At 61.1% G+C, this 56,782-nt stretch carries 51 protein-coding genes (1 of these 51 cut by a window edge); 28 read left to right on the top strand and 23 right to left on the bottom strand.

All coding sequences use genetic code 11. From position 1 onward, the window contains the following. Window positions 1–485 carry the 5' portion of a formate dehydrogenase accessory sulfurtransferase FdhD gene (gene fdhD / locus MC269_RS00255; protein WP_239953330.1) on the bottom strand. Its footprint begins 340 nt before the window's first position, so 485 of the gene's 825 nt are visible here — the first part of the coding sequence; it begins with the start codon at window positions 483–485; its stop codon lies off the left edge, out of view. A gap of 392 nt (window positions 486–877) precedes the next feature. Here fdhD and fdnG point away from each other — a divergent pair, with 392 nt between their 5' ends. From fdnG to MC269_RS00230, 5 genes are read left to right on the top strand one after another with little or no spacing between them, the layout of a single operon-like run. Beyond that, the gene (gene fdnG / locus MC269_RS00250; protein WP_239953329.1) at window positions 878–3,928 is read left to right on the top strand and encodes a formate dehydrogenase-N subunit alpha; all 3,051 of its coding nucleotides are present in this window, start codon (window positions 878–880) and stop codon (window positions 3,926–3,928) included. 12 nt (window positions 3,929–3,940) lie between these two features. Beyond that, window positions 3,941–4,825, top strand: coding sequence for a formate dehydrogenase subunit beta (fdxH, locus tag MC269_RS00245; protein WP_239953328.1), 885 nt, complete (start codon window positions 3,941–3,943; stop codon window positions 4,823–4,825). Continuing rightward, on the top strand, window positions 4,822–5,463 hold the full coding sequence (gene fdoI / locus MC269_RS00240; protein ID WP_239953327.1) for a formate dehydrogenase cytochrome b556 subunit: 642 nt from the start codon (window positions 4,822–4,824) through the stop codon (window positions 5,461–5,463). The genes fdxH and fdoI overlap by 4 nt, the downstream gene beginning before the upstream one ends. After that, a complete protein-coding gene (gene fdhE, locus MC269_RS00235) occupies window positions 5,463–6,389 on the top strand; it encodes a formate dehydrogenase accessory protein FdhE (protein ID WP_239953326.1) in 927 nt (308 codons plus the stop codon). Before fdoI ends, fdhE begins: the two co-directional genes overlap by 1 nt. Window positions 6,390–6,416: 27 nt before the next feature. Beyond that, a complete protein-coding gene (locus MC269_RS00230) occupies window positions 6,417–7,031 on the top strand; it encodes a glutathione S-transferase (RefSeq protein ID WP_239953325.1) in 615 nt (204 codons plus the stop codon). Window positions 7,032–7,168: 137 nt separating this feature from the next. Here MC269_RS00230 and MC269_RS00225 read toward each other — a convergent pair whose 3' ends face one another. The 4 genes from MC269_RS00225 to glyQ all read right to left on the bottom strand — a co-directional run bounded on the left by MC269_RS00225 (window position 7,169) and on the right by glyQ (window position 11,009). Continuing rightward, complete coding sequence (locus MC269_RS00225; protein ID WP_081140591.1) at window positions 7,169–7,486, bottom strand: DNA-binding transcriptional regulator; 318 nt, start codon at window positions 7,484–7,486, stop codon at window positions 7,169–7,171. Continuing rightward, on the bottom strand, window positions 7,479–7,868 hold the full coding sequence (locus MC269_RS00220; RefSeq protein ID WP_239953324.1) for a type II toxin-antitoxin system RelE/ParE family toxin: 390 nt from the start codon (window positions 7,866–7,868) through the stop codon (window positions 7,479–7,481). Before MC269_RS00220 ends, MC269_RS00225 begins: the two co-directional genes overlap by 8 nt. Window positions 7,869–8,018: 150 nt before the next feature. After that, window positions 8,019–10,088, bottom strand: a complete 2,070-nt coding sequence (glyS, locus tag MC269_RS00215; protein WP_239953323.1) for a glycine--tRNA ligase subunit beta — start codon at window positions 10,086–10,088, stop codon at window positions 8,019–8,021. Between the two features lie 9 nt (window positions 10,089–10,097). Then, a complete protein-coding gene (glyQ, locus tag MC269_RS00210) occupies window positions 10,098–11,009 on the bottom strand; it encodes a glycine--tRNA ligase subunit alpha (protein ID WP_081140588.1) in 912 nt (303 codons plus the stop codon). Window positions 11,010–11,202: 193 nt separating this feature from the next. On the opposite strand from glyQ, the gene MC269_RS00205 reads away from it, so the two are divergent. Further along, on the top strand, window positions 11,203–12,198 hold the full coding sequence (locus tag MC269_RS00205; protein ID WP_239953322.1) for an acyltransferase: 996 nt from the start codon (window positions 11,203–11,205) through the stop codon (window positions 12,196–12,198). Here the strand turns inward: MC269_RS00205 and MC269_RS00200 are convergent. The 4 genes from MC269_RS00200 to xylA all read right to left on the bottom strand — a co-directional run bounded on the left by MC269_RS00200 (window position 12,183) and on the right by xylA (window position 16,555). Further along, a complete protein-coding gene (locus MC269_RS00200) occupies window positions 12,183–13,115 on the bottom strand; it encodes a GlxA family transcriptional regulator (RefSeq protein ID WP_239953321.1) in 933 nt (310 codons plus the stop codon). The genes MC269_RS00205 and MC269_RS00200 overlap by 16 nt on opposite strands. Window positions 13,116–13,132: 17 nt before the next feature. After that, window positions 13,133–13,672: an isochorismatase family protein gene (locus MC269_RS00195; RefSeq protein ID WP_081140585.1), complete on the bottom strand. Its 540-nt coding sequence runs from the start codon at window positions 13,670–13,672 to the stop codon at window positions 13,133–13,135. A gap of 99 nt (window positions 13,673–13,771) precedes the next feature. Beyond that, window positions 13,772–15,214, bottom strand: a complete 1,443-nt coding sequence (xylB, locus tag MC269_RS00190; protein WP_239953320.1) for a xylulokinase — start codon at window positions 15,212–15,214, stop codon at window positions 13,772–13,774. A gap of 18 nt (window positions 15,215–15,232) precedes the next feature. Then, the gene (gene xylA / locus MC269_RS00185) at window positions 15,233–16,555 is read right to left on the bottom strand and encodes a xylose isomerase (RefSeq protein WP_239953319.1); all 1,323 of its coding nucleotides are present in this window, start codon (window positions 16,553–16,555) and stop codon (window positions 15,233–15,235) included. A gap of 341 nt (window positions 16,556–16,896) precedes the next feature. On the opposite strand from xylA, the gene xylF reads away from it, so the two are divergent. The 5 genes from xylF (at window position 16,897) to MC269_RS00160 (ending at window position 23,847) form a co-directional block, all read left to right on the top strand. After that, window positions 16,897–17,889 (top strand): D-xylose ABC transporter substrate-binding protein, encoded by a 993-nt coding sequence (gene xylF, locus MC269_RS00180; RefSeq protein ID WP_239953318.1) that lies wholly within the window; start codon window positions 16,897–16,899, stop codon window positions 17,887–17,889. A gap of 26 nt (window positions 17,890–17,915) precedes the next feature. Further along, complete coding sequence (locus MC269_RS00175; RefSeq protein WP_239953317.1) at window positions 17,916–19,436, top strand: xylose ABC transporter ATP-binding protein; 1,521 nt, start codon at window positions 17,916–17,918, stop codon at window positions 19,434–19,436. Next, entirely contained in the window at window positions 19,429–20,604 is a 1,176-nt protein-coding gene (gene xylH, locus MC269_RS00170; protein WP_239953316.1) for a xylose ABC transporter permease XylH, read from the top strand. Before MC269_RS00175 ends, xylH begins: the two co-directional genes overlap by 8 nt. 92 nt (window positions 20,605–20,696) lie before the next feature. Continuing rightward, window positions 20,697–21,875, top strand: a complete 1,179-nt coding sequence (gene xylR / locus MC269_RS00165) for a D-xylose utilization transcriptional activator XylR (protein ID WP_081140579.1) — start codon at window positions 20,697–20,699, stop codon at window positions 21,873–21,875. Window positions 21,876–22,230: 355 nt separating this feature from the next. Further along, window positions 22,231–23,847, top strand: a complete 1,617-nt coding sequence (locus MC269_RS00160) for a malate:quinone oxidoreductase (RefSeq protein ID WP_081140578.1) — start codon at window positions 22,231–22,233, stop codon at window positions 23,845–23,847. 279 nt (window positions 23,848–24,126) lie between these two features. On the opposite strand, the gene MC269_RS00155 is transcribed toward MC269_RS00160, so the two are convergent. The 5 genes from MC269_RS00155 to MC269_RS00135 form a co-directional block, all read right to left on the bottom strand. After that, window positions 24,127–25,203, bottom strand: a complete 1,077-nt coding sequence (locus tag MC269_RS00155) for an ROK family protein (RefSeq protein ID WP_239953315.1) — start codon at window positions 25,201–25,203, stop codon at window positions 24,127–24,129. 209 nt (window positions 25,204–25,412) lie between these two features. Continuing rightward, window positions 25,413–26,153, bottom strand: coding sequence for a DNA replication protein DnaC (dnaC, locus tag MC269_RS00150; protein ID WP_081140576.1), 741 nt, complete (start codon window positions 26,151–26,153; stop codon window positions 25,413–25,415). Further along, window positions 26,153–26,689 (bottom strand): primosomal protein DnaT, encoded by a 537-nt coding sequence (gene dnaT, locus MC269_RS00145; protein WP_081140575.1) that lies wholly within the window; start codon window positions 26,687–26,689, stop codon window positions 26,153–26,155. The genes dnaC and dnaT overlap by 1 nt, the downstream gene beginning before the upstream one ends. Window positions 26,690–26,792: 103 nt before the next feature. After that, the gene (locus MC269_RS00140) at window positions 26,793–27,470 is read right to left on the bottom strand and encodes a hypothetical protein (protein WP_239953314.1); all 678 of its coding nucleotides are present in this window, start codon (window positions 27,468–27,470) and stop codon (window positions 26,793–26,795) included. A gap of 76 nt (window positions 27,471–27,546) precedes the next feature. Next, window positions 27,547–28,233, bottom strand: a complete 687-nt coding sequence (locus MC269_RS00135) for an autotransporter (RefSeq protein WP_239953313.1) — start codon at window positions 28,231–28,233, stop codon at window positions 27,547–27,549. A gap of 137 nt (window positions 28,234–28,370) precedes the next feature. On the opposite strand from MC269_RS00135, the gene MC269_RS00130 reads away from it, so the two are divergent. The 10 genes from MC269_RS00130 to MC269_RS00085 all read left to right on the top strand — a co-directional run bounded on the left by MC269_RS00130 (window position 28,371) and on the right by MC269_RS00085 (window position 37,845). Then, window positions 28,371–28,952: a DNA-3-methyladenine glycosylase I gene (locus tag MC269_RS00130; protein ID WP_239953312.1), complete on the top strand. Its 582-nt coding sequence runs from the start codon at window positions 28,371–28,373 to the stop codon at window positions 28,950–28,952. 86 nt (window positions 28,953–29,038) lie between these two features. After that, window positions 29,039–29,701, top strand: a complete 663-nt coding sequence (locus MC269_RS00125; RefSeq protein WP_081140571.1) for an OmpA family lipoprotein — start codon at window positions 29,039–29,041, stop codon at window positions 29,699–29,701. Window positions 29,702–29,842: 141 nt separating this feature from the next. Continuing rightward, on the top strand, window positions 29,843–30,829 hold the full coding sequence (locus MC269_RS00120) for a LacI family DNA-binding transcriptional regulator (RefSeq protein WP_239953311.1): 987 nt from the start codon (window positions 29,843–29,845) through the stop codon (window positions 30,827–30,829). A 70-nt stretch (window positions 30,830–30,899) separates the two neighbouring features. Next, the gene (locus tag MC269_RS00115) at window positions 30,900–31,925 is read left to right on the top strand and encodes a LacI family DNA-binding transcriptional regulator (protein WP_239953310.1); all 1,026 of its coding nucleotides are present in this window, start codon (window positions 30,900–30,902) and stop codon (window positions 31,923–31,925) included. A 137-nt stretch (window positions 31,926–32,062) separates the two neighbouring features. Next, window positions 32,063–32,812 (top strand): sugar phosphate isomerase/epimerase, encoded by a 750-nt coding sequence (locus tag MC269_RS00110; RefSeq protein WP_239953309.1) that lies wholly within the window; start codon window positions 32,063–32,065, stop codon window positions 32,810–32,812. A gap of 9 nt (window positions 32,813–32,821) precedes the next feature. Next, window positions 32,822–33,775: a sugar kinase gene (locus MC269_RS00105; protein WP_239953308.1), complete on the top strand. Its 954-nt coding sequence runs from the start codon at window positions 32,822–32,824 to the stop codon at window positions 33,773–33,775. A gap of 30 nt (window positions 33,776–33,805) precedes the next feature. Further along, window positions 33,806–35,086, top strand: coding sequence for an MFS transporter (locus tag MC269_RS00100; RefSeq protein WP_081140566.1), 1,281 nt, complete (start codon window positions 33,806–33,808; stop codon window positions 35,084–35,086). Window positions 35,087–35,161: 75 nt separating this feature from the next. Continuing rightward, window positions 35,162–36,133 (top strand): glyoxylate/hydroxypyruvate reductase GhrB, encoded by a 972-nt coding sequence (gene ghrB / locus MC269_RS00095; protein WP_239953307.1) that lies wholly within the window; start codon window positions 35,162–35,164, stop codon window positions 36,131–36,133. A 77-nt stretch (window positions 36,134–36,210) separates the two neighbouring features. Then, a complete protein-coding gene (locus MC269_RS00090) occupies window positions 36,211–37,464 on the top strand; it encodes a valine--pyruvate transaminase (RefSeq protein ID WP_239953306.1) in 1,254 nt (417 codons plus the stop codon). Window positions 37,465–37,545: 81 nt separating this feature from the next. Continuing rightward, window positions 37,546–37,845, top strand: a complete 300-nt coding sequence (locus tag MC269_RS00085) for a helix-turn-helix domain-containing protein (protein ID WP_239953305.1) — start codon at window positions 37,546–37,548, stop codon at window positions 37,843–37,845. Between the two features lie 290 nt (window positions 37,846–38,135). Here the strand turns inward: MC269_RS00085 and MC269_RS00080 are convergent, their stop codons facing one another. Beyond that, window positions 38,136–39,575: a PLP-dependent aminotransferase family protein gene (locus MC269_RS00080; RefSeq protein WP_239953304.1), complete on the bottom strand. Its 1,440-nt coding sequence runs from the start codon at window positions 39,573–39,575 to the stop codon at window positions 38,136–38,138. Window positions 39,576–39,790: 215 nt separating this feature from the next. On the opposite strand from MC269_RS00080, the gene MC269_RS00075 reads away from it, so the two are divergent. The 6 genes from MC269_RS00075 to MC269_RS00050 all read left to right on the top strand — a co-directional run bounded on the left by MC269_RS00075 (window position 39,791) and on the right by MC269_RS00050 (window position 45,532). Further along, window positions 39,791–41,257, top strand: a complete 1,467-nt coding sequence (locus tag MC269_RS00075; RefSeq protein WP_239953303.1) for a hypothetical protein — start codon at window positions 39,791–39,793, stop codon at window positions 41,255–41,257. An 18-nt stretch (window positions 41,258–41,275) separates the two neighbouring features. Then, entirely contained in the window at window positions 41,276–42,553 is a 1,278-nt protein-coding gene (locus MC269_RS00070) for an acetyl-CoA carboxylase biotin carboxylase subunit family protein (protein WP_239953302.1), read from the top strand. Beyond that, the gene (locus MC269_RS00065) at window positions 42,541–43,248 is read left to right on the top strand and encodes a class II glutamine amidotransferase (RefSeq protein ID WP_239953301.1); all 708 of its coding nucleotides are present in this window, start codon (window positions 42,541–42,543) and stop codon (window positions 43,246–43,248) included. Before MC269_RS00070 ends, MC269_RS00065 begins: the two co-directional genes overlap by 13 nt. Window positions 43,249–43,337: 89 nt before the next feature. After that, entirely contained in the window at window positions 43,338–44,054 is a 717-nt protein-coding gene (locus MC269_RS00060) for a hypothetical protein (RefSeq protein WP_239953300.1), read from the top strand. A 37-nt stretch (window positions 44,055–44,091) separates the two neighbouring features. After that, complete coding sequence (locus tag MC269_RS00055) at window positions 44,092–44,592, top strand: YbaK/EbsC family protein (RefSeq protein WP_081140559.1); 501 nt, start codon at window positions 44,092–44,094, stop codon at window positions 44,590–44,592. Window positions 44,593–44,608: 16 nt separating this feature from the next. Further along, window positions 44,609–45,532, top strand: coding sequence for an EamA family transporter (locus MC269_RS00050; protein WP_081140558.1), 924 nt, complete (start codon window positions 44,609–44,611; stop codon window positions 45,530–45,532). Window positions 45,533–45,574: 42 nt separating this feature from the next. Here the strand turns inward: MC269_RS00050 and ibpA are convergent, their stop codons facing one another. Then, on the bottom strand, window positions 45,575–45,991 hold the full coding sequence (gene ibpA, locus MC269_RS00045; RefSeq protein ID WP_081140557.1) for a small heat shock chaperone IbpA: 417 nt from the start codon (window positions 45,989–45,991) through the stop codon (window positions 45,575–45,577). Window positions 45,992–46,275: 284 nt separating this feature from the next. Between ibpA and MC269_RS00040 the strand changes: the two genes are divergently transcribed. Beyond that, window positions 46,276–46,641 (top strand): YceK/YidQ family lipoprotein, encoded by a 366-nt coding sequence (locus MC269_RS00040; protein WP_081140619.1) that lies wholly within the window; start codon window positions 46,276–46,278, stop codon window positions 46,639–46,641. Here the strand turns inward: MC269_RS00040 and MC269_RS00035 are convergent. The 7 genes from MC269_RS00035 to dnaA all read right to left on the bottom strand — a co-directional run bounded on the left by MC269_RS00035 (window position 46,625) and on the right by dnaA (window position 56,782). After that, window positions 46,625–47,878 (bottom strand): DUF3748 domain-containing protein, encoded by a 1,254-nt coding sequence (locus MC269_RS00035; RefSeq protein ID WP_239953299.1) that lies wholly within the window; start codon window positions 47,876–47,878, stop codon window positions 46,625–46,627. The two genes, MC269_RS00040 and MC269_RS00035, sit on opposite strands and share 17 nt — an antisense overlap. A gap of 48 nt (window positions 47,879–47,926) precedes the next feature. Then, a complete protein-coding gene (locus tag MC269_RS00030) occupies window positions 47,927–49,243 on the bottom strand; it encodes an MFS transporter (protein WP_239953298.1) in 1,317 nt (438 codons plus the stop codon). A gap of 229 nt (window positions 49,244–49,472) precedes the next feature. Further along, on the bottom strand, window positions 49,473–50,282 hold the full coding sequence (gene yidA, locus MC269_RS00025) for a sugar-phosphatase (RefSeq protein WP_239953297.1): 810 nt from the start codon (window positions 50,280–50,282) through the stop codon (window positions 49,473–49,475). Window positions 50,283–50,543: 261 nt separating this feature from the next. Beyond that, the gene (gene gyrB, locus MC269_RS00020; protein ID WP_239953296.1) at window positions 50,544–52,952 is read right to left on the bottom strand and encodes a DNA topoisomerase (ATP-hydrolyzing) subunit B; all 2,409 of its coding nucleotides are present in this window, start codon (window positions 52,950–52,952) and stop codon (window positions 50,544–50,546) included. A gap of 17 nt (window positions 52,953–52,969) precedes the next feature. After that, window positions 52,970–54,055: a DNA replication/repair protein RecF gene (gene recF, locus MC269_RS00015; RefSeq protein ID WP_081140552.1), complete on the bottom strand. Its 1,086-nt coding sequence runs from the start codon at window positions 54,053–54,055 to the stop codon at window positions 52,970–52,972. A 215-nt stretch (window positions 54,056–54,270) separates the two neighbouring features. Continuing rightward, window positions 54,271–55,371: a DNA polymerase III subunit beta gene (gene dnaN / locus MC269_RS00010; RefSeq protein WP_081140551.1), complete on the bottom strand. Its 1,101-nt coding sequence runs from the start codon at window positions 55,369–55,371 to the stop codon at window positions 54,271–54,273. Between the two features lie 4 nt (window positions 55,372–55,375). Further along, window positions 55,376–56,782, bottom strand: a complete 1,407-nt coding sequence (gene dnaA, locus MC269_RS00005) for a chromosomal replication initiator protein DnaA (protein ID WP_081140550.1) — start codon at window positions 56,780–56,782, stop codon at window positions 55,376–55,378.

Below are 56,782 nucleotides of genomic sequence, written 5' to 3'. Positions count from 1 at the left end.
GGCTGAAAGCGCTTGAGCTGGCTCAGGCCGCGATCCAGCTGCGCCAGATCGAAGGTCTGGGTGAAGGGCAGCGGCTGCACCGGCTTGCCGATCTGCTCCAGCTGCTCGACGCCGCACACGCCGCAGCCGGTGCGTCCCGCCAGCGCGCGGCGCTGCTCTTTCAGCGCCATAAAGCGGCGGCTGGAGAGTTCAATCTGCACCTCAATGCCGTTGCAGCCCGGCACCACGTCCAGACCAAAAATATCGTCCGGCGCGTCGATAATGCCTTCCGACAGGGAAAAGCCGATGGCAAACGCCTCCAGATCTTTCGGCGTGGTCATCATCACCACGTGCGAGATGCCGTTATACACCAGCGCGACGGGCACTTCGTCCGCCAGCCAGTCGGGCTGCGCCGCCGCCAGATCGGCGCGCTGCCACACCAGGCTTTCGCTGACGCCCGTTTGAGTTGTTAAATTTTCGCCGGTAGGTTGCGGGATAGCCTTCAAGGAGTACGACCTGTAATTAACAAAAAATTAAATTATGTGCTGCCGCGAGGCGGGCAGAGAGTGCGGTCAATTTTGCCTTTTTGCCGCGGACAGCGCAAAAAAAGCGCTATACAAATTATGCGGAAAAAAGCGGGTGGACGCCGATACGGCGCGCTTTAACCTGAGAATGAGAACGATTTTCCGCTGTGCGTTAACATGCGTTTCAATATAGAAATATTATTATGCTGCTTATGCCAGAAAAAAATTTATGTACCCGCAGGCGCCTAAACGAATTTAAACAGAATTTAAAAAACGGGTTACTAAAGGCTAACTTATTGACCTTAGTCAAATAAGACGCAGACAGGGCTGCTAATTTGCATAGCTTCGCAATGGAGCTAACAGAAGAACGATAAATGCAAATTACCAGACGGAGTTTTTTCAAAATCTGCGCTGGCGGCATGGCGGGAACCAGCGCCGCGCTATTGGGCTTTGCCCCGGAAACCGCCTTAGCCAGCGTCAGAGAATATAAGCTCGTTCGCGCCCGCGAGACGCGCAATAACTGCACCTACTGTTCCGTCGGCTGCGGCATGCTGATCTACAGCCTTGGTGACGGCGCGAAAAACGCCAGCGCGGCGATCTACCATATCGAAGGCGATCCCGACCATCCGGTCAGCCGCGGCTCGCTCTGCCCGAAGGGCGCCGGCGTGCTCGACTATATTCACAGCGATCAGCGGCTGAAGTATCCAGAGTACCGCGCGCCAGGCAGCGATAAGTGGCAGCGCATCAGCTGGCAGGAAGCCTTTGAGCACATCGCCCGCCTGATGAAGCAGGATCGCGACGCCCACTTCCAGCAAACCAATGCCGCAGGCGTAACGGTCAACCGCTGGCCCACCACCTCTATGTTCTGCTCGTCCGCCGCCAGCAACGAAACCGGCCTGCTGGATCATAAGTTCGCCCGCGCGCTCGGCATCGTCGCGCTGGAGAACCAGGCGCGCCTCTGCCACGGCCCGACGGTCGCCGCGCTGGCGCCCAGCTTTGGGCGCGGCGCCATGACCAACAACTGGAACGATATTAAAAATGCCGATCTGGTGTTGATTATGGGCGGCAACCCGGCGGAAGCGCATCCGGTCGGCTTTAAGTGGGTCATTGAGGCGAAGACGCGCAACAACGTGCAGGTCATCGTGGTCGATCCGCGCTTCAACCGTTCCGCCTCGGTGGCGGACCTCTACGCGCCGGTGCGCGCCGGCAGCGACGTGGTGTTCCTGATGGGGGTTATTAACTATCTGCTGCAGCACAACCAGATCCAGCAGCAGTATGTGCGCGCCTTCACCAACGCCGCGCTGATTGTCAGCGACGGCTACAGCTTCAAAGATGGGGTGTTCAGCGGCTACGACGCGGAGATGCGCCAGTACGATCGCGCCAGCTGGCGCTATGAGCTGGATGAACAGGGGCACGCCCGCCGCGACGACAGCCTGACGCATCCGCGCTGCGTGCTGAATCTGCTGAAGGCGCACGCCAGCCGCTATACGCCGGAGATGGTGACGCGCCTGTGCGGCACGCCGCAGGAGAGCTTTCTGGCCATCTGTCGCCAGCTGGCGGCCACCAGCGCGCCCAACCGCACCGCCACCATCCTCTATGCGCTGGGATGGACGCACCACACCAACGGCTCGCAGATTATCCGCACCGCCGCGATGATCCAGCTGCTACTGGGCAATATCGGCATGCCGGGCGGCGGCATCAACGCGCTGCGCGGCCACTCCAACGTGCAGGGCTACACCGACCTCGGCCTGCTGTCGCAGAGCCTGCCGGGCTACCTGCCGCTGCCGTCGGAGAAAATGGCGACGCTGGCGGACTACCTGCAAAAAGCGACGCCCGCCGCGCCGCTGCCGGGCCAGGTCAACTACTGGCAGAACACCGACAAGTTCTTCGTCAGCCTGATGAAAAGCTTTTACGGCGAGCAGGCAACGGCGGAGAACCAGTGGGGCTACGACTGGCTGCCCAAGTGGGACAAAAGCTACGACTGCATGGCGCAGGCGGAGATGATGGAGCAGGGCGCGATCAACGGCTGTCTGGTGCAGGGCTTTAACCTGCTGGCCGCCTTCCCCGACAAAAACAAAGCGGTTCGCGCCCTCTCGCGCCTGAAATATATGGTGGTGATCGATCCGCTCAGCACCGAAACCGCCAGCTTCTGGCAGCCGCACGGCGAATTCAACGACGTCGATCCGTCGCAGATTGAGACCGAAGTGTTTCGCCTGCCCTCTTCCTGCTTTGCCGAAGAAAATGGCTCGGTCGCCAACTCGTCGCGCTGGCTGCAGTGGCACTGGGCCGCCGCCGAACCGCCGGGCGAGGCGCTGCACGACGGCAAAATCCTCGGCACGCTCTTTTTGCGCCTGCGCGAACTCTACCGCCAGGAAGGCGGCGTGGCGCCGGAACCGCTGATGGCGATGCGCTGGGACTACAGCAATCCTGCCGATCCCTCGCCGGAAGAGGTGGCGCAGGAGAGCAACGGCCGCGCGCTGCAGGACGTTTACGACGCCAGCGGCAAGCTGCTGCTGAAAAAGGGTCAGCAGCTCAACAGCTTCGCCGAGCTGCGCAACGACGGCAGCACCGCCAGCGGCTGCTGGATCTACGCCGGCAGCTGGACGCCGCAGGGCAACCAGATGGCGCGCCGCGACAACGCCGACCCGTCCGGGCTGGGCGCGGTTTCCGGCTGGGCCTGGGCGTGGCCAGCGAACCGCCGCATCCTTTATAACCGCGCCTCCGCCGATGAGCAGGGCAAAGCCTGGGATCCGAATCGACGCCTGATCGAGTGGGATGGCCAGCGCTGGCAGGGCATCGACGTGCCGGACTATCCGCTGACGCTGGCGCCGCAGCAACAGGCCGGCCCTTTTATCATGCAGCCGGACGGACTGGGCCATCTCTTCGCGCTCGACAAAATGGCGGACGGCCCCTTCCCCGAGCACTACGAACCGATGGAGAGCCCGCTCGCCGCCAACCCGCTGCATCCGCAGCAGAGCCACAGTCCGGTAGCGCGCCTCTTTGCGCGCGACGCCGCGCAGCTGGGCGAGGCGGCCGACTATCCCTGCGTCGCCACCACCTACTCCATCACCGAGCTGTTTCGCCACTGGACCAAGCACGCCCTGCTGAACGCCATCGCGCAGCCAGAGCAGTTTGTGGAGATCGGCGAGGAGCTGGCGACGGAAAAAGGCATCCAGGCCGGCGACAGCGTCAAGGTCTCTTCCCGTCGCGGCTATATCAAGGCCAAAGCGGTGGTAACGCGCCGTCTGCAGCGTCTGCACATCGACGGCAGGCCGGTCGACACCGTCGGCATTCCCTGTCACTGGGGTTTCGAGGGCACAGCGCGCAAAGGCTTCCTCGCCAACACGCTGACGCCGTCAGTGGGCGACGCCAACTCGCAAACGCCCGAGTACAAAGGGTTTTTAGTTAAAGTGGAAAAAGCGTAACGGAGAACGCACATGGCTTACCCCACACAGGACATTATTCGTCGCTCCGCGACCAGTTCCCTCACGCCCGCGCCGCAGGCGCGCGATCATCGGCAGCAGGTCGCCAAGCTGATCGATGTCACCACCTGCATCGGCTGTAAAGGCTGTCAGGTCGCCTGTTCGGAGTGGAACGATATTCGCGCCGAGGTTGGCTACAACATCGGCGTTTACGACAACCCGACCGATCTCGACGCCAAAGCCTGGACGGTGATGCGCTTCTCGGAGGTTGAGGAGGATGGCCGCCTGCAGTGGCTGATCCGCAAAGACGGCTGTATGCACTGCGCCGATCCCGGCTGTTTGAAAGCCTGCCCGTCGGCGGGCGCCATCGTGCAGTACGCCAGCGGCATCGTCGATTTTCAGTCCGAGCACTGCATCGGCTGCGGCTACTGCATCGCCGGCTGCCCGTTTAACGTGCCGCGCATCAGCCAGGAGGATAACCGCGCCTATAAGTGCACCCTCTGCGTCGATCGCGTCAGCGTCGGGCAGGAGCCAGCCTGCGTCAAAACCTGTCCCACCGGGGCGATCCGCTTCGGCAGCAAAGAGGAGATGCAGCAGCTGGCGGCGGAGCGCGTCGCCGATCTGAAATCGCGCGGCTTTGCAAACGCCGGGCTTTACGATCCGGCGGGCGTTGGCGGCACTCACGTGATGTATGTGCTGCATCACGCCAACAAACCACAGCTCTATCACGGGCTGCCGGAAAACCCCGCCATCAGCCCGACCGTGACGTTCTGGAAAGGGATCTGGAAACCGCTGGCGGCGATCGGCTTCGCCGCCACCTTCGCCGCCTCGCTGTTTCACTACGTCGGCGTGGGCCCCAATCGGGTCGACGAGGCGCCGCATAAGGAGGAGAACGAATGAAAAAAGAGGATCGCATCATCCGCTACCGCGCGGCGGAGCGCATCAACCACTGGATTGTCGCCATCAGCTTCGTGCTGCTGGCGCTGAGCGGGCTGGGATTTCTCTTTCCCTCTTTCAACTGGCTGATGAACGTGCTGGGCACGCCGCAGCTGGCGCGCATCCTGCATCCCTTTATCGGCGTGACCATGTTCGCTGCCTTTATGCTGATGTTTTTCCGCTACTGGCATCACAATCTGGTGACTAAAGACGACCTGATTTGGGCGCGCAATATCCACAAAATTGCCCTTAATGAAGAGGTCGGTGATACTGGCCGCTATAATTTCGGCCAGAAGTGTGTGTTCTGGGCTGCTATCATCAGCTTATTGCTGCTTCTGCTTAGCGGGATAGCGATCTGGCGTCCCTGGTTCGCCGGCGCTTTTAGCATCCCGCTGATCCGTGCGGCGCTGCTGGTGCATTCTCTCTCCGCCGTGAGCCTGATGCTGGTGATTATGGTGCACGTTTATGCGGCGCTGTGGGTAAAAGGCACCCTTACGGCGATGGTCGAAGGCTGGGTGACCGCCGCATGGGCGGAAAAACATCATCCCCGCTGGTATCGCGAACAGCGCAACCGCTCAACACAACAGGAAAAACGCCCCTGATGAGTATTCGCATTATCCCGCAAGACCAGCTGGAGAAGAGCGAAAAAACCACGGCGGATACCATTCCGCCGTTACTTTTTCCACGGCTGAAGAACCTCTATAGCCGCCGCGCCGCGCGACTGCGCGAGCTGGCGGCGAAAAATCCGCTTGGCGACTATCTGCGGTTCGCCGCCAAGATCGCGCAGGCGCAGGAGATCGTGCTGTATGACCATCCGCTGCATCGCGATCTGCGCGATCGTCTGGTGCAGAGCGCCGCCGAGGACAAGCCGCCGCTCGATATCCACTCTCTGCCGCGCGAGGCGCACTGGCAGCGGCTGCTGCACTCGCTGATCGCCGAGCTGAAGCCGGAGATGACCGGTCAGGCGCTGGCGGTGCTGGAGAACCTTGAGAAAACCGCCGCCGGCGAGCTGGAAACGCTGGCCAGCGCGCTGCTGGCGGGCGAGTTCGCGCAGGTCAGCAGCGACAAAGCGCCTTTTATCTGGGCGGCGTTATCGGTCTACTGGGCGCAGATGGCGGCGCTGATCCCCGGCAAAGCGCGCGCCGAATATGGCGAACAGCGACAGTTCTGCCCGGTGTGCGCCAGTATTCCGGTGGCGAGCGTGGTGCACCTCGGCACGCAGCATGGCCTGCGCTATCTGCACTGCAACCTGTGTGAAAGCGAGTGGTACGTGGCGCGCAGCAAGTGCAGCAACTGCGAACAGACGCGCGATCTGCACTACTGGTCGCTGGACAGCGAGCTGGCGGCGGTGAAAGCAGAGAGCTGCGGCGACTGCGGCACCTACCTGAAGATGCTGTATCAGGAGAAGGATCCCGCGCTGGAGCCAGTGGCGGACGATCTCGCCTCGCTGGTGCTGGATGCGCGCATGGAGCAGGAAGGGTTTTCGCGCAGCAGCCTGAATCCCTTTCTTTTTCCCGATGAGAGTTGATTAACCCCCTGATGGCGGAGGCGCGCGATGAAACTGATTGGCAGCTATACCAGCCCTTTTGTACGAAAGATTTCGGTTATCCTGCTGGAGAAAGGCATCGTTTTCGAATTTGTTAACGATGCGCCCTACGGCCCCGACAGCCAGGTGTCGCGGCACAATCCGCTGGGCAAGGTGCCGACGCTGATTGACGACGAGCAGCAGGCCTGGTTCGACTCCTCCATCATCGCACAGTTCCTTGAGCTGCGCGGCGACGCGCCCGCGATGCTGCCACAGGACGACGCCTGGCTGGCGCTGCATATTCGTCAGGTCGAGCGGCTGGCGGACGGCGTCAGCGACTGCGCCAGCATTATCGTGCGCGAGAAGCTGCGCGCGCCGGAACAGCAGTCCACCGAGGTGCTGACGCGCCATCGGGAGAAGATCCTGCGCGGGCTGGATCAGCTGGAGGCGATTGCGGCGCAGGGGCGTTTGCTGAACAACGGCACGCTCAACCTTGCCGATATCGCCACCGGCTGCATGATCGGCTATATCAACTTCCGTCACGTGGTGCCGAACTGGTGCGTTGATCGTCCGGCGCTGATAAAGCTGGCGGAGCAGCTGTTCCAGCGCGAGAGTTTTGCGCGCACGGCGCCGCCGGCTGCGTAACGGCAGCGGCGCGTTTTACCGCTGGCAACGCCCAGCGCTTAAGGGCTCTCTCTTAGCGCTGGGCGAAACAGGTAGGGTGATGACGACGTCGTTAAAGAAAGCCTTTAAGCCAGATCGCCACAGGTTATTTATTGCGGTTAACTCAAAAATATTTCTGGCCCTTTATCAGAAATCATATTGATAATTCGTAGCACTGCCTGATTCGGCTTACTCTCCCCACGCTCCCATTTAGAGACGCTTTCAACAGACATGCCTGTTGTTCGCGCCAGAACTGACTGAGACAGGTTCCAGCGCTGCCGGACTTCCTTGATTTCTTCGCCAGTCATAGGCCGAACATCAGGAATATCAGCGGCTTTAATACGAGCTTCAACCGTTTTAAGCGTTTCATCTTTTACCACGCCATGCTTATGATAACGTTTCGCCATAGCGTAAATATTTTTTAAATCATCACTCATTACAGTTAACCTCGAACAGTTCTTTTTTCTCAAGCAGCGTTTTTATCATAGTCTCGTTCATGGCGATAAAATCTGGCGCAATACTACAAAAAAGGTCTATTTCGGCATCCTCTATCTCTTTACCTTTCTTTTTAGAGAGATTGCTTTTTGCGTAAAGGTAAAAAAAATAAAGATGCACGCCATCATTAAAGAAAACGATTGAACGCGCGCCATCTCGTTCACTGACATTTGGCAGGGCAATCCGACTTTTATAGGTGAACTTTCCCAGCGAGTTTCCTTTAAGACCGCTGAAAACCTTGCGCGCTGTTTTACAAAGAATGTTATCCGTAATACTCAATCGCCTGCGCTCTGCTTCGAACTCAGGCGTTAAAAAAACGCCCATATATTCCCCCTACATCCTTGTAAGCCGTAACCCTTACTATAGTCTTCCTTACGGGTCAGATCAAACAGCCGCTCGCTTCTCTGATAAAAAAAAGGCCGACAGTGATGTCGGCCTTTTACTGGCATTATTCGCTTACGACTGATGACGCGCTTACTGCAGCAGCGAAATATCCGCCACCTGCAGGAACAGCTCGCGCAGCTTCGCCAGCAGCGTCAGGCGGTTGACGCGCACGTCGGCGTCGTCGGCGTTCACCATCACCTTGTCGAAGAAGTTATCGACCGCAGTGCGCAGCTGCGCCAGTTCGATCAGCGCATCCTGATAGCGGCCTTCGGCGAAGTAAGGCTGCAGCTTGTCGCCGAGCGCGGTGACGAAGGTCGCCAGCTGGATCTCTTCGTTCTCTTTCAGCAGCGACGCCTGCACGCTCTCATTCAGGGTTTCGGTCGATTTCGCCAGAATATTGGAGACACGCTTGTTCGCCGCCGCCAGCGCCGCCGCTTCGTCGAGCGTGCGGAAGTGCGACACCGCCTTCATGCGCGCATCGAAGTCGGCCGGACGCGTTGGACGACGCGCCAGCACCGCCTGCAGCGTATCGACGCTGTGGCCCTCTTCCTGATACCAGCTGCGGAAGCGGCCGAGCATAAAGTCGATCACGTCGTCCACCACGTTGCCGTTGCTCAGCTTGCTGCCGTAGAGACGCACCGCTTCCTCGGTCAGGGTTTGCAGATCGAGCGGCAGGTTCTTCTCGACGATGATACGCAGCACGCCCAGCGCGGCGCGACGCAGCGCAAAGGGATCTTTGTCGCCCTTCGGATGCTGGCCAATGCCGAAGATGCCCGCAAGGGTATCCATCTTGTCGGCGATCGCCAGCGCGCAGGCCACCGGGTTCGATGGCAGATCGTCGCCGGCGTAGCGCGGCTGATACTGCTCGTTGAGCGCCACCGCCACATCTTCGGCTTCGCCGTCGTGACGCGCGTAGTGCATGCCCATGACGCCCTGCGTGTCAGTAAACTCAAACACCATATTGGTCATCAGGTCGCACTTGGAGAGCAGGCCGGCGCGCGTCGCGTGATTGACGTCCGCGCCGATTTGCGCGGCAACCCAGCCCGCCAGCGCCTGAATGCGGTCGGTTTTGTCGCGCAGCGTGCCCAGCTCTTTCTGGAACAGCACGGTTTCGAGACGCGGCAGATGATCTTCCAGACGCTTTTTGCGGTCGGTGTTAAAGAAGAATTCGGCATCCGCCAGACGCGGACGCACCACCTTCTCGTTACCGGCGATAATCTGCTGCGGATCGCTCGATTCGATATTGGTGACGAAAATGAAGTTCGGCAGCAGCTTGCCCGCGTCGTCATAGACCGGGAAATATTTCTGATCGCCCTTCATGGTGTAGACCAGCGCTTCCGCCGGCACCTTGAGGAACTTCTCCTCGAAGGTCGCCGTCAGCACCACCGGCCACTCCACCAGCGAGGCCACCTCTTCCAGCAGGCTGTCGCTCAGGTCGGCAGTGCCGCCCAGCTGGCGCGCCGCCGCTTCGGCATCGGCTTTAATCTGCGCCTTGCGCACGGCGTAGTCGGCGATAACTTTGCCGCGCGTTTCCAGAATCTCCGGATACTGGTCGGCATGGTCGATGGTGAATTCCGGCTCGCCCATAAAGCGGTGGCCGCGAATCGTGCGTCCTGACGCAATACCGAGGATGGTCGCCGGGATCAGCTCGTCGCCCAGCAGCAGCGTCACGGTGTGCACCGGACGGACAAACTGCACGTCGCTCGCGCCCCAGCGCATCAGTTTCGGGATCGGCAGCTTGCCGAGCGCGGTGGCGATCATGCCCGGCAGCAGCGACTGGGCGGACTCGCCCTTCACCTGCGCGCGGTAAACCAGCCATTCGCCTTTGTCGGTGCTCAGGCGATCCGCCTGGTCAACGGTGATGCCGTTGCCGCGCGCCCAGCCTTCCGCCGCTTTGGTCGGCTTGCCGTCGGCGTCAAAGGCGGCAGAGACCGCCGGGCCGCGTTTCTCGACTTCACGATCGGGCTGCGCAGCGCTTAAGCCTGCGACTTTCAGCGCCAGACGGCGCGGCGCGGCGTACCAGCGCACCTCGCCATGCGCCAGACCGGCGCTGTCCAGCTCGGCGGTGACCTGTGCGGCAAAGGCTTCGGCCAGGCTGCGCAATGCTTTCGGCGGCAGCTCTTCGGTGCCGATCTCCACCAGAAACGTTTTTTCAGTCATGGCTGCCTCTTACTTGTTGTTATTGCACATCGGGAAGCCCAGCGCCTCGCGGGAGGCGTAGTAGGCTTCAGCCACGGCTTTGGTCAGGGTGCGGATGCGCAGAATATAGCGCTGGCGCTCGGTCACGGAGATCGCCTTGCGCGCGTCCAGCAGGTTAAAGCTGTGCGCGGCTTTCAGAATGCGCTCGTAGGCGGGCAGCGGCAGCGGTTTTTCCAGCGCCAGCAGCGTCTGCGCCTCTTTCTCGTACTGCTCGAAGCAGGTAAAGAGGAAGTCGACGTCGGCGTATTCGAAGTTATAGGTGGACTGCTCTACTTCGTTCTGATGGAACACGTCGCCGTAGGTGGTTTTACCCAGCGGGCCGTCGCTCCAGACCAGATCGTAGACGCTGTCGACGCTCTGGATATACATCGCCAGGCGCTCAAGGCCGTAGGTGATCTCGCCGGTCACCGGCTTACACTCCAGGCCGCCCACCTGCTGGAAGTAGGTGAACTGCGTCACTTCCATGCCGTTGAGCCACACTTCCCAGCCGAGGCCCCACGCGCCCAGCGTCGGGTTTTCCCAGTTATCTTCCACGAAGCGAATATCATGCACGGTGGGATCGATGCCCAGCTCTTTCAGCGATCCGAGATACAGCTCCTGAATGTTGTCCGGCGACGGCTTGATGATCACCTGGAACTGGTAATAGTGCTGTAAGCGGTTCGGGTTTTCGCCGTAGCGCCCGTCGGTCGGACGGCGCGACGGTTGCACATAGGCTGCGGCAATCGGCTCTGGTCCGAGTGCGCGCAGGCAGGTCATAGGGTGTGAAGTGCCAGCGCCCACTTCCATGTCCAGCGGCTGAACGATGGTGCAGCCCTGACGCGCCCAGTAATCCTGCAATGTCAGGATCAGGCCCTGAAAGGTTTTGGTATCAAACTTTTGCATGATGATTTCGCACGCGAGTCGGGTAGATGAAAAAAGAGTGCGACAGTATACCCTTTGACCGCGCGATGTGCAGCCGGAAATCCTGGCGGGCGCGGGGCGCGCCAGACGGCTCCGAATCCTGAGGCGAAAGGTTGTCGCGCGCATTGCGACTGTCTACCCTTCTTCGCACCAACGAGATGCGCAAGAGGACCCGATGTCGCAAAAGATTTGCTGGATCGACAATTTACGCGCGGTCGCCTGTTTAATGGTGATCGTCATTCATACCACCACCTGGTATATCACCGGGCCGATGGCGGTGACCGGACACTGGTGGGATATCGCCAACCTGCTCAACTCCGCGTCGCGCGTCTGCGTGCCGCTCTTTTTTATGATCTCCGGCTACCTCTTCTTCGGCGAGCGCAGCGCCCAGCCGCGCCATCTGCTGCGGCTGGTGCTCTGCCTGCTGTTCTACAGCGCGGTGGCGCTGGCCTACATCACCTGGCTGACGCCCATCAGCGAAGGGCGCTCGCTGCTGAAGATGCTGCAGAAGCCGGTGTTTTATCATCTGTGGTTTTTCTTTGCGCTGATCGGCATCTACCTGCTCTCGCCGCTGATTCAGGTCAAGCAGGTGCAGGCGCGCTACGTGGCGCTGCTGGTCATTGTGCTGGCGGTGCTGGCCAACCCGAACACGGTGGAGCAGGCGGTCGGGCCGTTTCACTGGCTGCCGGTCAATCTCTACGTCAGCGGCGACAGCATCTACTATCTGCTCTACGCCCTGCTGGGCCGCGCCATCGGCACCATGGAAACGCAAAAGCGCGGCGTGACGCCGCTGGCGGCGGGGCTGTTCGCCGCCTGCGTGATCGGCATTACGCTCGGCACCAGACAGGCGCTGATCGTTAACGGCGCCTTTAATGACCGCTGGTATCTCTACTGCGGCCCGCTGGTGTTTATCGCCGCCATCAGCCTGCTGGTGCTGTTCAAAAACGCGCTGAACGCCCGCACGCTGCCGGTGCTCGGCACCCTTTCACGCTATTCGCTGCCGATTTACGGCTTTCACGCGCTCTTTATTCACTTTCTGCGCACGCGTCACTATGACGATATGTCGCGGCCGCTGCTCGATCTGCCTTGGGTGTTCGGCGCGACGCTGGCGGGCAGCCTGCTGCTGGCTGTAGGCCTGCAGCGCCTCGACAGGCGTCACTGGGTAAGCTGATCGCGCCAGCGATCGCGCGCGCGCCGCAGCTGACGCGCTGAAGAAAAACCGGCGGCCAGCGCCGCTTTCTCTGCGCCTTCGCCCTGCTGCTGGCGCTGGCGCGCGATGCCCAGCCGCAGCTGCTCGTGATACTCGCGCACGCTGACGCCCAGATGCTGGCGGAACAGGCGCGCCAGGTGACGGCCGCTGACGTGAACGCGCGCGGCGAGATCCTCCAGCGACCAGGCGTGCTCGGGATGGGCGATCATCGCGTCCTGCGCGCGATGGATCGCCGGATGGAGATGGTTGCGGTAGCGCAGCCAGGGCGACAGCTGCGGATCGTCGCCGGAGCGGCGGAACCACACCACCATCTCGCGCGCCACCTCCAGCGCCGCCTGCGCGCCGCACAGCCGGTTAATCAGATGCAGGGAGAGATCGATGCCGGCGGTGATGCCGGCGCTGGTCCAGATATTATCGTCGTCGACGAAGACGCGGTTCTCTTTCACCAGCGCGGCGGGCGCAGCGGCTTTCAGCCTTGCGAGCACCTCGTGATGGGTGGTGCAGTGCACGCCGTCGAGCAAACCGGCCTGTGCCGCCAGCAGCGCGCCGGAACAGACGCAGATCAGGGTGATCTGCCGCGCGCGCAGCAGCGGCTGCTGACGTTGCAGCCAGCGTCGCGCTATTTCCGCCTGCGGCGTACTGAACCAGACCGAAGAGTCATACACGCCCGGCACCACCAGCAGGCTGTCGGGCGGCAGGCTCGCCGGCAGCGGCTCGATGCCGGCGATGGTCATCTGCGTCGAGCTGAGCACGCTCTCCTCTGGGCCGATATAGCGCAGCGCAAAGCGATCCCCCGCCAGCCGCAGTGTCTCCGCCGGTCCGGTCACATCAAGCGCCATCACGCCGGGCAGAGTAAGAAACAGGACGGTTTGCGCCATCGCGCCACTCCTTGTTGTCAGACGCGCGCCAGGCACGCTTCCACGCTCACCACCTCGGCAAAGCGGTTAATCAGCACGGTTTCGGTACGGTGAATCAGCTCGGCGCTGCTGAGCGTGACGCCATTGTGCGTCATCGGAAAAGTCAGCGTCGCCTCGCTGACAAACAGTACCTTAAAACCGAGATCGGACGCCACGCGCGCGGTGGTTTCGCAGCACTGCTCGGTGCGGATGCCGCTGATAATCAGCGTGTCGATCCCCTGCGCCTCCAGCCAGGGCAGCAGGCCCGATTCGGTCAGGGCGTTGTGCACATGTTTCTGCACGCTGAAGGCCGCCTCGTGCTGTAAAAAATCCATCCGCTTCACCCAGCCGGAGTCGAGGGCAAACGGCCCCTGCGGCGCGACGTGGAAGACGTCTACCACCGGAATCGCTTTCGCCTGGCAGCCTTCGATCAGCGCGCTAATATGGCGCTGAAACGCCGGAACGTCCTCTTCCTGCCAGAAATCACGGTGTTGAAACGACTGCTGAACATCAATGACTAACAGTGCTGCCTGTGCCATTTTCGGCCTCCTTAGAAATGAATTCAGGCCCATCATGACGGGCCTGAGGCAGAGGAAGAAGGCCAAATCGGGACAAGATCGCGACAGGACGGGACAGGCTTAGCGCATCAGCGGCGCCAGCTGCGTATAGAGGCGAGCAAAGGTGTCGCGCAGCGGCTGATAATAGTGATGGCGCGCCGCGTCGGGCTGATGGCGCTGCACGCGCGTTAAGGCGGGCAGCGTCGCCTGCGGGTCGAGCGCCAGCTGCGCCAGCCGCGCCGCGCCCAGCGCTGGCCCCACCTCGCCGCCCTGACAGTAGTCGAGCGTCTGGCCGCTGATATCGGCCAGCATCTGCCGCCACAGCGCGCTGCGCGCGCCGCCGCCGATCAGCATAATGCTGGAGGGCGCGACGCCGCACTCGTGCACCGCGTCGATGCCCTGCGCCAGCGCGTAGCCGACGCCTTCCAGCACCGCGCGCGCCAGCTCCGGCCGACCATGCTGATGCGTCAGGCCGAAAAAGACGCCGGTCGCCTGCGGATTGTTGTGCGGCGTGCGTTCGCCGGAGAGATAGGGCAGAAACCACAGCGGCGGCGAGCTGTCACTGGCACGTTCCGCTTCCGCCAGCAGCTGCGGCACGTCGGCGCAGCCGGTCAGCGCTGCGGCCCAGTCGAGCGAGGCGGCGGCGCTGAGGATCACCGACATTAAATGCCAGCGCTGCGGCAGCGCATGGCAGAAGCTGTGCACCGCGCGCTGCGGATTGCTGAGGTAGCCGTCGCTGACCACGAAATAGACGCCGGAGGTGCCAAGCGACAGCATGCCCTGGCCCGGTTCGGTCATACCGACGCCCACCGCGCCCGCGGCGTTGTCGCCGCCGCCCGCCACCAGCGGCACCGGCGCCATGCCCCAGCGCGCCGCAATGTCAGCGTTCAGCGAACCGGTTACCGCGTTGCCTTCGAATAGCGCGGGCATCTGCTCGCGCGTCAGGCCGCAGGCGTCGAGCATCCGATCGCTCCAGTCGCGGCGCGCCACATCGAGCCACATCGTGCCCGCCGCGTCCGACATGTCGCTGGCGAAGTCGCCGCTCAGCCGCCAGCGCAGGTAGTCTTTCGGCAGCAGCACCTTCGCCACCCGCTGAAAAATCTCAGGCTCGTGCTGTTGCACCCAGAGCAGCTTGGGCGCGGTAAAGCCGGGCATCATCAGGTTGCCGGTGATCTGGCGCGACGCGGGCACGCGCTGCTCCAGCTCGCGGCACTGCTCGCCGCTGCGCCCGTCGTTCCATAAAATGGCCGGGCGCAGCACGCGATGCGCGCTGTCCAGCAGCGTCGCGCCGTGCATCTGGCCGCTCAGGCCGATGGCCTTCACCTCGCTGAGCGCATGCTGCTGCGCCAGCGTCTGCATCGCCCGATCGGTCGCCAGCCACCAGCTTTCGGGATCCTGCTCGCTCCAGAGCGCCTGCGGACGCGACACCTGCAGCGGTGCGCTGCTGACCGCCGCCACCTCGCCCTGCGCATTCAGCAGCGCCACCTTGACCCCGGACGTGCCTAAATCGATCCCGATATACATGCCTTACTCCCGCTTGTGTCAGAAATCATAAAGATAGTGGTTGACCAGGTTCTCCAGCTGCTCCTGGCGACCGCTATGATGCTGCGGATTGAACTGCTGCTGCTGAGCATGCGCCGCCAGCGAGGCGAGAGAAAACTCCCCTTTCAGGATTTGCTGGCCGAATTCACCATTCCAGCCGCTGTAACGCTGCGCCACGCGCTGGTCCAGCTCGCCCGCCTCGACCATGCGCGCCGCCGCCTTCAGCGCCAGCGCCATGGTATCCATCGCGCCGATATGGCCGTAAAAGAGGTCATATTTGTCCGTGCTCTGGCGACGCACTTTGGCGTCGAAGTTCAGGCCGCCGGTGGTGAAGCCGCCCGCTTTAATAATCTCGTACATCACCAGCGCGTTCTCTTCCACGCTGATCGGGAACTGGTCGGTATCCCAGCCGCACTGGACATCACCGCGGTTGGCGTCCACCGAACCGAAAATGCCCAGCGCGATAGCGGTAGCGATCTCATGATGGAATGAGTGGCCCGCCAGCGTGGCGTGGTTCGCCTCGACGTTCACCTTGATCTCTTTCTCCAGCCCGAACTGCTTCAGGAAGCCGTACACCGTCGCCACGTCATAATCATACTGATGTTTGGTCGGCTCCTGCGGTTTCGGCTCGATCAGCAGCGTGCCCTGGAAGCCGATTTTATGTTTGTGCTCCACCACCATCTGCATAAAGCGGCCAATCTGCTCGCGCTCCTGGCGCAGATCGGTGTTCAGCAGGGTTTCATACCCCTCGCGGCCGCCCCACAGCACATAGTTTTCGCCGCCCAGCGTCTGCGTCGCCTGCATGGCGCTGCACACCTGGCTCGCCGCCCAGGCGAAGATTTCCGGATCGGGGCTGGTCGCCGCGCCGGCACCATAGCGTGGATGGGTAAAGCAGTTGGCGGTGCCCCACAGCAGCTTCATGCCGCTCTCCTGCTGTTTCTCCAGCAGCTTGTCGGTCATCACCGCGAAATTTTCCTGATAGCTGCGCAGCGAATCGCCCTCTGGCGCGACGTCGACGTCGTGGAAGCAGTAGTAGGGCACGTTGAGCTTGTGGAAAAACTCAAACGCCACGTCCGCCTTGAGCTTCGCCAGCTGCAGCGCGTCGCCGCTTTTTTGCCATGGGCGGTCGAACGCGCCGACGCCGAACATATCCGCGCCGTTCCAGCAGAAGGTGTGCCAGTAGCAAGCGGCGAAACGCAGGTGCTCGGCCATGGTTTTGCCGAGGATAACCTCGTCAGGATTGTAATGGCGAAACGCCAGTGGATTGGTGCTCTTTACTCCTTCAAAACGAACGCGTTCGATCTGGTCGAAATAGGCGTGCATGTTTCGCTCCTCAGCGTGAAAATCCGGACAGTCGGCCGTGAGCCTTTATATTGCTTACGCTTTTTCCGCCGGCTCAATTACGATATTTCACACCCAGATTGAGATAATTAATATTTGTGCGTTTGCTCGCAAATTAATAACCAGACCGCGCTTCGCCGCCCTCCTCTTCTCTTAAAAACGTTAAATCTCGATCCCGCTCATAAAAACGGAAATAAACCAAAAAACGTAATCGCCGGATAAAAATCAGTAATTGATGTTGGCGGAAACTCAGGGCAACAATTCATCCGCCTGGACCAAAGCGATAACGACAACAGCCTCTCCCACCCTACAGGATGAACATCATGAAAATGAAACGTACGCTGTTAGCCGCCTGCGCCGCGCTGGCGCTCTTCAGCCACGCCGGCAGCGCTAAAGAAGTGAAGATCGGCATGGCGATTGACGACCTGCGCCTTGAGCGCTGGCAAAAAGACCGCGACATCTTCGTAAAGCAGGCGGAATCGCAGGGCGCCAAAGTCTTTGTGCAGTCGGCCAACGGCAATGAAGAGACGCAAATGTCGCAAATCGAAAATATGATCAACCGCGGCGTCGACGTGCTGGTGATCATTCCCTACAACGGGCAGGTATTAAGCAACGTGGTGGCTGAAGCGAAACGCGAAGGCATTAAAGTGCTGGCCTACGACCGCATGATAAATAACGCCGATATCGATTTTTATATTTCGTTCGATAATGAAAAGGTCGGCGAACTGCAGGCGGAAAGCATTGTTAAGCAGGTGCCGAAAGGAAACTATTTTCTGATGGGCGGATCGCCGGTAGATAATAACGCGCACCTGTTTCGCGCCGGTCAGATGAAGGTGTTAAAACCCTATATCGACAACGGCAGCATTAAAGTGGTCGGCGACCAGTGGGTCGACGCCTGGCTGCCGGAAAACGCGCTGAAAATCATGGAAAACGCCCTGACCGCCAACGGCAATCACATCGACGCGGTGGTCGCCTCCAACGACGCCACCGCCGGCGGCGCGATCCAGGCGCTGAGCGCGCAGGGCCTGGCGGGTAAAGTCGCCATCTCCGGTCAGGACGCCGATCTCGCCGCCATCAAGCGCATCATCAACGGCACCCAGACCATGACCGTCTATAAGCCGATCACCCAGCTCGCCACCGAAGCCGCCAACATCGCCATTGAACTGGGCAACGGCAAAACGCCCGCCAGCAACGGCAAGCTGAACAACGGCCTGAAAGAGGTGCCCTCGCGCCTGCTGACGCCAATTCAGGTCAATAAAGAGAATATCGAAAGCACCGTGGTGAAAGACGGTTTCCATAAACAGAGCGAACTCTGAGCGCGCGCCGCGAAGAGGAGAGATCGATGCTGCTGGAAATGAACAATATCACCAAGCGATTCGGCGCCGTGAAGGCGCTGGATAACGTCAGCCTGCGGCTGGAGAGCGGCGAAGTGATGTCGCTGTGCGGCGAAAACGGCTCGGGCAAATCCACCCTGATGAAAATCCTGTGCGGGCTCTACCCGCACGGCGAGTTCGACGGCGAGATCCACTTCGCTGGCGAGGCGATTCAGGCGCAGACCATCCGCGACACCGAACGCAAGGGCATTGTGATTATTCATCAGGAGCTGGCGCTGGTGCGCCAGCTGACGGTGATGGAGAACATTTTTCTCGGCGCCGAGCTGGGCCGCTTCGGCATCGTTGACGACGAAACCATGACGCTGCGCTGCCAGCAGCTGCTGGCGCGGGTCAGGCTCGACGTCTCGCCCGACGCCCGCGTCGGCGACCTCGGGCTGGGGCAGCAGCAGCTGGTCGAGATCGCCCGCGCGCTGAATAAGCAGGTGCGGCTGCTGATCCTCGATGAGCCGACCTCCTCGCTGACCGAGCGGGAAACCGAGGTGCTGCTGAGTATTATCAATAACCTGCGCGACCACGGCATCGCCTGCATCTATATCTCCCACAAGCTGAACGAGGTGAAAGCGATCTCCGACACCATCTGCGTCATCCGCGACGGCAAGCCCATCGCTACTCGCCCAGCCGCCGGGCTGAGCGAGGATGACATTATTACCATGATGGTGGGCCGCGAACTCACCGCGCTCTATCCGCATCAGCGGCACGCTATCGGCGAGACGGTGCTGCGCGTCGAGCACCTCACCGCCTGGCATCCGGTCAACCGACAGGTGCGCCGCGTCAACGACGTTTCGTTCAGCCTGAAGCGCGGCGAGATCCTCGGCATCGCCGGGCTGGTCGGCGCCGGCCGCACCGAAACGGTCCAGTGCCTGTTCGGCGTCTGGCCGGGGCGCTGGCAGGGCGATATCTGGATTGACGGCAAGCAGGTGCAGATCCGCGACTGCCAGCAGGCGATCGCCCAGGGCATCGCTATGGTGCCGGAAGACCGTAAAAAAGATGGCATCGTGCCGCTGATGGGGGTGGGAAAAAATATCACCCTGGCGGCGCTGGACCAGTTCAGCCGCCGCTTCGCGCCGCTGGACGAGACGCGCGAGCAGCACGTCATTAACGACGCTATCGCGCGGCTGCGGGTGAAGACCTCGTCGCCGGAGCTGGCCATCGGTCGGCTGAGCGGCGGCAATCAGCAGAAGGCGATTATCGCCAAATGTTTGCTGCTCAACCCGCAGATCCTGATCCTCGACGAGCCGACGCGCGGCATCGACGTCGGCGCGCGTCAGGAGATCTATCTGCTGATCAACAGCCTGGTGCAGCAGGGGATCGCGGTGATCGTCATCTCATCCGAACTGCCGGAAGTGCTGGGCCTGAGCGATCGCGTGCTGGTGATGCATGAAGGGCGGATCAAAGCCGATCTGATTAACGACAACCTGACTCAGGAGCAAGTAATGGAAGCGGCCCTGCGGAGTGAACATTATGCTTAAAACCGAAAGTCGTCAGGGCACGCTGCCGGGCGCGCCGTCGCCGGGGAAATTCTCCCTGCCCAATCTGCAGGTGCTGGTGATGCTGGGCGCCATCCTGGTTATCGCCCTGTTTTTCACCTGGACCACCGACGGCGCGTGGCTTAGCGCGCGCAACGTCTCTAACCTGCTGCGCCAGACCGCTATCACCGGCATTCTGGCGGTCGGCATGGTGTTCGTGATTGTTTCGGCGGAGATCGATCTCTCGGTGGGCTCGATGATGGGCCTGCTGGGCGGCGCGGCGGCGATTTTCGACGTCTGGCTCGGCTGGCCGCTGCCGCTCACCATCGCGGCGACGCTGCTGATGGGGCTGCTGTTAGGCACCTGGAACGGCTGGTGGGTCGCCTATCGCAAAGTGCCGTCATTTATCGTCACCCTGGCCGGTATGCTGGCGTTTCGCGGCATTCTGGTAGGGATCACCAATGGCACCACGGTCGCGCCGACCACGCCCGCCATGTCGCAGATTGGACAGAGCTATCTTCCCGACGGCGTCGGCTTCGGTTTCGGCATCGCCGGTCTGGCGCTGTTTATGCTGTGGCAGTGGCGGCTGCGGCTGCGCCGCCAGCAGCTGGGGCTGACGCAGTCCGCCGCCGGCAGCACGGTGGCGCGACAGGCGATTACCGCGGTGCTGGTACTGGGCGCCATCTGGCTGCTCAACGACTATCGCGGCGTGCCGACGCCGGTGCTGCTGCTGGCGTTGCTGCTGCTGGGCGGCATGTTTATGGCGACGCGCACCGCCTTTGGCCGCCGTATCTACGCCATCGGCGGCAACCTCGACGCCGCGCGGCTGTCGGGCATTAACGTGGCGCGCACTAAGCTGGCGGTGTTCGCCATCAACGGCGTGATGGTGGCGATCGCCGGGCTGATTTTAAGCTCGCGCCTCGGCGCGGGCTCGCCGTCGGCGGGCAATATCGCTGAACTGGATGCCATCGCCGCCTGCGTTATCGGCGGCACCAGCCTGGCGGGCGGCGTCGGCTCGGTGGCGGGCGCGGTGATGGGCGCCTTTATTATGGCGTCGCTGGATAACGGCATGAGCATGATGGACGTGCCCACCTTCTGGCAGTACATCGTCAAAGGGGCGATCCTGCTGCTGGCGGTGTGGATGGATACCGCCACGCGCCGGCGGGTGTAATCGCGTCGGCGATCACAACGTGGCGCAAACAATTTCTGCGGTTCATCTCGCCGTGCTATGCATGGCGCTGGGATTCAGGAGAGCGCGCCACTATGCATGAAAAACGCTATCGCATTACGTTGCTGTTCAATGCCAACAAAGTGTATGACCGTCAGGTGGTAGAGGGCGTCGGCGAATATTTACAGGCGTCGCAGACCGACTGGGATATTTTTATCGAGGAGGATTTTCGCTGCCGCATCGAGAATATTCGCGAATGGCTGGGCGACGGCGTGATCGCCGACTACGACGACAGCTCTATCGAGCAGCTGCTGGCGAACGTCGAGGTGCCGATCGTCGGCGTCGGCGGCTCCTACCATCGCCAGCAGGATTATCCGCCGGTGCACTATATCGCCACCGACAACGCGGCGCTGGTAGAGAGCGCCTTTCTTCACCTCAAAGAGAAGGGCATCAACCGCTTCGCCTTTTACGGCCTGCCCGCCTCCAGCGGCAAGCGCTGGGCGCAGGAGCGCGAGCACGCCTTTCGCCAGCTGGTGCAGCGCGAGCGCTATCAGGGTGTGGTGTATCAGGGCATGAACACCGCGCCGGAGAACTGGCAGCACGCGCAGAACCGGCTGGCCGACTGGCTGCAAACCCTGCCGCAGCAGACCGGCATTATCGCCGTGACCGACGCCCGTGCGCGTCATCTGCTGCAGGCGTGCGAACACCTTAAAATTCCGGTGCCGGAAAAGCTGAGCGTGATCGGCATCGACAACGAAGAGCTGACGCGCTATCTGTCGCGCGTGGCGCTCTCGTCCGTGGCGCAGGGCACGCGTCAGATGGGCTATCAGGCCGCTAAGCTGCTGCATCGCCTGCTGGACAAGCAGCCGCTGCCGCTTCAGCGTATTCTGGTGCCGCCGGTCAAAGTGATCGCCCGCCGCTCCACCGATTTCCGCTCGCTGCGCGATCCCGCCGTTATCCAGGCGATGCACTATATTCGCTTCAACGCCTGTAAAGGCATCAAGGTCGAGCAGGTGCTGGACGCCATCGGCATGTCGCGCTCCAACCTGGAGAAGCGCTTCCGCGATGAAACCGGCGACACCATTCACGCCATGATCCACCGTGAAAAACTGGAAAAGGCGCGCGAGCTGCTGGCCTCCTCCTCTTTGAACATCAACGAAATTTCGCAGATGTGTGGCTATCCTTCGCTGCAATATTTCTATTCGGTGTTTAAAAAAAGCTATGCCGCGACGCCGAAGGAATATCGCCAGCATTATGGCGAAAGCGTGCTGTAACAGAGAACAAAGGCTAAGCCGCATTCGGCGTAAAACAGACGACGTTTTATTGTCGCCGCGGGTTTAGCCTTGCGGTTAATAATGTTTTGCGCCGCGCGTCTTTGCTGACTAAATAATCCCGTTTGCCTCCCCGCCTTTTTTCACTTTCAAAAGTTACAATAGTTACAATATTTGTAATTCTTTTTAAAACATGTGGTGCGAATGTTATATTCCGCCGCGCTTTTAACTGTAACTTAACACATGACCCAATCGTGTTGGATGTGAGTTGAATTTTTGATGGAGATCGCAGCGCTTCCGCAGAAGGCGCGCGGTGTCACTGGCCGGTTATCACCGATAGCCGTTGGAGAAGTGTTTCATGCGTAAAATTGTACAACTTCTGGCTCTCTGCGCGCCGCTGCTGGTCGCGCAACACGCGGCCTGGGCCGACGAGCAGAAAAACGTCGACGTCATGCTTATTGGCGGCGGCGTAATGAGTGCCACCCTGGGAACCTATTTGCAGGAGCTGGAGCCGCAGTGGAATATTGAGATGGTTGAGCGTCTCGATAAAGTCGCTGAAGAAAGCTCTAACGGCTGGAATAACGCCGGCACCGGCCACTCTGCGCTGGCGGAAATGAACTACACGCCGGAAAAAGATGACGGCAGCATCGATATCAGCAAAGCCGTCGAAATTAACGAATCTTTTCAGATTTCCCGCCAGTTCTGGACCTATCAGGTCAATCGCGGCGTCCTGACCAACCCGAAAAGCTTTATTAACAGCACGCCGCATATGAGCTTTGTCTGGGGCGACGACAACGTCAACTTCCTGCACAAGCGCTACGAAGCGCTGCAGAAAAGCACGCTGTTCCGCGGCATGGAATATTCAGAAGACCACGCGCAGATCGAGAAGTGGATCCCGCTGGTTATGGAAGGCCGTGATGCGAAACAGAAAGTGGCGGCCACGCGCATTCCGATCGGCACCGACGTCAACTTCGGCGAAATCACGCGTCAGCTGGTGGCGTCGCTGCAGAAAAGCGATCGCTTCTCGCTGGAAACCGGCCATGAAGTGCGCGATATCAAGCGCGCCGACGACGGCGGCTGGAACGTGACCGTCGCCGATCTGCACAACAATAACGCCGAGCACGTGGTGCACGCGAAGTTCGTGTTTATCGGCGCAGGCGGCGCGGCGCTGCCGCTGCTGCAGAAGTCGGGCATCCCGGAAGCGGATAACTATGCGGGCTTCCCGGTGGGTGGCGAGTTCCTCGTCACCGACAACCCGGCCGTGGTGCAGCGTCACCTGGCGAAGGTGTACGGCAAAGCCTCTGTCGGCGCGCCGCCGATGTCGGTGCCGCACCTGGATACCCGTATGCTGGACGGCAAGCGCGTGCTGCTGTTTGGACCTTTCGCGACGTTCTCCACCAAGTACCTGAAAAACGGTTCGCTGTGGGATATGTTCGGCGCTACCACCACCTCCAACTTTATGCCGATGGTGCATGTGGGTCTGGATAACTTCGATCTGGTGAAATACCTGATTGGCCAGCTGATGCTGTCGGACGACGACCGCTTCGCCGCGCTGAAAGAGTACTTCCCGGACGCGAAGAAAGAAGACTGGCGTCTGGCGATTGCGGGCCAGCGCGTGCAGATCATCAAGAAAGATGCGGAGAAAGGCGGCGTGCTGCGTCTCGGCACCGAAGTGGTCGCCTCTAAAGATGGCTCTATCGCCGCGCTGCTGGGCGCGTCGCCGGGCGCCTCAACCGCCGCGCCGATCATGCTGACGCTGATGCAAAAAGTCTTTAAGGACAAAGTCGCGTCCGACGCCTGGCAGAGCAAGCTGAAAGAGATGATCCCCTCTTATGGCCAGAAGCTGAACGGCGACGTGGCGGCAACAGAGAAAGAGCTGTCGGAAACCAGCCGCGTGCTGCAGCTCGACTATACGCCGCTGACGCCAGCGGCCACCCGCGACCAGGCGGCCACGCCGGTAGCGACCGCGCAGTAACCTTTGTAACAGGCAGGGCGAAGGCTCTGCCTGAGCCTGTCATTCAGCAGCAGACGCGGATGACGTGAATCGATCGCAAAGTCGCTGTTCGTCATCCCTGACCGCTCGGCCCGCGCAGATACGCACCTCATCCCTGAGGTGCGCCCGTAAACGGGCCAACGCGTTGCGTTGTTCAAAAACGCTCCCGGCGTTTTTGTCCTGTCGCGGGACGCTTTGCTCTTCGCTCCACGTCATCCGCTTATTGCGCTCTTGAGCCGTCGGCCTTAAAACCTCATCTCTTTATCCCTGACGTTGTTCAAACTGCTCTATCACCGCCAGCGACAGCCCTACCGCCGGATCGAGGCGCGTCTGTAAAAAATGCAGCGCCGTGTTTTGAAAGGTGAAGGCTGGCGTGCCGGCCGCGATGCGTTTACGCACCGTGTCGCAAAACAGCGGATGCAGATTCCAGGGCGCGTCGATAATTACGCTGGCGGGATTGAGCAATAAAATCACCTCGCCGATGGCTCTGGCGAGAAAGCCGCCCGCCTGCTGCATCACCTCATCGACGACCTTCGGCGCCTCGTCGCGCGTCTGCCAGCTCAGGCCGGGACGGCGCTGCGCCAGCTGCTGCGCGATAGCCGGTTTGCTGATCAGCGCTTCGGCGCATCCCTGACGTCCGCAGCGACAGCGCGGGCCATCCGGCTGCACGTTGATATGCCCTACTTCGCCCGCCGTCCAGCTGTGGCCGGTCACCACTTCGCCCTGCTGCACCAGCGCGCCGCCTACGCCCTCGGCGATACGCAGATAAAAGTGGCTGCACTCGGTTTTCAGCCCCAGCTGCTGCACCGCCAGCAGCGCCGACGCCTTGACGTTATTCATCACGCGCAGCGGCACCGCGACTTTTTGCCTGACCGGCGTCAGCAGATCGACATCCTGCCAGCCGAGATGGGTCGACAGGTGCATCCAGCCGCGATCGGGATCGACGATGCCGGGAAAGCCCAGCCCGATACCCAGCAGCTGCGGGTGCTTCTGCGCCAGCTCGCCGCACAGGTTCGCCACCTCATCCAGCAGCTTTTTCGGGTTGCTGGTGTCGACGCGGCGCGTCTGCTCCACCATCACCTGTGAAAAGTAGTCGCAGACGCGCCAGTAAATCGCGTTGCGCTCCACCATTACGCCGGCGCTTTTCAGCTTTTCCGGCAGCAGGGCGATCTCAATCTTCGGCCGTCCGGCGGCGGTGACGCTGACCGGACCCAGCTCCTGCACCAGCGCCTTCTCCAGCAGTTCGTCGACGATCAGCGACACCGTATTTTTGCTGAGCGACAACAGGTGGGCTAAATCCTGACGCGACGTGACGCGCAGGCGACGTAGCTGCGTCATCACGCGCTTTTGATTGTTGAGTCTGAGTAGTGCAGGACCTTTACCCATATTTTATGCGCTCCTCTGACAGGCAACATCACTTCAGTGTAACAGCGTCAGAGAGCGCCTTATCTGGCACTTTTGCGCGCTGTTTCACACAAGTTGCAGAGGGTGGAAAAAGGCGTAAAAAAACCGGGGCGCCCCCGGTTTTTTGCAGCAGAACGCGCGCGTTAGTACTCGTCGCCGCGCACGCGGCTGCGGTAGCTTTCCCAGTCGAAGCGCACCCACATGCTGTTGCCGAGGCGCATACGATCCATCACGCGCTCACCCAGCAGCGTATTCATGCCGGCGGGATCGAGGTTAGAGAGCATCCCGGTCGGGCGTTTCGACGAGGAGCGGCGGTCGACGATCTGGTTGATGATCACCTTTTCATAGCGCGATTCGCTCTGCATGCCGATCTCGTCAATCACCAGCAGATCGACGGTGCTGAGATCGTGCAGCAGGCGCTCTTCGGTAATGTCGCTGCCGCCGCTGAAGGTGCCCTTCATGCTGGACATTAAATCCGCCACGGTGACGATCAGCACGCTTTTGCCGCGCAGGATCAGATCGTTGCCGATAGCCGCCGCCAGATGGTTTTTGCCGGTGCCGGGACGGCCGGAAAAGACGAAGCTGGCGATGCTGCCCTCAAAATCGTTGGCGTACTGGCGCGCCATGGTCAACGCCCTGCGCTGACCCTCATTCTCGACGCGATAGTTGTCGAACGAGCAGTTCATATGCAGCTCGCGAATGCCGGATCGCCCCATCACGCGCTGCATTTTCATGGCGCGGTTTTCACGCACGATGGACTCCGATCGCAGGCGGCCCTGCTCCTGATTCCACGCCAGCAGCTCTTCACCGCTGGTGAATTTCGGCTGGACGTTGGCGGGCATCATTTTTTTCAGACGGCTGAACAGATCGGTCGGCGTTTTCATTACTCACCTCGAAACCCATCGGGAATGTTGTAATCAGTATTGCTGATTTGCGTGATGTCGCGTTTCGGCTGGCCGCCGCTGGCGGCGCGGTTCATCTGCACGCTGCGCGCCAGCTTCTGCTGCCACTGCACGTGATGAAACAGGCGGCCTTCCGCCTGCCAGTAGGCGACAAAGGCGGCCAGCTCGGCGGGCGTGACCGGCTCGCTCAGCGCCACGCCCCAGATAGCGGCCTGACGCTGGAAATCGGCGTCGGGCTGCCAGCCTGCATACATGGCGAATTTTCCCGCCGGCGTTGGCAGCGCGGCGGGCAGGTCGTCATACAGACTGTCGTCCAGCGTCACGTCGCTGCGGTGCTGCGTCGCCGCCTCCAGCGCCAGCAGATGCGCCAGCCGCTCGGGCGTCACGGCGTAGAGCACCGGCGCGTAGTTATCGAGCACCGCCAGCGTGCCGTTTTCCGCCTGTTGCAGCGCCTGACGCGGATCCTGACGAAAGGCATCCAGACCAATAAGCGTAGAAGTAAGAATTTTGACTGACATGATGAAACCTGACGTTGACCTGCACGTTGCGCCGGCAGAGCACCGGCGCACAAGTCTCTATTGTACCTTTTTTAACGCCCGGACGCGCCAAAAAAGGCGGAGCTTACGAGGAGTATGACGCAGGTTCGGCGGCAAGAGAATGGGCGATCGGCTTGGCGGCGGTAGCGGCGGCGCGCGCCGGACGCGTTTGCCACAGATAGCGCACCGAGGCGAGCCAGCAGATGCTGTAGCCCAGCAGCTCGGTGCCCTCTTCCGCGATGTTTTTTACCACGCGGTTATAGCCGTCCAGCATCAGGTGCTGCCACAGCTGGTGCATGCCGAACAGGCGAGAGAACACCAGCACGATCAGCAGGCCGCTGGCGGTCATCAGCCAGCTGCGGTGGGTGACAAACGCCACCAGCCCCTCCAGCGTGCCGCGCGGCGCGCGCAGCGCCAGCGCCAGGCTGGCGGCGGCTGTTGCCAGCGCGAACCAGACCCAGCTGCCGTGCTCGACGACGTCAAAGACGAAGTCCAGCTCGCGGATCAGCATGCAGCTGTAGAAGCCGCCGATCAGGATCAGCGCGCCGCGCTGGGCCGCGCGACGACGCGACGACAGGAAAAACATCACCGCGACCGAGGCGAGCATCACCTCCTGCAGCGTCTCCGTCAGCGAGGTTTCATGCATGGCGTCGTTCATCCAGTTAACGTCGATATAGATAGCCGACATCATGGCGACGAGGAACAGTGTTGCAAATAAAAAAGCCGCGCATTCACGGCCGAGGATTAAAAATTGTTCGCGCATATTATTACCACTATTATGATTAGCGCGCTTATTATATGGCGTAACTTACCCGCCCTTTCTCATTTTATGCCCCGTGTTAAAAACTGGCGCTCACGCCGAGGCTGTAAATAAACTGCTCGCCGTTATTGAGCGCGTCGTTTTGCGAAAAGGCCGCGAACGCCGCAACATACTGATTCAAGGGTATATGCGCCCCGACGCTGAGATCGACCCAGCCTGATTCGCGCACTGCCGCGTCATCCAGCGGCCGGTCGCGCGACTCGCCGGTCAGGCTATCGCCCGGCAGATAGCTGTAGCTAAGCTGCGCGTAGGGCGCGATCCAGCCCAGCCGTGAGTCGACGCGCCAGCCCAGCGTCGCGACGCCGTCGCGGCTGAAGTCGCACTGCGCGCACTCAGGCGGCGCCAGCGCTGGAGCGTACTGCGCCACCGGCCCGGTGGTCAGCGGCCCGCCCAGCGGCATCGCCCAGCCGGCGCTGTAGCGCGAGCCGGTCGGCACCGGCTCGACGCGCAGCGTAAGCGCCGTCGGCGAGTTCAGCGCCGCGTCCAGCAGGCTAACCTGCGCGTCGTCGCCGAACACCAGGCGATTTCGGGAAATTTTTTCCGCAAGGATGGTGTCGTAATCGGGACGATCGCGCGCGCCGTCATCCACTGATGACAGCGTCGTACCGCTCCAGGCGAACAGGGGCGCTGCAAAGCAAAAAAGCAACGCACTACGCAGCGCCAGCGTGGTAAGGCGCTGGCGGGCACACTGACTTTTCTGCGACATGAAAACTCCCGACAAGGCTGAAGAGAGTAAAGCGGCGTAAGGAACAGGCTGTTTTATCACGCCTGCTGTTTAACTATTAACCGACTATACGTAAGATCAAGCCTCGCCAACATTTTTTCTTTATAAGGATATAGAACATGCAACGATGCGGCTGGGTTACCCAGGATGCGCTTTATATGGCCTATCACGATCGCGAGTGGGGGATTGCGCAAACCCACAACCAGGCGCTGTTTGAGATGCTCTGCCTGGAAGGCCAGCAGGCGGGACTCTCCTGGATTACCGTGCTGAAAAAGCGCGAAAACTATCGTCGCGCCTTTCACGGATTCGATCCCCAGAAGGTCGGTTTAATGGATGACGAGGACCTGGCGCGTCTGATGCAGGATAGCGGCCTGATACGCCATCGCGGCAAACTGGCCGCCATTATCGGCAACGCGCGCGCTTATCTGGCAATGGAGGCGAAAGGCGAGGATTTTGCGCGCTTCGTGTGGAGTTTTGTTGATAACCAGCCGCTTGTACACCACTTTGCTCATTATAAAGAGGCACCAACCACCTCGGAACAGGCAATAGCGCTGTCGAAGGCTTTAAAGCAGCGTGGTTTTAAATTCGTCGGACCGACAATTTGCTACTCCTTTATGCAGGCCTGTGGCCTGATCTGCGATCATCAGACCGACTGTTTTTGTCATCCTGACAACCTTTTAGGCGCAACGCCGACAAAATAAGAGTTTCCCTCACCCTTTCTCCTGTTTAAAGCGGCATAATTCCGCCGCTTTAAGACGTTACGTCTTGTTTGATTGAGGGAATGAGCATGTATAAAAAAACATTTACGCTTTGCCTGTTACTGAGCGGCAGCCTTGCGCTGTCTGGTTGCACCGTTAACCCCTATACCAACGAATCACAGGCCGGCAAATCCGGCATCGGCGCCGGTCTTGGCGCGCTGATGGGCGCCGGCGTCGGCGTTCTCTCCTCCTCGAAGAAAGATCGCGGCAAAGGTGCGCTGATCGGCGCGGCCTCCGGCGCGGCGCTGGGCGGCGGCATCGGCTACTACATGGACGTGCAGGAAGCGAAACTGCGCGAAAAAATGCGCGGCACCGGCGTCAGCGTGACGCGTCAGGGCGACAATATCGTGCTGAATATGCCCAATAACGTCACCTTCGACTCCAGCAGCAGCAGCCTGAAAGCCGCGGGTGCCAATACCCTGACCGGCGTCGCCATGGTGCTGAAAGAGTATCCAAAAACTGCGGTAAACGTGGTGGGCTACACCGACAGCACCGGCTCGCGCGCGCTGAATATGCGTCTGTCGCAGCAGCGTGCGGAGAGCGTCGCCAGCGCGCTGATCACCCAGGGTGTCGCGGCAGATCGCCTGCGCACCCAGGGTCTGGGCCCAGATAACCCGGTCGCCACCAACAGCACGGAAGCGGGCAAGGCGCAGAATCGCCGCGTAGAGATTACCCTCAGCCCGATAAACTGATCGGAAACGCCCTGAAAGGGGCGTTTTTTGACATTTTTACGCGCCTGTTTCGACAAATTTTCCCTACACGGAACGCAATCTGTAGAGCCAAAACAGGCTTTATGTTAGCGTGAAAAAAACGTGTTCAGCGAGTCGTCCAGCATGTCACTTAAGGCCATTGCCAGCGTATTAGGGTTGTCCGTCACCACGGTTAGCCGGGCGTTAAACGGCTATGAAGACGTGGCGGAAGAGACGCGCAAGCGCGTCGAAGAAGAGGCGCAGCGCCGCGGCTATCGTCCCAACGCCGCTGCCCGCCGTCTGAAAACCGGTCGCGCCAATGCGGTCGGCCTGGTGTTTCCCGTTACCACTTCGCCTGTCAGCGACTGCCGCTTTAGCGAGATGCTGCTGACGCTCGATCAGCGCCTTGCGCAGCAGGAGATCGACCTGCTGCTGCTGGCCGACAAGCCGCACGACGGGCCGCGCACCCTGACGCGGCTGCTGCGCAGCCGGGTGCTGGACGCGCTGATCGTGACGCATACCGCGCCGCAGGACGCGCGCCTGCTGAGCCTGCAGCAAAAAAATTTCCGCTTTATCACCCTCGGCCGCAGCGACCTGCCGCAGCCCTACGCCTGGCTCGACGTCGACCATTACCACGGCTCGCGCCTGGCGGTGGAAGCCTGCCTGCAGCAGGGAGTGACGCGCATCGCCTGGCTCGGCAGCGATGAAGAGACCACCTTTGTGCGCGATCGCCGCCAGGGTTTTCTCGACGCCATGGGCGCCGTCGTGCCAGCTCATCTCGTCGCCGTGCCGCCGTCGCGCCGCGCCGGCTATCAGCAGAGCGCGCTCTGGCTGGCGCAGGATCCTTCGCTGCAGGCGATTATCACCGACAGCAGCGCGCTGGCGGAAGGTGCGGCGCTGGCGGCGCAGCAGGCGAAGCGTCTTACCGGTCCGCAGGCGCTGCGCCTCTATGCCTGGGAGGGCCTGCCGCGCGAGGCGATCGTCGAGGCGCCGGTGATCGCCATTCGTCAGGCTTCGGAGCGTGAAACCGGCGATCAGCTCGCTGACCTGCTGGTGCAGATGCTTAACGGCGCGCCGCCAGAGCAGCTGCAGCTGCTGCGTCAGCCCTGGCTGGATAGCGCGCCGCACTGAGGCACACCTTTTTTGCGACGCGCGTCGGCTGTGCTAGTCTCTGCCTGTTTCTCTTTCTACAGGACCCGACATGAAGAACAGACCGCCTCGCGCCACCATTAGCGATGTCGCTCGCAGCGCGCGAACCGGTAAAACCAGCGTGTCTCGCTATCTCAACGGCGAGCAGCATCTTCTTTCCGCCGATCTGAAAGCCCGTATCGAACAGGCGATCGCTGAGCTGGACTATCGTCCCAGCCAGATGGCGCGCGGACTGAAGCGCGGCCGCACACGCCTGATCGGGTTAATTATCGCCGACATCACCAACCCCTATTCGGTAGATGTGATGTGCGGTATCGAAGCCGCCTGTCGCGAGCGCGGCTTCACGCTGCTGATGTGCAACACCAACAATGAGGTGGACCTGGAGCAGCACTATCTTCAGCTGCTGAGCAGCTATCAGGTTGAGGGCGTGGTGGTCAACGCCGTCGGCATGCGCGAAGAGGCGCTGAACCGCCTGCAGCAGTCGCTGCTGCCGATGGTGCTGATCGACCGCAAAATACCCGATTTCGCCTGCGACGTGGTCGGGTTGAACAACGCGGAAGCTGCGACGATCGCCACGCAGCATCTGCTGGATAACCGCTATCAGGCGCTGCTGTTCTTAAGCGAGCCGCTGGGCAGCGTCAACACGCGCCGCGAGCGCCTGCAGGCGTTTCGCCAACGGCTTGCCGACAGACCGGATGTTATCCATGAGAATGCCGAGGTGCCGCTGCATCAGCCTGCGGCGCTGGATAAGCTGCTGCTCGACTACGCGCGACGCCACAAGGGCAAGCGCGCGGCGGTGATGGTGGCGAACGGCGCGATGACGCTGCAGGTGGCGCGCGCCATGCAGCGCGTCGGGCTGCGCTGGGGCGAAAATATCGGCCTGCTCGGCTTCGACGAGCTGGAATGGGCCGCGCTGGCCGGCGTCGGCATCACCACGCTGCGCCAGCCGACCTGGCAAATTGGCTACGCGGCGCTGGAGCGGCTGATCGCCCGTATCGAAGGCAGCGCCGGGCCGCTCGGCGAACAGGTTTTCTCCGGCGAGCTGGTGGTGCGCGGCTCCAGCCAGCCTCTGCCCTGATCCTCTCTCTTCCCCCTTCTCTCGTGCTCGCTTCGTGAGCACGATCATAGTTTCAGCCTCTGCCTCTTTGCTTTGGAACCGGTTCCAATTAACGTTTTCCCTGTGAATTTTGCTTAATGCGCCTTTCAGGAGGGACGATGAACGCTGAAATTATCGTGGTGACCGCCGCTTACGGACAGCACCAGGTCGCCGCGCTGGGCGGCCAGCAGGCGCTGCTGCCGCTGATCCAGCAGGCCGGCGCCGACGGCGTCGAAATCCGCCGCGAGCTGTTCGACGCGGCGACGCTCGCCGACCTGCCCGCGCTGGCGCAGGCGATTGAACAGCATCAGCTGCGCGCCAGCTACTCGGTGCCCGACACGCTGTTTTGTGACGACGGCGCGTTAAATCCGCAGCTGGAGAACTACCTTAAAGAGGCTCAACAGTTGAATGCGCAGCGCCTCAAGCTGGCGCTGGGCGGATTCAGCGGCGAGCTGCACGACGCGGATCTGCGCGCGCTCAGCGAACGCTACCCGGTTGAGCTGGCGGTGGAAAACGATCAAACCGCCAACGGCAAGCTCGCCCCTTCGCTGCAGTTTTTCCAGGCGGCGGAGCAGGCGAACCTGCCGGTGGTGATGACCTTCGATATGGGCAACTGGCTCTGGACGCAGGAGAACGCGCAGACGGCGGCGACGCAGCTTGGCCGCTTCGTGCGTTATATTCACGTCAAGGCCGCCGAGCCGCATGGCGACAGCTATCGCGCGGTGGCGCTGGACGAGGCGAAAGCGGACTGGCGCCAGCTGCTGCGCCAGCTGCCGGACGACGCGCCGCGCGGCATTGAATTCCCGCTGGAAGGCGAGGATTTGCTGGCGGTCACCCGCCACTACGTGTCGCTGCTGCGCACTCTGTAAGGAGAGAAGATGACTACTCTGGCTAACGGCACGCTCGACGTCGTCACCATCGGCGAGGCGATGGCGATGTTTGTGGCGCGGGAAACCGGCGATCTCGCCGCCGCGGAAACCTTTATCAAGCGCGCGGCGGGCGCGGAGCTTAACGTCGCCATCGGGCTGGCGCGCCTTGGTCTGAACGTCGGCTGGGTCAGCCGCGTCGGCGACGACAGCTTCGGCCGCTTTATTTGTCAGGTGCTGGAGAGCGAAGGCGTCGATCATCGTCAGGTGACGCAAGATGCGCGCTATCCCACCGGCTTTCAGCTGAAATCCAAAGTCGACGACGGCTCCGATCCGCTGGTGGAGTATTTCCGTAAAGGCTCCGCCGCCAGCCATCTTTCCGTCGACGATTTCAACAGCGACTACTTCGGCGCCGCGCGCCATCTGCACCTGAGCGGCGTCGCGGCCGCGCTCTCCGACAGTTCGCTGGCGTTGCTGAAGCACAGCGCGCAGGAGATGCGCGCGCGCGGCAAAACTATCTCTTTCGATCCCAATTTGCGGCCGGTGCTGTGGCGCAGCGAAGAGGAGATGCGCCAGCAGCTTAACCATCTGGCGGGCTACGCCGACTGGGTGCTGCCGGGCGAAAAAGAGGGCTATATCCTGACCGGCTATCGCCAGCCGGAAGCGATCGCCGATTTCTACCTCGATAAAGGGGTGAAAGCGGTGGTGATCAAAACCGGCTGCGACGGCGCCTGGTATAAAACCGCGCAGGGCGAACAGGGTCAGGTCGAGGCGATCCGCGTCGAGAACGTGGTGGACACGGTCGGCGCGGGCGACGGCTTTGCCGTCGGCGTGATCAGCGCGCTGCTGGAAGGTAAAACGCTGCCGCAGGCGATTAAGCGCGGCAACAGAATCGGTTCGCTGGCGATCCAGGTGATCGGCGACAGCGAAGGGCTGCCGACACGCAGCGAGTTAGGCGATTTCTAGCCTGCATCCGCACTATCAGAGGAGAACCGCATGAAAACGCAGACAATCGCGCCGAAACGCTGGTGGTATATCATGCCCATCGTGTTTATCACCTACAGCCTGGCCTATCTGGATCGCGCAAACTTTAGCTTCGCCTCTGCCGCGGGCATCAATGACGACCTCGGCATCACCAAAGGCATGTCCTCGCTGCTGGGCGCGCTCTTTTTTCTCGGCTACTTCTTTTTCCAGATCCCCGGCGCGGTCTACGCCGAACGCCGCAGCGTAAAAAAACTGATTTTCTGGTGCCTGGTGCTGTGGGGCGTCTGCGCCTCGCTCACCGGCGTGGTGAGCAATATCCCGATGCTGGCGGCGATCCGCTTCGCCCTTGGCGTGGTGGAAGCGGCGGTGATGCCGGCGATGCTGATCTACATCAGCAACTGGTTCACCAAATCGGAGCGCTCGCGCGCCAATACCTTTTTAATCCTCGGCAACCCGGTGACGGTGCTGTGGATGTCGGTGGTGTCGGGCTATCTGATCGACGCCTTCGGCTGGCGCGAAATGTTTATCTTCGAGGGCATCCCGGCGGTGATCTGGGCCGTCGCCTGGTGGTTTATGGTGCAGGATAAGCCGGAGCAGTCGCGCTGGATGAGCACCGAAGAGAAAGCCGCGCTGGCCGCGCAGCTGAAAAAAGAGCAGGAGAACATCAAGGCGGTGCGCAACTACAGCGAAGCGTTCCGCAACCGCAACGTGATCCTGCTCTGCATGCAATATTTCGCCTGGAGCATCGGCGTGTACGGTTTTGTGCTGTGGCTGCCGTCGATTCTGCGCAACGGCACGCAGATGGGCATGGTAGAAGCGGGCTGGCTGTCGGCGGTGCCTTATCTGGCGGCAACCATCGCGATGATCGTCGTCTCCTGGGCGTCGGATAAAATGCAGAACCGTAAGCTCTTCGTCTGGCCGCTGCTGCTGATTGGCGCGCTGGCGTTCCTCGGCTCCTATCTGGTGGGTTCCGACAACTTCTGGCTCTCCTATGCGCTGCTGGTGATCGCAGGCGGCGCGATGTATGCGCCCTATGGTCCCTTCTTTGCCATCATCCCGGAGATGCTGCCACGCAACGTTTCCGGCGGCGCGATGGCGCTGATCAACAGCATGGGCGCGCTGGGTTCGTTCGTCGGTTCCTGGATTGTCGGCTATCTTAATGGAGCGACGGGCAGTCCGTCGGCCTCCTATATCTTTATGGGCGCCGCGCTGCTGGTTTCGGTATGGCTGACGTTGATCGTCAAGCCGGCCGAAAACAAAACGCCGCCGCTGCACGGCGCGAAACACGCCTGAAAGCGTAAGCGCTGACCCTCTTCTTCTCCGGGCGACCTGTGTGTCGCCCGTCACACGTTTTACAGGGAGCGAACGATGAAACCATCCGTGATTCTGTATAAAAACCTGCCGGACGATCTGCGCGCCCGGCTCGACGCCCACTTCAGCGTAACCGAGATCAAAGACCTGTCGCCGGAAAGCCAGCAGCAGCACGCTGACGCGCTGGCGCAGGCCGAGGGGCTGATCGGCTCCGGCGGCAAGGTCGACGGCGAGCTGCTGGCGAAGATGCCCAAGCTGCGCGCCTGCTCCACCGTGTCGGTGGGTTACGACAATTTCGACGTCGAGGCGCTCAATCAGCGTCATGTGCTGCTGATGCATACCCCGACGGTGCTGACCGAAACGGTGGCGGATACTATGATGGCGCTGGTGCTGAGCAGCGCGCGCCGCGTGACCGAGCTGGACGCCTGGGTGAAAGCGGGCCAGTGGAACAAGAGCATCGGGCCGGACAAGTTCGGCATCGACGTGCATCACAAAACGCTGGGCATTCTCGGCATGGGCCGCATCGGCATGGCGCTGGCGCAGCGCGCCCATCTGGGCTTCGGTATGAAGGTGCTCTATAACGCGCGTCGCGAGCATGAAGAGGCGCAGTCGCGCTTCGGCGCGCAGCGCTGCGATCTGGAGACGCTGCTGAAAGAGAGCGATTTCGTCTGCATCAGCCTGCCGCTGACCGAGCAGACGCACCATATGATCGGCGCGGCGCAGCTGAAGCTGATGAAGCCGAGCGCCATTCTGATCAACGCCGGGCGCGGTCCGGTGGTGGACGAAGAGGCACTGATCGCCGCGCTGAAAGCGGGCACCCTTCACGCGGCGGGCCTCGACGTGTTCGAACAGGAGCCGCTGACCGCGTCGCCGCTTTTCTCGCTGCCGAACGTGGTGGCGCTGCCGCATATCGGTTCCGCTACTCATGAGACGCGCTACGGCATGGCGCAGGATGCGGTAGAGAATCTGATCGCCGCGCTAGAGGGTAAGGTGGAAAAGAACTGCGTTAACCCCGACATTCTCAAGTAATCCGCCCTTCCCATTGCGCCCGCCGCTGGCGGGCGTTATCGTTGATCCCCCATTCGTCACACGTTTTTAACTTTTATATGTCTTTTTCTCAGTTCGGCGACAAGTTTACCCAGCACACCGGCATCTCACGTCTGATGGAAGATATGGGCGCAGGCCTGCGCACGCCCGGCACCATTATGCTCGGCGGCGGCAATCCGGCGCAGATCCCGGCGATGAATGATTATTTTCAGCAGCTGCTGCAGCAGATGCATGACGAAGGCAAGCTGAGCGAAGCGCTCTGCAACTATGACGGTCCGCGCGGTAAAGCGACGCTGCTCAACGCGCTGGCGACGCTGCTCAGCAGCGAACTGGGCTGGCCGGTGACGGCAAACAACATCGCCCTGACCAACGGCAGCCAGAGCGCCTTTTTCTACCTGTTTAATCTGTTCGCCGGCCGCCGCACCGACGGCAGCAAAAAGCGCGTGCTCTTTCCGCTGGCGCCGGAATATTTGGGCTACGCCGACGCCGGACTGGACGAAGGGCTGTTCGTTTCAGCGAAGCCCAACATTGAGCTGCTGCCGGAAGGCCAGTTTAAATATCACGTCGATTTCGATCACCTGCCGATGCATGACGATATCGGCCTGATCTGCGTTTCGCGCCCCACCAACCCGACCGGCAACGTGGTGACCGACGACGAGCTGATGCAGCTCGACGCGCTGGCGCAGCAGCATGACGTGCCGCTGCTGATCGACAACGCCTACGGCGTGCCCTTTCCCGGCATTATCTTCAGCGACGCGCGCCCGCTGTGGAACCCGAATATTATTCTCTGCATGAGCCTGTCAAAGCTCGGCCTGCCCGGCGCGCGCTGCGGCATTATCGTCGCCGACGAGAAGACCATCGGCGCCATCAGTAATATGAACGGCATTATCAGCCTGGCGCCTGGCAGCATCGGTCCCGCCATCGCCGCCGAAATGATCCAGCGCGGCGACCTGCTGCGGCTGTCGGAAGAGGTGATCAAGCCGTTCTATCAGGCGAAAGTCACTGAGACGATTGCGATTCTTCGCCGCTATCTGCCGGAAGATCGCTGCCTGATCCACAAGCCGGAAGGGGCGATTTTTCTCTGGCTGTGGTTCCGCGATCTGCCGATCAGCACCGAAGCGCTCTATCAGCGCCTGAAGGCGCGCGGCGTATTGATGGTGCCAGGCCACTTTTTCTTCCCCGGTCTGGAGCAGGCGTGGCCGCACACCCATCAGTGCATGCGCATGAACTATGTGCCGGACGCCGAGAATATCGAGCGCGCGGTGCAGATTCTGGCGCAAGAGGTGGAAAAGGCGTTTGCCGAGCAGCTGTAAGCCGGTGGCCTGAATGCGCGCCGGCCTGGCCGGCTCGCCTGCGCAATCTGCCGCTTGAAATTGTCGGCATATAATGACAAATTGGCTATAAATATTGCTTTGTCATTATATAATAACAAACGAGGCGCTATGCTTATCGGTATGCAGGCTATCGGCCTGAAATGTCTGGAAAGGCGCAAGGCCCGTTCATGGACGCAGCAGGCGGCTGCTGAACGCGCTGGCGTACACCGCAGCGTAATCTCCGCGATTGAAAACGGCGTTTATACCGGTTCTCTGAAAGCATTGACGCTCTATCTGACCGCGCTCGATTTGATGTTAACCGTTCAGTCGTTAACCATGCCGCAGTTAGACGAGCTAAACGGGCTATTTGATGATGACTGATTTACAGGCGCTCTCGCGTCCTCTTCGCCAAGAGCAAAAGCTTTCCAGACAGAGATGGCCTGATTAAATTTGGCCGACAGCTTAAAATCGTTAAGCCTGGCGCCATTATTGACGAGTTCGCGGACATCATTAATGCACGCCTCGCCGATCAAACGCTGTTTGGCGACTATCCTGAGCTGCGCAACGCCATCAGCGCGTCGCTCACCCATAGCGCCGCCACCAGCAACATATTTACGAAAACCAACGTTAAGCGCGCCAAAAAACGTAAGACCGATCGCTTGCTTTAGCGCTCACTCCTCCAGCAGCGACTCCCGACACCACTGCGCCAGCTGGCGGATCGCCTGCTCGACCTCCTCGTTCCAGCCAAAGCCCGCATTAAGCCGAAAACAGCGATCGTAGCGATCGTCGGTGGCAAAGATATGGCCCGGCGCGATGCCGATGCCGGCGTTGCGCGCCTTGAGAAACAGCGCGCGCACGTTGAGCGCCCGCGGCGGCATCTCTACCCACAGCACATAGCCCCCTTCCGGGTCCGAAACGCGCGTGCCCGCCGGGAATTCATGCAGCAGCGACTGCCGCATCTGCCTGATCTGGCTCGCCAGCTCGCGCCGCAGCTTGCGCAGATGGGCGTCATAGCCGCCGCTGCGCAGCAGCTCGGCGATCGCCGCCTGCGACAGCGTCGAGGTGCCCATGGTCGAGGTGTATTTCAGCGAGGCGATTTTGCGCATGTAGTTGACGCTGTGCACCCAGCCGATGCGGATGCCGGGCGCAACGGTTTTTGAAAAGCCGCTGCACAGAATCGCGTTGGGACTGAAGGCGCGCATCGGAAAGGGGCGCCGCTCGCCGAAGGCGGTATCGCCGAAAATGTCATCTTCAACGATCACCACATCATTCTCATCGGCCTGGCGAGCGATATAGGCCTTCTGCTCGTTAGGAATCGATTTGCCGAGCGGATTGTTGACGTTGCTGATGGTGAGAAACGCCTGCACCGCTTTGCGGCGAAACAGCGCGGTCAGCTTTTCCACGTCAACGTAGCCTTCCGGCCCGGCCTCGACCTCAATCACGCGCAGGTTCAGGTTGTGCAGCATCTGCAGCAGCACAAAATAGCAGGGCGACTCTACCGCCACCACGTCGCCCGGCTGCAGCGTGGCGCGCAGCGACAGCGACACCGCCTCGATGCAGCCATTGGTGATCAGGATATCGTCGGCGCTGATGTTGCAGCCGTACTCCACCGCGCGGCGCGCGATCTCATGCTTGAGCGGCAGATAGCCGGTGCCTTTCACGGTGTTGCCCAGCAGCGCCGGCTTGCTGTATCCCATCTGGCGCATCAGCAGTCCGATCTTTTTCACCGGATAGAGCGCGCTGTCGCCGTTCGCCAGGTCGAGACGCACGCGGCACTCCGATCCGAGGATCGCCAGATGCATTTCGGTCTGTTCATCCAGCGGCGCCACCAGCCGCGGCTGCGCCATCGTCGGCGCCTCTTTCTCCGTCAGGCGCGCCGCCACAAAGAAACCCGACTTCGGTTTCGCCACCGCAAAGCGCTCATCCTCCAGCGTGCGTAACGTTTTCAGCGCGGTCGTCAGGCTAACGCTGTACTGCGTCGCCAGCGTGCGCACCGAGGGCAACCGGCTGTCGGGCAGCAGCGAACCGCTGCGGATAGCCTGCTTAATCTGCTCGGCTATCTGGCGGTAACGGCTGCTCTGACTCTCCTGTTCGTCCGTTTCACCCGGCATCTGTTCCACCCCATATCGTACTGATCTGTGCGTATTCAAGAGAGTACATTCAAAGTACTTTAAGCTGCATCTCTTAATTATTGTTCATCCCGACGCGCGGGCTAACGCACCCGCTGAGACATTCATTGCTGCACCGCTTCATGGCCTGTTTTTCAGGGAATCCGCAGGTTCCACTGCATTTAAACGAATTTAACCGCCAAAGGAAAACGTGAAAAATGAATAATCTTTCCACCATGATGAGAGAAATTGAAGGCTACCTGACGCCGGCAATCATCGATTCCGCTAAACGATGCTCTCATCGTCTGCTTGCCGCGCTGCCCGACGGGGAACGCCTGTCGCGCAACCGCATTCTGCTCGCCTACGGCGGCGGCAAAGACAGCAGCTATATGGTGGCGTACGTGCGTTACATTCAGGGGGTGATCTGGCAGCAGCGCGGCGACACCTTTCGCCTGCGCGTCAGCACCAACCGCCACGCCGCCATGAATGACAGCGTGATGGAGAATATCGACCGCGTTTATCGCGCGCTGGGGATGCACCACGACGCCCTGGTGGAGTGTCTGATCGTCGACGGTCAGCAGATCCGCCCTTTCGAACGTCATCTTCCCCTGCCCGCATCGGTGCGCCAGCAAAATCGCGACGACGTGCTGATGAATGGTCACCGCTTCCGCGCCGACGCGCGCTCCACCTTCTGCAACGCCTGCAATCTCAGCATGGTGAACTCGTTCGGCCTCGCCGCCCACTATGACGGCGGCGTAGATCTTATCGTGACCGGCGACTCGCCGCAGGAGCAGACCGCCTATGTCGCCTGGGCGCGCCACCTTTCCCGCCTGTTCGACGCGCCGACCGCGAAGAAAGATCAGGGCTTTCGCGGCTTTTTGCAGACGCTTGACGGCGTGGCCGAACGCTATTCAGCCGCTATCCACGGCGCAGAGGGCGTGACGCCCGCGCGCCGCATCATGCATCAGCTGACGCGCGATCCGCTGTTCTTCAATATCTATCAGGACACCGCATACGAAGCCGGCGCGCACTGGGCGCTGCTCAACGACTTTATGCGCTTCCGTTTTGACGCGCTGATGTTCAGCTTTTCCGAATCGGACTGCGGCAACCCGACGCTGATGGCGCATATTCGCGGCCTGCGTGCGGAAACGCTGCTGCAGCGCAGCTACGCCGAAGGCATTCGCGAATATGTGCGCTTCGCGCTGGGGCTAATGGCGCAGAAAGACTTTCCGCCGCCGCTGATCGCCGAGATGGCGGCGCGCTATCAGGACGACGCCGCGATTGAGCAGCAGCGCCAGCGCGCGGCGCGCTTCGCCGAAGAGACCTTCGGCCTCGACGAGAACCAGCTGATCTGCATGATCTACTCCCCCTTTATCGCCCAGGGCAGCCAGCTGCACAGCTGGCTAACGCAGCAGCGCATCGCGCTGGAGGAATCAGCGATCCGCCAGCTGCTGGACGGCGAGCGTGACGACGCGGCGCTGGCGCAGCAGCTTAGCCAGCTTTCCGGGCTGGATCTTGCCCAGCTGCGTCACTGCTGGCGCAGCAGCCAGGTGAGTTCCCTGCTGGAGGGCAAAAGCGCCGATCCGCTGTCGCGCGTGCTGCGCTTCGATCCGCACAAGGCGGTGATTCAGGTTAATAACGGCGTCCTGCAGGATACCGTCACCGAAGTGATCTCCGGGCGCTGATCCCGGTAAGGCGGAGCGATGAGAAAGATTTTCCTGCAAATAGGCGCCACGCGCGACGGCCAGAACCCCTACTGCGAGGTGGCGAAGCGCGACGGCTATTTTACCGTGCTGGCGGAGATGAGCGATTTTGTCGACTACCAGTCGCTGAGTTTGACGCTGCCGTTTGATCTGATTATTCGCCTCGACCGGCCGGAAAATCCCTGGGAGGTGCTGCAGGCGTACCTACACGCCGGCCTGCTGGAACACCCGCGCGTGGTGCTGGCCGGTTTTGAAGCCTACAACGCCAGCGCCGGTCGGGTGCGCGAAATCCTGGCGGGGCCAGATGCGCCGCGCACCTTTATTCCGCTGGATAAGTATGCCCAGCGGATGGCGCTGAAAAAGGCCTGGCCGCGCTTTCCGCAGCCGGAGTTTCGCTTCTTCGCCTCGCCGCTCAGCATTCTCGACGCGCGCGAGGCGCTGCTCTATCCCTGCGTGATTAAGCCGGTGGACGGCGGCGGCGGGCTCGGCATCTGGCTGGTTGAGTCGCCGGCGCAGCTTGGCGTCGTGGTGCGCAGGCTGGACGAGACCATGAACTATGGTGGCCGCGGCTTTAGCGGCTTTATCGTCGAAAGCTGGCTGAAGGGCGACGAGTATTCGCTGCAGGGCGTGGTGCACGACGGCCGCCCTTACGCCCTGACCTGCTGCCAGAAGGTGATCGAGCAGCAGCGTGACGCGCAGGGCGGCGTCAGCTTTTACGAATCGGGCCATGTCGCCGCGGCCGCCAGGGCGCTGCCGCCCGCATTCGCCAGCCTGATGACATTCTGCTGCGAAACCTTCGGCTACCGGCTCGGCGCCTTTCATATTGATTTCATCGTGGTGGATGGCGTGCCGCATTTTCTGGAAATGGGCTTTCGTCTTTCCGGCATGGGCGTGGTGAATCTGGTGCAGGAGGCGACCGGCATTAACTGGGCGGAGGTCGCCTTTTTGCTGGAGGCGGGCGGCGCGATGCCCGCGCTGCGCTTCTCCGCGCCGCCGCGCGCCGTCGGCCAGCTGCGTCTGCGCCAGCCCGCGCAGCTGCGTCAGGCGGAGAACTGGATCGCCGAGCATCATCAGGGCGCGCTGCTGCCGCCGCTGGCGCTGCCCGGCCTGCAGGTTTCGCGCCGCTCGTCGCTCTATGCGGATTTGACGCGCCATGCCGGCATCCTCGGCGTGTTGCGCCTCACGGCGGCCGGCCGCGACGATATTCTGGCGGTGTTCAACAGCATGGTGCGTAACGCCGCCGCTGTTTCAGGAGGAAATTTATTATGTGCAGAATGATTCTGGCGCAGGGCGATTTTGACGCGGCGCAGGTGCTGGACGCGGCGCGCGCCATGAGCTGCGGAGAAACCGCCTGCCACGACGGCCCGATTAAAGAACATCCCAACGGCTGGGGCTGTTTATGGCTGGAGGATGGCGAAATTAAAACGCTGCGCGGCAGCGGCCGCTTCGCCGACGCGCTGCCCACTATCGATGTCGATCGCATTAAGGGGCGCTTTCTGGCGGTGCACGTGCGCCACGCCACGCTGAGCAAAAATCAGGGGCTGGAATTTTCCCATCCGCTGCTGCGCGACAGCGCAGGCACGCGCTGGTACATGATGCACAACGGCTTTATGCCCACGGTCTACGCGCGTCTCGGCATGGCGGCCTCCCGCTTCGATTCGGCGGAGTATCTGGAATATCTGGTGGATCGTATTACGCCCGCCGACTTCACGCGCGACTATCTGCGCGACAGGCTGGCGCAGGTAGAGCCGGGCGGCAGCGCAGGCAACGCGATTTTCGTCACCCGGGATCGCGCCTGGGCCTGGCAGTGGCATCCGCAGGACACCCCTTATCCGCACTATTTTACGCTGCACGCTTTGCAGCAGGACCGCTGCACCTTTATCTCGTCTGAACCTGTTCCAACCCTGGGCGACGCCGCCAGCTGGCGGCGTATGGCTAACCATGAACTACGGGAAATTCCTTTGGGGGAGTAACTATCATGGCCATTTTTAATCAGATACGCGTGATCAATCCCAGCATGTTTGTCGAGACGACCTGACTGGACGATATCGTCACGGCGCGCGTGCCGCTGCTGGTGCTACGCAACTTCCTCACCGACGAGGATCGTCAGGAGGTGGTGGCGGATTTACAGCGCTGCCGCGAGAAAATCCGCGTGTCGCACTATCCCAACGGCGCGCTGACCACGCTGGGCCCTTACCTGGCGAAACACACGGCGGCGCCGGAAAACTATTTCACCGAATGGCGCGATATCGAACCGGCGCTGCCGCCGTCGCTCGCCGCGCTGCGTCTGCAGATCTACGAGTGGGTGCGCCATGCCCTCAAGCTGGAGAGCCTGCAAACCGCCTGTGAGCCGGCGCTGGGCAGCTACGCCGGATCGATAGTGCGCTTTCACGCTGATGGCGTCGCCAATCCGCTGCATAACGACAATATCGTGCGCGACGCCGCCGGCAGCGGCCTGGCGGTGACGCAGATCCTGCATCAGCTGAGCTGCGTGGTCTGTCTGCAAGAGTGCAACGCGGGCGGCGGGCTGCGCATCTTCAATAAAAAGTGGCAGCCAGAGGACGAAGCGTTCAAAACGCCGGGCGAGCTGGGCTATCAGAGCGGCGTGACGGCGCAGAGCGAAACCTGCGAATTCACGCCGCGCAGCGGCGATATCTACTTGTTTAATCCCGCTTTTTATCACGAGATCGACCGGGTTGAAGGTGATACCCGCATTACCATGGGCTTCTTTTTCGGCCTGACCGACAAAAAAATGAAACGCGCAATCGCGTGGAGCTGACGCCTGAGGCGCAGCCTGGCAAGACGAGGAGAACAGGATGACGACGTTTGCAAACATTACCGCGCTGCTGGATCGGCAGCAGGCGGATTATCGCGTGGTCGAGCATGAGGCCATCGGCCAGACCGACGCCATCAGCGCGCTGCGCGGCAATGCGCTGAGCCAGGCGGCGAAGGCGATGGTGCTGGAAGTGGCGATGCCGGACGGCGGCGGCTCGCGCTTTCTGCTGGCGATCGTGCCGGGCGACTGCAAAATCAACTTCAAAAGCGCGGCGCGCGCCATCGGCGGCAAGAAGTCGAGCTTCGCCGCGCCTGAGATGGCGCAGTCGCTGACGCAGTGCGTGATGGGCGCGGTGCCGCCGTTTAGTTTTGATGACCGGCTGGCGCTGCGCGTCGATGCGCGACTGCGCGACGTCGGCACGCTGTGGTTCAACGCCGGCGCGCTGGAAAAATCGATCGCCCTGAACGCCGACGACTACCGCCGTATTATCGGCGACGCCAGCTATGCCGATATCGCCACGCCGATGACGGTCAGCGCCTGACGGCAGAGGAAAGCGTATGTCAGTTAAAGATATGTTGCTGGCGCTCTGCGTCGTGGTCGCCTGGGGGGTCAATTTCGTGGTAATCAAGCTGGGCTTGCAGGGCATGCCGCCCTTTTTGCTGGCGGGCCTGCGTTTTTCCCTGGTGGCGTTTCCGGCGATCTTTTTCGTACGCCGTCCCGCTATTCCGCTGCGCTGGCTGGTGGTGTACGGCATGACCATCAGCTTTGGCCAGTTCGCCTTTCTGTTCCTGGCCATCAAGCTCGGTATGCCGGCCGGGCTGGCGTCGCTGGTGCTGCAGGCGCAGGCCTTTTTCACCCTGCTGCTCGGCGCGCTGCTGCTGGCGGAAAAACTGCGCTGGAACCATATTGCCGGCGTGCTGATCGCCACGCTCGGGATGTTTATGCTGGCGACGGCGGGCATGGAGGGGCAGTCGGCGGCGGGCATTACCCTGACCACCATGATGCTGACGCTGGCAGCGGCGCTGTCGTGGGGGCTGGGCAATATCACCAACAAGATCATTCTGCGCAACCGCAAGGTGCCGGTGATGTCGCTGGTGGTGTGGAGCGCGCTGGTGCCGGTGCTGCCTTTTTTCGCCTGCTCATGGCTGTTCGAGGGCGAGCGCGCCATCCTGTTCAGCCTGACGCATATTTCGCTGCAAACCGTGCTGGCGCTGATCTATCTCGCGTTTATCGCCACCATCGTCGGCTACGCCATCTGGGGCAACCTGCTGAGCCGCTATGAAACCTGGCGCGTGGCGCCGCTGTCGCTGCTGGTGCCGGTGATCGGCATTTTAAGCGCCGCGCTGGTGCTGGGCGAGCGGCTGTCGGCGCAGCAGATGCTGGGCGCGACGGTGATTATTTTCGGCCTGCTGGTCAACGTGTTCGGCGGCCTGGTGAGCCAGCGCCTGGCGATGCGCTCCCATCCCCGATCGCAGCCATAAAAAAACGCCGCATCAGCGGCGTTTTCTTTTCGTTGATTCTGATTAGTTCAGAATTTCAATCCGGCGCGGTTTCGCCTCTTCAGGGACGATGCGTTCCAGATCGATACTCAACAGGCCATTTTCCAGCCGGGCGTCACGCACCACGATGTGGTCGGCCAGCTGGAATTTGCGCTCGAAGTTGCGTTCGGCGATACCCTGATACAGGTATTTGCGCTCGACCTGCTCTTCAGGATGCGCGCCGCGCACGATCAGCACGTTGTCGTGAGCGGTGATGTCCAGCTCGTTCTGAGCAAAGCCCGCCACCGCAATGGTAATGCGATAGTGGTTTTCGCTGACCAGCTCAACGTTGTACGGAGGATAACCACCATTGCTCTGGTTCTGATTCGATTCCAGCAGGTTAAACAAGCGATCAAAACCGATGGCAGAGCGATAAAGTGGAGCAAGATCAAAATTACGCATGGAATGACTCCTGATATTCAGCAAGTTTTGGCAACCTTCCACAATGGACAGGTCGCGCGGCGCCCCGATGCCCCTGTCGGCGACAGCGAGTGCGTCCGTAGTGATAAAATGGGTATGCCCCTTTTGCTTTCAAGAGGCGAAACGCAATTTTTTTCGCCACTCTGCTGAAATGGCATACACTCAGGGGACCTTTCGTCTGGCATAACGCACCTTGCCGCAGAGCAGGGAGATAACGGACGAGCCAACTCAGCGCGGCGACCGCCGTAGCTGAAGGGATGATGAAGATGAAATTACTGAAGACTTTTCCTCTGGCGAGCGCGCTGGCCTGCTGCACCTTTATGAGTTCAGGCTGCTCCAGCGTGATGTCACATACCGGTCCGAATCAGGGCTACTACCCCGGCACACGCGCCAGCGCCGAGGTGCTGGTCGACGATCACAGCAGCTGGGCGCTTAAGCCGCTGGCGCTGATCGACCTGCCTTTTTCCGCCGTGCTGGATACGCTGCTGCTGCCGTGGGACTATGCGCGCAGCGATGACGACCGCTCGATCGATTCCCCGCGTGAGCGCATTCTCCAGAGCGAGAAGCAAAACCACACGCAGGAGAATCTGGCGCAGGCGGCGCCCTATCCGACGGCTACGCCGGCACAGTAAAGAGCTGGCGCCAGCCGTCGACCTCGCGCATAAAGGCGATCTGACGGCCGTCCGGCGACCAGACCACCGCGTCGCCGCTCGGCGGCTGCTCGCCGCGTCTGGTTAACGGCTGGCACGCGCCGCTGCTGATATCGCAGCGCATGACCCGATCGTCGCTGATAAAGGCGATCGCCGCGCCCTGCGGATGCCAGCTAAACGCCGACTGCACCCCCTGCGCCAGCTGTGTCACCTGACGCGGCGCGCCACCGTTGGGCGAGACCGTCCAGAGCTGGATCACCCCTTGCGCATCCGCCATCAGAAACGCAATGGCGCTGCCGTCTGGCGCGCTGCGCAGCCAGTGGCGCGGCTGCTGAGCCAGCCCACGCGCGGTAAACGTCAGGCGACGCTGCTGCACGCCCGCCGGCGGCGCAGGCAGGCCGTTTTCACTGCCCTCCAGCGGATCGTCGCCCGGACGGGCGTAATCCTCCAGCGCCTCCGGCAGGTCGACGATAAACACTTCCGGCTGTTTCTCGCCGGCGGCGGAGAGCGTGTCACCGATAAAGGCGATGGCCCAGCGCTGCAAGCTGCCGTCCTCTTTCTGGTAGCCGCGCGTGCCGATCCAGCCCTCTTCGTAAGCGCGATTAATCTCGTCGCTGCCCGGCTGCGGCGTCGCGGTGGTGCGGCTGATCAGCACGCAAAAGTGGCTGCCGTCATATTCACGCGGATGCTGTTTGACCGGCGCGACCGCGCGCAGCGGCACCGCAACGCCGACGTTGCGCAGATCCTCCTTCACCTCTTTCTCATGCATCACATGGTCGTTGTAGGTGAAGCTGACGCGTGAGCCGTCCGGGCTGAAGAGATGCACATGCGAGCCGCCGCGCAGCGCGCCGGGGGTAAAAGGCGGCGTGATATCGCAGGCGTCGAGGTTTTGCGCGCGGCCGTTCTGGACGATAACGCCGCGTCGATGATGGAAGTCGTAGTGCCAGCTCTCGTCAGGCTGTTCCGGCCCGTGAATGCAGAGATAACGCGGCGGCAGATCGGGGCTAACGGTGACCACGCCAACGTGCGCGCCGTCGGTGGCGCGATAGAGCACCTCCACTTCGCCGCTCTCGACGTTGACCCGCTCAATGGTGTCGCTGGTAAAAGAGGCGCCCGACGGGCGGACATCAAAAGCAAGCCACTGGCTGTCGGCGGTCCAGACGTTGCTGTTGGTCAGCTGGTGATGTCGCGGGCTGAAGGTGATCTGTTTTTCGCGCATAGGGCAACCTGACAAAAAAATGTTGCCCCACACGCTACGCCAAAAGCGCTAAAGATGCAGCTCTGATTTAGGCTTCGCCGCGGATGCCCCTTCCATCACCCGCCTGCGCCCGACCATCAGCCCCAGCACGCCGCCGAGGATAAGCGCGCCCGCCACAATCAGCAGGCCGTCGTTATAGCTGTTGGTCGCATCTTTAATGCGTCCCATCACCGGTGGAAACGCCAGCCCGGCGATATTGGCCACCGCATTGATCAGTGCCACCGACGCCGCGCCCGCCACGCCGGAAACCGTTTCGGTGGTGACCGCCCAGAAAACCGGCGTAATCGCCCAGTTAAGGCCCACCATCAGCACCAGCAGCAGGTAGGCCATCCACTGCTGCGGCACCGCCAGCGCCGCCAGCAGCAGCAGACCCGACGCCATTAGCGGCAGGCCGAGATGGCGCGCCCGTTCGCCGGTGCGATCGGAATGGCGACCGTTAAGGTACATAAAGATGCAGGCGAACAGGAAAGGCACCGCCGACAGCAGGCTGACCGTCAGGTTGCTGCGATCCGCCGCCACCGCCTTGACGATCAGCGGCAGGAACAGGGTAATGCCGATGGTGCCGAACGCCTGCAGCAGCCACAGCAAACTGAGCGTCCAGACGCGCCGGCTTTTGAGCGCCACGCGCCAGTTATGATCGCGTATCGCCGCATGCTGCTCGTCGCGCGCCAGCGTCTGCTGCAAATAGTCGCGCTGTTCCGCCGTCAGCCAGCGCGCGTGGGCTGGCGCATCGTCCAGATAGAACCAGGTGACGATGCCCAATACAAAGGCCGGAATGCCCTCCAGCAGAAACAGCCAGCGCCAGCCTTCGACCCCCAGCATGCCGTGCAGGTTAAGCAGGCTGCCGGAGAGCGGCAGGCCGATCACCGACGCCAGCGCCGCGCCGATATAGAACAGCGACATTGCGCGGGCGCGATCGCTGCGCGGATACCAGCAGCTAAGGTAGAAAATGATGCCGGGCGTAAAGCCCGCTTCCGCCGCGCCGAGCAAAAAGCGCATAACGTAGAGCTGCGTCGGCGTCTGCACCAGGCTCATGCCGGCGGCGATAATGCCCCAGCTCACCATGATGCGGGCGATCCAGCGGCGCGCGCCGACGCGCGTCAGCAGCACGTTGCTCGGCACCTCGAAGATAATGTAGGTGACATAGAAAATACCGGCGGCGATGCCGTACATCTCGGCTGTCATCGCCAAATCAGCGTTCATTTGCAGCGCGGCGACCGAGATATTGGCGCGGTCGATATAGGCGATAAGGTAGAGCACCATGATAAAAGGCATGATGCGCAGGTTCATTTTTTTAATGGTGCTGAGGTGAAGAGGGTGATTCATGGTGTGATCCTCAGAGCATGGCGTCAGCGCGACGCATTCAGCGTATCGAGGCTGTGCGATGCGCCTCGATAACCGGTTGCCCTCAGCGAACAAGGCGTGTCGCCGATTGTAGTACCCTTAAACAAAGTTGTACTACAATGCAGATCACATAACAGACAGGCAACATCTTCTTGCCTGCGCGGGAAGCGAAAAACGTGAGGTCGGACGGCGCAGCGCCGTCCGTGGGGGGTTAGAGCACCAGCTCTTCGATGGCGTGCGCCACGCCGTCTTCCATATTGGTTTTGGTGACGAACTGGGCGATGTGCTTAACGGAGTCGATCGCATTGCCCATCGCGACGCCCATGCCGGCGTACTCGATCATCGCCAGGTCATTCTCCTGGTCGCCAATCGCCATCACTTCGTCGCGCGCCAGGCCCAGTTTCTCCGCCAGCATTTTGACGCCCTGGCCTTTGTTGACGCGGCGGTCGAGAATTTCCAGATAGTAGGGCGCGCTTTTGAGGATGGTGTAGTTCTGCTGCGCTTTCGCCGGCAGGCGCTGAATGGCAGCATCCAGCAGATCGGGCTTGTCGATCATCATCAGCTTGGGAAAGCGCGTCGCGCGATCCATCTCTTCCACCGCGCGATAGCGCACCGGAATGCCGGTCAGGCTCGCCTCATGGATGGTGTACTCGCTGAGATCTTTGTTCGGCGTATAGAGCGAGGATTTGTCGAACGCCTGGAAATGCACGCCCAGCTCGCGCGACAGCTGTTCGATGTAGAGGTAGTCGTCGAACCCCAGCGTGATCTCCGCCACGCACTCGCCATCTTTGGCCTGCTGCACCAGCGCGCCGTTGTAGCTGATGCAGTACTGCCCTTCGTCGACCAGGCCTAGCTCCATCAGGTAGCGCTGGATGCCGACATAGGGACGACCGGTCGCCAGCACCACGGCGACCCCTTTTTTATGTGCGCGATCGATGGCCGATTTTACGCCAGCGGTGATCTCGTGCTGCGGGTTAAGCAGCGTGCCGTCCATATCAATTGCTACCAGTTTTATCGCCATAGCGTCCTCGTTAAGTCAGGGTTTGGCTTAAATGCTAGCGCGATCTCGCTCACAATGACCAGTTTCGCGGCGCGTCAGGCATAAAAAAACCCTTCCCGGTGGGAAGGGTTCGCAAGCTGGAGCCGGCGTGGGTGACAGAAACCGATCGCAAAGTCGCTGTTCGTCATCCCTGACCGCTCGGCCCGCGACATCCTTGTCGCGGGACGCTTTGCTCTTCGGTTTCTGTCACCCGCGCTTTAGCTTTAATCGCCGTATGTAAGCTTAAATATCGATATTCGCCGCTTTCAGCGCGTTCTCTTCGATAAAGGCGCGGCGCGGCTCAACCGCATCGCCCATCAGCGTGGTGAAAAGCTGGTCGGCGGCGATGGCGTCCTTGATGGTGACGCGCAGCATGCGACGGCTGTCGGGATCCATGGTGGTTTCCCACAGCTGCTCGGCGTTCATCTCGCCCAGACCTTTATAACGCTGTACCGACAGACCGCGGCGCGACTCTTTCACCAGCCACTCGATAGCCTGCTCGAAGCTGGCGACCGGCTGACGGCGCTCGCCGCGTTCGATGTAGGCGTCTTCCTCAATCAGGCCGCGCAGCTTCTCGCCCAGCGCGTTGATTTTGCGGTATTCCGGCCCCTGAACGAAATCGGCGTCCAGCGTGTAGTCGGTGTCGACGCCGTGCGTGCGCACGCGCAGCACCGGTTCGAACAGGTTCTGCTCGCGGTTGGCGCGTACCTGCGCAACGTAGGTGCTGCCGTGCGTTTCGCGCTCGCTCAGGAACGCCACCAGCGCGTCCAGCCAGCCCTGAACCGCTGCTTCATTGCTCAGGTCGCTCAGCGTCGGATGGTAAACCAGCGCGCGCAGCAGCGCGACCGGATAGCGACGCTCCATGCGCTTGATCATCTTCTGCGTGCTGTTGAACTCCGCCACCAGGTTTTCCAGCGGCTCGCCGCCTAGCGCCGGCGCGCTGGCGTTGGTGTGCAGCGTCGCGCCGTCCAGTGCGATGGCGATCTGATACTGATCCATCGCCTCATCGTCTTTGATGTACTGCTCCTGCTTGCCTTTCTTCACCTTGTAGAGCGGCGGCTGCGCGATATAGACGTGGCCACGCTCGATGATTTCCGGCATCTGACGATAGAAGAAGGTCAACAGCAGCGTACGGATGTGCGAGCCGTCGACGTCCGCATCGGTCATGATAATGATGCTGTGGTAGCGCAGCTTGTCCGGGTTGTACTCGTCGCGGCCGATGCCGCAGCCCAGCGCGGTGATCAGCGTCGCCACTTCCTGCGAAGAGAGCATCTTGTCGAAACGCGCTTTTTCTACGTTAAGGATTTTACCCTTCAGCGGCAGAATCGCCTGATTCTTACGGTTACGGCCCTGTTTCGCCGAGCCGCCTGCGGAGTCACCCTCCACCAGGTAGATTTCAGAGAGCGCCGGATCGCGCTCCTGACAATCCGCCAGCTTGCCCGGCAGGCCTGCGAGGTCGAGCGCGCCTTTACGACGGGTCATTTCACGGGCGCGACGCGCCGCTTCACGGGCGCGCGCCGCATCGATGATCTTGCCGACCACGATTTTAGCGTCGCTCGGGTTTTCCAGCAGGTATTCGCTCAGCAGCTCGTTCATCTGCTGCTCTACCGCAGATTTCACCTCAGACGACACCAGCTTGTCTTTGGTCTGCGAGGAGAACTTGGGATCCGGCACTTTGACCGACACCACGGCAACCAGGCCTTCGCGGGCGTCATCGCCGGTGGCGCTGACCTTCGCCTTCTTGCTGTAGCCCTCTTTGTCCATATAGGCGTTCAGCGTACGCGTCATCGCGGCGCGGAAGCCCGCCAGGTGCGTGCCGCCGTCGCGCTGCGGAATGTTGTTGGTGAAACAGTAGATGTTCTCCTGGAAGCCGTCATTCCACTGCAGCGCCACTTCCACGCCAATGCCGTCTTTCTCGGTGGAGAAATAGAACACATTCGGGTGGATCGGGGTTTTGTTCTTGTTCAGGTATTCGACGAACGCCTTGATGCCGCCTTCGTAGTGGAAGTGATCGGCCTTGCCGTCGCGCTTGTCTTCCAGACGAATCGACACGCCGGAGTTCAGGAACGACAGCTCGCGCAGGCGTTTCGCCAGGATTTCGTATTCGAATTCGACCACGTTGGTGAACGTCTCATGGCTCGGCCAGAAGCGCACGCGGGTACCGGTCAGATCGGTTTCGCCGGTAACGTTCAGCGGTGCCTGCGGCACGCCGTGCACGTAGGTCTGCTGGTGCACTTTGCCTTCGCGACGAATGGTCAGCTCCAGCTTCTGCGACAGGGCGTTAACCACCGAGACGCCCACGCCGTGCAGGCCGCCCGACACTTTATAGGAGTTGTCGTCGAACTTGCCGCCTGCGTGCAGCACGGTCATGATCACTTCAGCAGCGGAAACGCCCTCTTCTTCGTGAATGCCGGTAGGAATGCCACGGCCATCATCCTGAACGGAAACGGAATTATCGGCATGAATGGTCACGACGATATCACTACAGTGACCGGCGAGCGCTTCGTCGATTGCGTTATCCACGACCTCGAATACCATGTGGTGCAGACCGGTGCCGTCATCCGTATCGCCGATATACATACCCGGGCGTTTGCGTACCGCATCCAGCCCTTTTAGAACTTTGATACTTGAGGAGTCATAAGAATTCGACATCAACGTTTCTCGCTCATTTAATCTTCAGGTTGAACCGCTATTTTACCCTGTTCCACGCGGAACATCTTGCCCTTTTCGTCACTCATATCGATGACATGATCGGTGGCGATAGCGCTGACAAACACCTGAGCCTGCGTGGCTTTCAGTCGCTGCGCCAGCAGGCGTCGACGGCTGTCATCCAGCTCGGAGGCGAAGTCATCAATCAGGTAAAGACAGCGGCGTCCGCTCTGGCGCGTCAGGAACTCGCCCTGCGCCAGACGCAATGCACACATCAATAGTTTTAACTGGCCGCGTGACAGCAGATCTTCGACCGGCGTGCCGTCGGCGCGAATGCGGAAATCCGCTTTATGCGGGCCGCTGGCGGTGTAGGTTAACGCGCGATCGCGTTCGAAATTGCGCTCCAGCAGCTCGCCGTAGGCGCTCTCTTTGTCCCAGCCGCGCTGGAAAGAGAAGTTCAGCGCGAACTCCGGCAAAAACTGCGCGCAGGTGGCGACAATCTCCGCAGAAATGGCGTCGCTGTACTCTGCGCGCCACTGGCTGATCTGCTCCGCCAGCGGCACCAGCTCCTGGTCCCAGGCGCGGATTTGGCTATAGCGCGTGACCTGGCGCAGCGCGGCGTTGCGCTGCTTCAGCAGCCGCCGCAAATTGCTCCAGGCGTTAAAGAAACCGGGCGTGTTGTGAAAACAGCCCCAGTCGACATAGGCTCTACGGTATTTGGGGCCGCCGTTGAGCAAAGTAAACCCCTCGGGCGTAATTAACTGCATCGGCAGCAGCTGCGCCAGCTCGGCGACTTTATGGCCGTCGCTGCCGTCGATGCGCACCTTGCTGTCGCCCGCGCGGTTCTTGGTCAGGCCGACCGATATTTCCCGTTCGCTGCTCTCGATGCGGCCGTGCAGCACAAAGGCGGCTTCGTCGTGGCGGATCACGCGTCCCGCCTGCAGGCTGCGAAACGCGCGGCCGTGGCCCAGCGTATAGATCGCCTCCAGCACGCTGGTTTTGCCGCTGCCGTTCGCCCCGACCAGAAAGTTAAACCCCGGCGCCAGCGCCAGATCGGCCTGCTCGATATTACGAAAGTCTTTGATAAGGAGGCGGGTTAAAGCCATGAATCAGTCCAGCGTGAAGGCATTTAAGAAGTGTCGCTATTCAGGCGATCCAGGCCGTAAACGGCGACGCCAACGGCCTCACCATCGCCAGGCCGTCGGCGTCGCCGCTAATTTGCGTCCGGCCAGCGCGCAGGCCCTGGGAGCATACTAAAGTATGTGACCAGGGACGAGCACTGCCCGGACGCAAAGTAGCAAGTAAGCCAGGCCGATATATCCTACAAGCGCATGGGCATCACGACATAGGCCGCTGCCGGACTGGCAAGATCTTCAATCTGCACGCTCGACACCGAATCGGTCAGCAGCAGACGCACGCTCTCGCACTTCAGCGCATTTAGCACGTCCAGCACATAGCTGACGTTAAAGCCGATCTCCAGCTCGCTGCCGCCATAGGTGACGTCCAGCATCTCTTCCGCCTCTTCCTGTTCAGGGTTGTTGGCGGTGATCTTTAGCTGATTCTCGGTGATATAGAGGCGAACGCCGCGGAATTTCTCATTCGACAGAATGGCGGCGCGCGCAAAGGCCTGCTTAAGAATATCGCAGCCCGCCTCCAGCACCTTATCCGGGTTTTTCGGCAGCACGCGGCGATAGTCGGGGAAGCGGCCATCCACCAGCTTAGAGGTAAAGATAAAGTCGCCGACGTGGGCGCGGATATTGCTGCTGCCGATCTGCACCTGCAGCGGCGTTTCGCCGCCGTCCAGCAGACGCAGCAGCTCAATCACCCCTTTCCGCGGCACGATCACCGAATGGTTCGGCAGCGCCTGTCCAATCGGCATCGAACAGACCGCCAGACGGTGGCCGTCGGTGGCCACAGTGCGCAGCTCTTCGCCTTCGGTCTCGAACAGCATGCCGTTAAGGTAGTAACGCACATCCTGATGCGCCATGGAGAACTGCGTCGCTTCAATCAGGCGCTTCAGCGTCGCCTGCGGCAGCGTAAACTCCACTTCGCTCTGCCAGTCGTCCAGATTGGGGAAATCGCTGGCCGGCAGGGTCGACAGCGAGAAGCGGCTGCGCCCGGAGCGCACCAGCATCCGTTCGCCTTCCAGCGTAACGTTGATCTCCGCGCCTTCCGGCAGCCCGCGACAGATGTCGAGGAACTTACGCGCCGGCACGGTGGTCGCGCCCGGCTCGTGCGGCTGGGTTAGCGCCACGCGCGCCACCATCTCCATTTCCAGGTCGGTGCCGGTCAGCAACAGCGTGCCGTCGTTAACCTGCATCAACAGATTTCCCAGGATCGGCAGCGTTGGACGACCGCCTAACGGGCCGCTGACTTGCTGCAGCGGCTTTAGCAACTGCTCACGTTCAACAATAAATTTCATAGCGTCAGGAGGATAAAGTTCGGATGAGATTAGAGAAATCTTCTTTTATGTCGTGGCTCTCTTCGCGCAGCTGCTCGATTTTACGGCAGGCGTGAAGCACCGTGGTGTGGTCGCGGCCGCCAAAGGCGTCGCCGATCTCCGGCAGACTGTGGTTCGTCAGCTCTTTCGCCATCGCCATCGCCATCTGGCGAGGACGCGCGACCGAACGCGAACGGCGCTTGGAGAGCAGATCCGCGACCTTAATCTTGTAATACTCGGCCACCGTCTTCTGGATATTGTCGATGGTGACCAGCTTTTCCTGCAGCGCCAGCAGATCGCGCAGCGCTTCGCGCACGAAATCGATGGTAATGGCGCGGCCGGTAAAGTTGGCGTTGGCGATAACGCGGTTCAGCGCCCCTTCCAGCTCGCGCACGTTGGAGCGCAGCCGTTTAGCGATAAAAAAGGCGACTTCGCCCGGCAGGCGGATATCGTTCTCATCCGCCTTTTTCATCAGGATCGCCACGCGCGTCTCCAGCTCCGGCGGCTCGATGGCGACCGTCAGTCCCCAGCCGAAGCGGGATTTCAGACGATCTTCCACGCCGTTGATCTCTTTAGGATAACGGTCCGAGGTCAGAATGATTTGCTGATTGCCTTCCAGCAGCGCGTTGAAGGTGTGGAAAAACTCCTCCTGCGAGCGCTCTTTATTGGCGAAGAACTGAATGTCATCGATAAGCAGCGCATCCACCGAGCGGTAGTAGCGCTTGAACTCTTCGATAGCGTTGTTTTGCAGCGCTTTGACCATGTCCTGCACAAAGCGCTCGGAGTGCATGTAAACCACTTTGGCGTTCGGCTTGCGCGCGATGATGCCGTTGCCCACCGCATGCAGCAGGTGCGTTTTACCGAGACCGGTGCCGCCATAAAGGAAGAGCGGGTTATAGGCGCCGCCAGGGTTATCCGCAACCTGACGCGCCGCCGCGCGCGCCAGCTGGTTGGACTTACCCTCGACGAAGTTGTCGAAGTTATGGCGGTTGTTCACGTTGGAGCGGTAGGTCACATCGGCCGGCGCCGGGACGTTGTCCCAGCTTGGGCGCAGGATCTGCGCGGGCGCGGGACGGCTCTCGACCGGCGCGGGCGCGCTGACGCTCGCCATTGCCGGCTGGCTCATCGCCGCGGGCTGCTGCTGTACCGGGCGCGTGCCGACTTCAAAACGCAGCAAAGGCACGTCTACGCCGCAAAACTCGTTGAGCAGCCCGTTGATATTATTAATATATTTATCTCGTACCCAGTCGAGCACAAACCGATTTGGTGCATACAAGGCCAGCGTATTGTCGTTTAACTCCGCCTGCAGCGGTCGAATCCACATGCTGAATTCGGTGGCAGGAAGCTCATCCTGCAAACGGGCAAGACACTGTTGCCAGAGCGTAAGTGACAC

Source organism: Pantoea sp. Z09 (assembly GCF_022394795.1).
In the GTDB taxonomy this organism is placed as follows: domain Bacteria; phylum Pseudomonadota; class Gammaproteobacteria; order Enterobacterales; family Enterobacteriaceae; genus Pantoea; species Pantoea latae.
The sequence above is the reverse complement of the archived record's forward strand: the minus strand, read 5'-3'. Positions and strand labels throughout refer to the sequence as shown.

What these genes read in the sequence shown, in the direction of transcription:
- fdnG (WP_239953329.1), top strand. Translation starts at nt 878, where the DNA reads ATGCAAATTACCAGACGGAGTTTTTTCAAAATCTGCGCTGGCGGCATG.
- fdxH (WP_239953328.1), top strand. Translation starts at nt 3,941, where the DNA reads ATGGCTTACCCCACACAGGACATTATTCGTCGCTCCGCGACCAGTTCC.
- fdoI (WP_239953327.1), top strand. Translation starts at nt 4,822, where the DNA reads ATGAAAAAAGAGGATCGCATCATCCGCTACCGCGCGGCGGAGCGCATC.
- fdhE (WP_239953326.1), top strand. Translation starts at nt 5,463, where the DNA reads ATGAGTATTCGCATTATCCCGCAAGACCAGCTGGAGAAGAGCGAAAAA.
- MC269_RS00230 (WP_239953325.1), top strand. Translation starts at nt 6,417, where the DNA reads ATGAAACTGATTGGCAGCTATACCAGCCCTTTTGTACGAAAGATTTCG.
- MC269_RS00225 (WP_081140591.1), bottom strand. Translation starts at nt 7,486, where the DNA reads ATGAGTGATGATTTAAAAAATATTTACGCTATGGCGAAACGTTATCAT.
- MC269_RS00220 (WP_239953324.1), bottom strand. Translation starts at nt 7,868, where the DNA reads ATGGGCGTTTTTTTAACGCCTGAGTTCGAAGCAGAGCGCAGGCGATTG.
- glyS (WP_239953323.1), bottom strand. Translation starts at nt 10,088, where the DNA reads ATGACTGAAAAAACGTTTCTGGTGGAGATCGGCACCGAAGAGCTGCCG.
- glyQ (WP_081140588.1), bottom strand. Translation starts at nt 11,009, where the DNA reads ATGCAAAAGTTTGATACCAAAACCTTTCAGGGCCTGATCCTGACATTG.
- MC269_RS00205 (WP_239953322.1), top strand. Translation starts at nt 11,203, where the DNA reads ATGTCGCAAAAGATTTGCTGGATCGACAATTTACGCGCGGTCGCCTGT.
- MC269_RS00200 (WP_239953321.1), bottom strand. Translation starts at nt 13,115, where the DNA reads ATGGCGCAAACCGTCCTGTTTCTTACTCTGCCCGGCGTGATGGCGCTT.
- MC269_RS00195 (WP_081140585.1), bottom strand. Translation starts at nt 13,672, where the DNA reads ATGGCACAGGCAGCACTGTTAGTCATTGATGTTCAGCAGTCGTTTCAA.
- xylB (WP_239953320.1), bottom strand. Translation starts at nt 15,214, where the DNA reads ATGTATATCGGGATCGATTTAGGCACGTCCGGGGTCAAGGTGGCGCTG.
- xylA (WP_239953319.1), bottom strand. Translation starts at nt 16,555, where the DNA reads ATGCACGCCTATTTCGACCAGATCGAACGCGTTCGTTTTGAAGGAGTA.
- xylF (WP_239953318.1), top strand. Translation starts at nt 16,897, where the DNA reads ATGAAAATGAAACGTACGCTGTTAGCCGCCTGCGCCGCGCTGGCGCTC.
- MC269_RS00175 (WP_239953317.1), top strand. Translation starts at nt 17,916, where the DNA reads ATGCTGCTGGAAATGAACAATATCACCAAGCGATTCGGCGCCGTGAAG.
- xylH (WP_239953316.1), top strand. Translation starts at nt 19,429, where the DNA reads ATGCTTAAAACCGAAAGTCGTCAGGGCACGCTGCCGGGCGCGCCGTCG.
- xylR (WP_081140579.1), top strand. Translation starts at nt 20,697, where the DNA reads ATGCATGAAAAACGCTATCGCATTACGTTGCTGTTCAATGCCAACAAA.
- MC269_RS00160 (WP_081140578.1), top strand. Translation starts at nt 22,231, where the DNA reads ATGCGTAAAATTGTACAACTTCTGGCTCTCTGCGCGCCGCTGCTGGTC.
- MC269_RS00155 (WP_239953315.1), bottom strand. Translation starts at nt 25,203, where the DNA reads ATGACGCAGCTACGTCGCCTGCGCGTCACGTCGCGTCAGGATTTAGCC.
- dnaC (WP_081140576.1), bottom strand. Translation starts at nt 26,153, where the DNA reads ATGAAAACGCCGACCGATCTGTTCAGCCGTCTGAAAAAAATGATGCCC.
- dnaT (WP_081140575.1), bottom strand. Translation starts at nt 26,689, where the DNA reads ATGTCAGTCAAAATTCTTACTTCTACGCTTATTGGTCTGGATGCCTTT.
- MC269_RS00140 (WP_239953314.1), bottom strand. Translation starts at nt 27,470, where the DNA reads ATGCGCGAACAATTTTTAATCCTCGGCCGTGAATGCGCGGCTTTTTTA.
- MC269_RS00135 (WP_239953313.1), bottom strand. Translation starts at nt 28,233, where the DNA reads ATGTCGCAGAAAAGTCAGTGTGCCCGCCAGCGCCTTACCACGCTGGCG.
- MC269_RS00130 (WP_239953312.1), top strand. Translation starts at nt 28,371, where the DNA reads ATGCAACGATGCGGCTGGGTTACCCAGGATGCGCTTTATATGGCCTAT.
- MC269_RS00125 (WP_081140571.1), top strand. Translation starts at nt 29,039, where the DNA reads ATGTATAAAAAAACATTTACGCTTTGCCTGTTACTGAGCGGCAGCCTT.
- MC269_RS00120 (WP_239953311.1), top strand. Translation starts at nt 29,843, where the DNA reads ATGTCACTTAAGGCCATTGCCAGCGTATTAGGGTTGTCCGTCACCACG.
- MC269_RS00115 (WP_239953310.1), top strand. Translation starts at nt 30,900, where the DNA reads ATGAAGAACAGACCGCCTCGCGCCACCATTAGCGATGTCGCTCGCAGC.
- MC269_RS00110 (WP_239953309.1), top strand. Translation starts at nt 32,063, where the DNA reads ATGAACGCTGAAATTATCGTGGTGACCGCCGCTTACGGACAGCACCAG.
- MC269_RS00105 (WP_239953308.1), top strand. Translation starts at nt 32,822, where the DNA reads ATGACTACTCTGGCTAACGGCACGCTCGACGTCGTCACCATCGGCGAG.
- MC269_RS00100 (WP_081140566.1), top strand. Translation starts at nt 33,806, where the DNA reads ATGAAAACGCAGACAATCGCGCCGAAACGCTGGTGGTATATCATGCCC.
- ghrB (WP_239953307.1), top strand. Translation starts at nt 35,162, where the DNA reads ATGAAACCATCCGTGATTCTGTATAAAAACCTGCCGGACGATCTGCGC.
- MC269_RS00090 (WP_239953306.1), top strand. Translation starts at nt 36,211, where the DNA reads ATGTCTTTTTCTCAGTTCGGCGACAAGTTTACCCAGCACACCGGCATC.
- MC269_RS00080 (WP_239953304.1), bottom strand. Translation starts at nt 39,575, where the DNA reads ATGCCGGGTGAAACGGACGAACAGGAGAGTCAGAGCAGCCGTTACCGC.
- MC269_RS00075 (WP_239953303.1), top strand. Translation starts at nt 39,791, where the DNA reads ATGAATAATCTTTCCACCATGATGAGAGAAATTGAAGGCTACCTGACG.
- MC269_RS00070 (WP_239953302.1), top strand. Translation starts at nt 41,276, where the DNA reads ATGAGAAAGATTTTCCTGCAAATAGGCGCCACGCGCGACGGCCAGAAC.
- MC269_RS00065 (WP_239953301.1), top strand. Translation starts at nt 42,541, where the DNA reads ATGTGCAGAATGATTCTGGCGCAGGGCGATTTTGACGCGGCGCAGGTG.
- MC269_RS00055 (WP_081140559.1), top strand. Translation starts at nt 44,092, where the DNA reads ATGACGACGTTTGCAAACATTACCGCGCTGCTGGATCGGCAGCAGGCG.
- MC269_RS00050 (WP_081140558.1), top strand. Translation starts at nt 44,609, where the DNA reads ATGTCAGTTAAAGATATGTTGCTGGCGCTCTGCGTCGTGGTCGCCTGG.
- ibpA (WP_081140557.1), bottom strand. Translation starts at nt 45,991, where the DNA reads ATGCGTAATTTTGATCTTGCTCCACTTTATCGCTCTGCCATCGGTTTT.
- MC269_RS00040 (WP_081140619.1), top strand. Translation starts at nt 46,276, where the DNA reads ATGAAATTACTGAAGACTTTTCCTCTGGCGAGCGCGCTGGCCTGCTGC.
- MC269_RS00035 (WP_239953299.1), bottom strand. Translation starts at nt 47,878, where the DNA reads ATGCGCGAAAAACAGATCACCTTCAGCCCGCGACATCACCAGCTGACC.
- MC269_RS00030 (WP_239953298.1), bottom strand. Translation starts at nt 49,243, where the DNA reads ATGAATCACCCTCTTCACCTCAGCACCATTAAAAAAATGAACCTGCGC.
- yidA (WP_239953297.1), bottom strand. Translation starts at nt 50,282, where the DNA reads ATGGCGATAAAACTGGTAGCAATTGATATGGACGGCACGCTGCTTAAC.
- gyrB (WP_239953296.1), bottom strand. Translation starts at nt 52,952, where the DNA reads ATGTCGAATTCTTATGACTCCTCAAGTATCAAAGTTCTAAAAGGGCTG.
- recF (WP_081140552.1), bottom strand. Translation starts at nt 54,055, where the DNA reads ATGGCTTTAACCCGCCTCCTTATCAAAGACTTTCGTAATATCGAGCAG.
- dnaN (WP_081140551.1), bottom strand. Translation starts at nt 55,371, where the DNA reads ATGAAATTTATTGTTGAACGTGAGCAGTTGCTAAAGCCGCTGCAGCAA.